Annotated in this window: 48 protein-coding genes, 4 tRNA genes and 2 pseudogenes (2 of these 54 only partly in view); 24 read left to right on the top strand and 30 right to left on the bottom strand. The window is 60.8% G+C overall.

Annotated features, from left to right (window positions below; genetic code table 11):
- On the top strand, window positions 1-152 hold the 3' end of the coding sequence (locus tag ACYUME_RS04425) for a HopJ type III effector protein (protein ID WP_460418161.1). It extends 190 nt beyond the left edge of the window; 152 of the gene's 342 nt are visible here — the last part of the coding sequence; its start codon lies beyond the left edge, outside the window; its stop codon occupies window positions 150-152.
- Between the two features lie 46 nt (window positions 153-198).
- On the opposite strand, the gene ACYUME_RS04420 is transcribed toward ACYUME_RS04425, so the two are convergent.
- The 4 genes from ACYUME_RS04420 to ACYUME_RS04405 all read right to left on the bottom strand — a co-directional run bounded on the left by ACYUME_RS04420 (window position 199) and on the right by ACYUME_RS04405 (window position 4,421).
- Window positions 199-1,107, bottom strand: a complete 909-nt coding sequence (locus ACYUME_RS04420) for an alpha/beta hydrolase family protein (protein ID WP_460418160.1) — start codon at window positions 1,105-1,107, stop codon at window positions 199-201.
- A 161-nt stretch (window positions 1,108-1,268) separates the two neighbouring features.
- Window positions 1,269-1,955, bottom strand: a complete 687-nt coding sequence (locus tag ACYUME_RS04415) for a GNAT family protein (protein ID WP_460418159.1) — start codon at window positions 1,953-1,955, stop codon at window positions 1,269-1,271.
- 166 nt (window positions 1,956-2,121) lie between these two features.
- Window positions 2,122-3,333, bottom strand: a complete 1,212-nt coding sequence (fabV, locus tag ACYUME_RS04410; RefSeq protein ID WP_460418158.1) for an enoyl-ACP reductase FabV — start codon at window positions 3,331-3,333, stop codon at window positions 2,122-2,124.
- A gap of 236 nt (window positions 3,334-3,569) precedes the next feature.
- On the bottom strand, window positions 3,570-4,421 hold the full coding sequence (locus ACYUME_RS04405; RefSeq protein WP_460418157.1) for a LysR substrate-binding domain-containing protein: 852 nt from the start codon (window positions 4,419-4,421) through the stop codon (window positions 3,570-3,572).
- Window positions 4,422-4,555: 134 nt separating this feature from the next.
- Between ACYUME_RS04405 and ACYUME_RS04400 the strand changes: the two genes are divergently transcribed.
- The 4 genes from ACYUME_RS04400 to ACYUME_RS04385 are packed head-to-tail and all read left to right on the top strand — an operon-like array spanning window position 4,556 to window position 8,716.
- A complete protein-coding gene (locus tag ACYUME_RS04400) occupies window positions 4,556-5,611 on the top strand; it encodes an agmatine deiminase family protein (RefSeq protein ID WP_460418156.1) in 1,056 nt (351 codons plus the stop codon).
- Window positions 5,608-6,504 (top strand): N-carbamoylputrescine amidase, encoded by an 897-nt coding sequence (aguB, locus tag ACYUME_RS04395; RefSeq protein ID WP_460418155.1) that lies wholly within the window; start codon window positions 5,608-5,610, stop codon window positions 6,502-6,504. Before ACYUME_RS04400 ends, aguB begins: the two co-directional genes overlap by 4 nt.
- 3 nt (window positions 6,505-6,507) lie before the next feature.
- The gene (locus ACYUME_RS04390) at window positions 6,508-7,602 is read left to right on the top strand and encodes an extracellular solute-binding protein (protein WP_460418154.1); all 1,095 of its coding nucleotides are present in this window, start codon (window positions 6,508-6,510) and stop codon (window positions 7,600-7,602) included.
- Window positions 7,603-7,606: 4 nt separating this feature from the next.
- Entirely contained in the window at window positions 7,607-8,716 is a 1,110-nt protein-coding gene (locus tag ACYUME_RS04385; RefSeq protein WP_460418153.1) for an agmatine deiminase family protein, read from the top strand.
- A 209-nt stretch (window positions 8,717-8,925) separates the two neighbouring features.
- Here the strand turns inward: ACYUME_RS04385 and ACYUME_RS04380 are convergent, their stop codons facing one another.
- From ACYUME_RS04380 to ACYUME_RS04370, 3 genes are read right to left on the bottom strand one after another with little or no spacing between them, the layout of a single operon-like run.
- Window positions 8,926-10,602: a phosphoethanolamine transferase gene (locus ACYUME_RS04380; RefSeq protein ID WP_279882851.1), complete on the bottom strand. Its 1,677-nt coding sequence runs from the start codon at window positions 10,600-10,602 to the stop codon at window positions 8,926-8,928.
- A gap of 14 nt (window positions 10,603-10,616) precedes the next feature.
- Entirely contained in the window at window positions 10,617-11,153 is a 537-nt protein-coding gene (locus ACYUME_RS04375) for a cytochrome b/b6 domain-containing protein (RefSeq protein WP_279882849.1), read from the bottom strand.
- Window positions 11,153-11,419, bottom strand: a complete 267-nt coding sequence (locus ACYUME_RS04370; protein WP_460418152.1) for a PepSY domain-containing protein — start codon at window positions 11,417-11,419, stop codon at window positions 11,153-11,155. Before ACYUME_RS04370 ends, ACYUME_RS04375 begins: the two co-directional genes overlap by 1 nt.
- Window positions 11,420-11,566: 147 nt before the next feature.
- Between ACYUME_RS04370 and ACYUME_RS04365 the strand changes: the two genes are divergently transcribed.
- The 4 genes from ACYUME_RS04365 to ACYUME_RS04350 all read left to right on the top strand — a co-directional run bounded on the left by ACYUME_RS04365 (window position 11,567) and on the right by ACYUME_RS04350 (window position 16,190).
- Entirely contained in the window at window positions 11,567-12,232 is a 666-nt protein-coding gene (locus tag ACYUME_RS04365) for a response regulator (protein ID WP_460418151.1), read from the top strand.
- Complete coding sequence (locus tag ACYUME_RS04360; RefSeq protein ID WP_279882845.1) at window positions 12,229-13,593, top strand: ATP-binding protein; 1,365 nt, start codon at window positions 12,229-12,231, stop codon at window positions 13,591-13,593. The genes ACYUME_RS04365 and ACYUME_RS04360 overlap by 4 nt, the downstream gene beginning before the upstream one ends.
- A gap of 155 nt (window positions 13,594-13,748) precedes the next feature.
- Entirely contained in the window at window positions 13,749-14,927 is a 1,179-nt protein-coding gene (locus tag ACYUME_RS04355; protein WP_279882844.1) for an acetyl-CoA C-acetyltransferase, read from the top strand.
- Window positions 14,928-15,302: 375 nt separating this feature from the next.
- Window positions 15,303-16,190 (top strand): hypothetical protein, encoded by an 888-nt coding sequence (locus ACYUME_RS04350; protein ID WP_279882842.1) that lies wholly within the window; start codon window positions 15,303-15,305, stop codon window positions 16,188-16,190.
- Between the two features lie 41 nt (window positions 16,191-16,231).
- Here ACYUME_RS04350 and ACYUME_RS04345 read toward each other — a convergent pair whose 3' ends face one another.
- Window positions 16,232-16,774, bottom strand: a complete 543-nt coding sequence (locus ACYUME_RS04345; RefSeq protein ID WP_460418150.1) for a nucleotidyltransferase family protein — start codon at window positions 16,772-16,774, stop codon at window positions 16,232-16,234.
- Between the two features lies 1 nt (window position 16,775).
- Window positions 16,776-17,483 (bottom strand): SDR family NAD(P)-dependent oxidoreductase, encoded by a 708-nt coding sequence (locus ACYUME_RS04340; protein WP_460418149.1) that lies wholly within the window; start codon window positions 17,481-17,483, stop codon window positions 16,776-16,778.
- A 76-nt stretch (window positions 17,484-17,559) separates the two neighbouring features.
- Here ACYUME_RS04340 and ACYUME_RS04335 point away from each other — a divergent pair, with 76 nt between their 5' ends.
- A complete protein-coding gene (locus tag ACYUME_RS04335; protein WP_460418148.1) occupies window positions 17,560-18,513 on the top strand; it encodes a bile acid:sodium symporter in 954 nt (317 codons plus the stop codon).
- Window positions 18,514-18,560: 47 nt separating this feature from the next.
- Here ACYUME_RS04335 and ACYUME_RS04330 read toward each other — a convergent pair whose 3' ends face one another.
- Both ACYUME_RS04330 and metE read right to left on the bottom strand, forming a co-directional pair.
- A complete protein-coding gene (locus ACYUME_RS04330; protein WP_279882834.1) occupies window positions 18,561-19,079 on the bottom strand; it encodes a histidine phosphatase family protein in 519 nt (172 codons plus the stop codon).
- A gap of 206 nt (window positions 19,080-19,285) precedes the next feature.
- Window positions 19,286-21,589, bottom strand: coding sequence for a 5-methyltetrahydropteroyltriglutamate--homocysteine S-methyltransferase (metE, locus tag ACYUME_RS04325; RefSeq protein ID WP_460418147.1), 2,304 nt, complete (start codon window positions 21,587-21,589; stop codon window positions 19,286-19,288).
- Between the two features lie 400 nt (window positions 21,590-21,989).
- Here metE and ACYUME_RS04320 point away from each other — a divergent pair, with 400 nt between their 5' ends.
- Window positions 21,990-23,477 carry a methylenetetrahydrofolate reductase C-terminal domain-containing protein gene (locus ACYUME_RS04320; RefSeq protein WP_460418146.1) on the top strand — a complete coding sequence of 496 codons (1,488 nt, stop codon included), beginning with the start codon at window positions 21,990-21,992 and terminating at the stop codon, window positions 23,475-23,477.
- Between the two features lie 62 nt (window positions 23,478-23,539).
- On the opposite strand, the gene ACYUME_RS04315 is transcribed toward ACYUME_RS04320, so the two are convergent.
- Entirely contained in the window at window positions 23,540-24,046 is a 507-nt protein-coding gene (locus ACYUME_RS04315) for a hypothetical protein (protein WP_460418145.1), read from the bottom strand.
- Window positions 24,047-24,680: 634 nt separating this feature from the next.
- Between ACYUME_RS04315 and ACYUME_RS04310 the strand changes: the two genes are divergently transcribed.
- Window positions 24,681-25,277 carry a transglycosylase SLT domain-containing protein gene (locus tag ACYUME_RS04310; protein WP_279881770.1) on the top strand — a complete coding sequence of 199 codons (597 nt, stop codon included), beginning with the start codon at window positions 24,681-24,683 and terminating at the stop codon, window positions 25,275-25,277.
- A gap of 224 nt (window positions 25,278-25,501) precedes the next feature.
- Here the strand turns inward: ACYUME_RS04310 and ACYUME_RS04305 are convergent, their stop codons facing one another.
- Window positions 25,502-25,732 carry a hypothetical protein gene (locus ACYUME_RS04305; protein ID WP_460418144.1) on the bottom strand — a complete coding sequence of 77 codons (231 nt, stop codon included), beginning with the start codon at window positions 25,730-25,732 and terminating at the stop codon, window positions 25,502-25,504.
- Between the two features lie 859 nt (window positions 25,733-26,591).
- Between ACYUME_RS04305 and ACYUME_RS04300 the strand changes: the two genes are divergently transcribed.
- Window positions 26,592-29,039 carry a DUF4062 domain-containing protein gene (locus tag ACYUME_RS04300; RefSeq protein WP_460418143.1) on the top strand — a complete coding sequence of 816 codons (2,448 nt, stop codon included), beginning with the start codon at window positions 26,592-26,594 and terminating at the stop codon, window positions 29,037-29,039.
- Here ACYUME_RS04300 and ACYUME_RS04295 read toward each other — a convergent pair.
- The 4 genes from ACYUME_RS04295 to ACYUME_RS04280 all read right to left on the bottom strand — a co-directional run bounded on the left by ACYUME_RS04295 (window position 29,029) and on the right by ACYUME_RS04280 (window position 34,217).
- The gene (locus tag ACYUME_RS04295; RefSeq protein WP_460418142.1) at window positions 29,029-29,250 is read right to left on the bottom strand and encodes a hypothetical protein; all 222 of its coding nucleotides are present in this window, start codon (window positions 29,248-29,250) and stop codon (window positions 29,029-29,031) included. The two genes, ACYUME_RS04300 and ACYUME_RS04295, sit on opposite strands and share 11 nt — an antisense overlap.
- A 943-nt stretch (window positions 29,251-30,193) precedes the next feature.
- Window positions 30,194-32,629: a TonB-dependent siderophore receptor gene (locus ACYUME_RS04290; RefSeq protein ID WP_460418141.1), complete on the bottom strand. Its 2,436-nt coding sequence runs from the start codon at window positions 32,627-32,629 to the stop codon at window positions 30,194-30,196.
- A gap of 89 nt (window positions 32,630-32,718) precedes the next feature.
- Complete coding sequence (locus tag ACYUME_RS04285) at window positions 32,719-33,684, bottom strand: FecR domain-containing protein (protein WP_460418140.1); 966 nt, start codon at window positions 33,682-33,684, stop codon at window positions 32,719-32,721.
- Window positions 33,681-34,217 carry a sigma-70 family RNA polymerase sigma factor gene (locus ACYUME_RS04280; protein WP_460418139.1) on the bottom strand — a complete coding sequence of 179 codons (537 nt, stop codon included), beginning with the start codon at window positions 34,215-34,217 and terminating at the stop codon, window positions 33,681-33,683. The genes ACYUME_RS04285 and ACYUME_RS04280 overlap by 4 nt, the downstream gene beginning before the upstream one ends.
- Window positions 34,218-35,428: 1,211 nt before the next feature.
- On the opposite strand from ACYUME_RS04280, the gene ACYUME_RS04275 reads away from it, so the two are divergent.
- A complete protein-coding gene (locus ACYUME_RS04275) occupies window positions 35,429-39,328 on the top strand; it encodes a lipase family protein (protein WP_460418138.1) in 3,900 nt (1,299 codons plus the stop codon).
- Between the two features lie 127 nt (window positions 39,329-39,455).
- Here ACYUME_RS04275 and ACYUME_RS04270 read toward each other — a convergent pair.
- From ACYUME_RS04270 to ACYUME_RS04250, 5 genes and pseudogenes are all read right to left on the bottom strand, one after another.
- Window positions 39,456-39,731: pseudogene (locus tag ACYUME_RS04270) on the bottom strand (hypothetical protein).
- Window positions 39,728-40,708: pseudogene (locus tag ACYUME_RS04265) on the bottom strand (integrase domain-containing protein). Before ACYUME_RS04265 ends, ACYUME_RS04270 begins: the two co-directional pseudogenes overlap by 4 nt.
- A gap of 896 nt (window positions 40,709-41,604) precedes the next feature.
- Window positions 41,605-42,927 carry a tyrosine-type recombinase/integrase gene (locus ACYUME_RS04260; protein ID WP_460418137.1) on the bottom strand — a complete coding sequence of 441 codons (1,323 nt, stop codon included), beginning with the start codon at window positions 42,925-42,927 and terminating at the stop codon, window positions 41,605-41,607.
- Window positions 42,928-43,088: 161 nt separating this feature from the next.
- A tRNA-Thr gene (locus ACYUME_RS04255) sits at window positions 43,089-43,164 on the bottom strand.
- A 58-nt stretch (window positions 43,165-43,222) separates the two neighbouring features.
- The gene (locus ACYUME_RS04250) at window positions 43,223-43,633 is read right to left on the bottom strand and encodes a pilin (RefSeq protein WP_460418136.1); all 411 of its coding nucleotides are present in this window, start codon (window positions 43,631-43,633) and stop codon (window positions 43,223-43,225) included.
- 216 nt (window positions 43,634-43,849) lie between these two features.
- On the opposite strand from ACYUME_RS04250, the gene ACYUME_RS04245 reads away from it, so the two are divergent.
- The 6 genes from ACYUME_RS04245 (at window position 43,850) to ACYUME_RS04220 (ending at window position 47,724) form a co-directional block, all read left to right on the top strand.
- Window positions 43,850-45,061 carry a type II secretion system F family protein gene (locus tag ACYUME_RS04245; RefSeq protein WP_460418135.1) on the top strand — a complete coding sequence of 404 codons (1,212 nt, stop codon included), beginning with the start codon at window positions 43,850-43,852 and terminating at the stop codon, window positions 45,059-45,061.
- A gap of 2 nt (window positions 45,062-45,063) precedes the next feature.
- Window positions 45,064-45,930, top strand: coding sequence for a prepilin peptidase (locus ACYUME_RS04240; RefSeq protein WP_460418134.1), 867 nt, complete (start codon window positions 45,064-45,066; stop codon window positions 45,928-45,930).
- A complete protein-coding gene (coaE, locus tag ACYUME_RS04235) occupies window positions 45,930-46,553 on the top strand; it encodes a dephospho-CoA kinase (RefSeq protein ID WP_279881902.1) in 624 nt (207 codons plus the stop codon). Before ACYUME_RS04240 ends, coaE begins: the two co-directional genes overlap by 1 nt.
- Window positions 46,550-46,750 (top strand): DNA gyrase inhibitor YacG, encoded by a 201-nt coding sequence (gene yacG, locus ACYUME_RS04230; RefSeq protein WP_460418133.1) that lies wholly within the window; start codon window positions 46,550-46,552, stop codon window positions 46,748-46,750. Before coaE ends, yacG begins: the two co-directional genes overlap by 4 nt.
- 226 nt (window positions 46,751-46,976) lie before the next feature.
- A complete protein-coding gene (locus ACYUME_RS04225) occupies window positions 46,977-47,462 on the top strand; it encodes a hypothetical protein (RefSeq protein WP_279881907.1) in 486 nt (161 codons plus the stop codon).
- A gap of 13 nt (window positions 47,463-47,475) precedes the next feature.
- On the top strand, window positions 47,476-47,724 hold the full coding sequence (locus ACYUME_RS04220) for a hypothetical protein (protein WP_460418132.1): 249 nt from the start codon (window positions 47,476-47,478) through the stop codon (window positions 47,722-47,724).
- Window positions 47,725-47,826: 102 nt separating this feature from the next.
- Here ACYUME_RS04220 and ACYUME_RS04215 read toward each other — a convergent pair whose 3' ends face one another.
- Window positions 47,827-48,534 carry an energy-coupling factor ABC transporter permease gene (locus tag ACYUME_RS04215; protein ID WP_460418131.1) on the bottom strand — a complete coding sequence of 236 codons (708 nt, stop codon included), beginning with the start codon at window positions 48,532-48,534 and terminating at the stop codon, window positions 47,827-47,829.
- 86 nt (window positions 48,535-48,620) lie between these two features.
- Here ACYUME_RS04215 and ACYUME_RS04210 point away from each other — a divergent pair, with 86 nt between their 5' ends.
- The 4 genes from ACYUME_RS04210 (at window position 48,621) to ACYUME_RS04195 (ending at window position 51,423) form a co-directional block, all read left to right on the top strand.
- The gene (locus ACYUME_RS04210) at window positions 48,621-49,052 is read left to right on the top strand and encodes a hypothetical protein (protein ID WP_460418130.1); all 432 of its coding nucleotides are present in this window, start codon (window positions 48,621-48,623) and stop codon (window positions 49,050-49,052) included.
- 55 nt (window positions 49,053-49,107) lie between these two features.
- The gene (locus ACYUME_RS04205; RefSeq protein WP_011535708.1) at window positions 49,108-49,737 is read left to right on the top strand and encodes a DUF1780 domain-containing protein; all 630 of its coding nucleotides are present in this window, start codon (window positions 49,108-49,110) and stop codon (window positions 49,735-49,737) included.
- 132 nt (window positions 49,738-49,869) lie between these two features.
- The gene (locus ACYUME_RS04200; protein WP_279881920.1) at window positions 49,870-50,043 is read left to right on the top strand and encodes a DUF3094 family protein; all 174 of its coding nucleotides are present in this window, start codon (window positions 49,870-49,872) and stop codon (window positions 50,041-50,043) included.
- A gap of 84 nt (window positions 50,044-50,127) precedes the next feature.
- Window positions 50,128-51,423: an NAD(P)/FAD-dependent oxidoreductase gene (locus ACYUME_RS04195; protein ID WP_460418129.1), complete on the top strand. Its 1,296-nt coding sequence runs from the start codon at window positions 50,128-50,130 to the stop codon at window positions 51,421-51,423.
- A 40-nt stretch (window positions 51,424-51,463) separates the two neighbouring features.
- Here the strand turns inward: ACYUME_RS04195 and ACYUME_RS04190 are convergent, their stop codons facing one another.
- The 7 genes from ACYUME_RS04190 to rluD all read right to left on the bottom strand — a co-directional run.
- On the bottom strand, window positions 51,464-52,000 hold the full coding sequence (locus ACYUME_RS04190) for a dihydrofolate reductase family protein (RefSeq protein WP_460418128.1): 537 nt from the start codon (window positions 51,998-52,000) through the stop codon (window positions 51,464-51,466).
- 114 nt (window positions 52,001-52,114) lie between these two features.
- Window positions 52,115-52,190, bottom strand: a tRNA-Lys gene (locus ACYUME_RS04185).
- Window positions 52,191-52,196: 6 nt separating this feature from the next.
- Window positions 52,197-52,273, bottom strand: a tRNA-Pro gene (locus ACYUME_RS04180).
- A gap of 4 nt (window positions 52,274-52,277) precedes the next feature.
- Window positions 52,278-52,353: transfer RNA gene (locus ACYUME_RS04175), tRNA-Asn, on the bottom strand.
- 447 nt (window positions 52,354-52,800) lie between these two features.
- The gene (clpB, locus tag ACYUME_RS04170) at window positions 52,801-55,365 is read right to left on the bottom strand and encodes an ATP-dependent chaperone ClpB (RefSeq protein WP_279881928.1); all 2,565 of its coding nucleotides are present in this window, start codon (window positions 55,363-55,365) and stop codon (window positions 52,801-52,803) included.
- Window positions 55,366-55,622: 257 nt separating this feature from the next.
- Window positions 55,623-56,360 carry a peptidoglycan editing factor PgeF gene (gene pgeF, locus ACYUME_RS04165; protein WP_460418127.1) on the bottom strand — a complete coding sequence of 246 codons (738 nt, stop codon included), beginning with the start codon at window positions 56,358-56,360 and terminating at the stop codon, window positions 55,623-55,625.
- Window positions 56,357-56,379, bottom strand: the 3' portion of a protein-coding gene (rluD, locus tag ACYUME_RS04160; RefSeq protein ID WP_279881934.1) for a 23S rRNA pseudouridine(1911/1915/1917) synthase RluD. It continues 940 nt past the right edge of the window; the window shows 23 of its 963 coding nt (coding positions 941-963); the start codon falls outside the window, past its right edge; it ends in the stop codon at window positions 56,357-56,359. The genes pgeF and rluD overlap by 4 nt, the downstream gene beginning before the upstream one ends.

Raw genomic sequence — 56,379 nt, 5'->3', positions numbered from 1 at the left:
GCGATCAGGAAGCGCTGCTGGCCTTCGGCGAACACTACCGCAGCGTGCTGGCCACCCCCGAGGGCAGCGACCACGGCAACATCCGCGCACTGATCAAGCATGGACTGGCCGGCGTGAAGTTCGCCGCGCAGCCGCTGGCGCGTCTGGCCTGATAGCGGATAGGGCCGCTTTGCGGCCCTTTCGCCGACACCGATGACATCAGCTGATGATTTGGCCTGGTGCTCCAGCCTCCAGGCGCCCCTTCTGTAACCACCCCAGCGCAATCGGCCACAAACTTTCCCGAAAACGATCGTGAAAGAACGCGAAATGCCCGATCTCCCCGACCGAGATATCCACAGGCGCCACCCGCAGGTGCCGACGCTCGGTCTTGTGCAGGTAACCCAATAACCGTTCGGTGGCCGCCACCGTGCCGAACGGATCATCGCTCAGGCTGATGGCCAGGGTCGCCGCCCGCACCTGATCGAACGGCACCGCATCGAGCAGGCGCCCACTGGGGCGGTGCTCGTAGCGCGGCGTGCGCGTGCTCCAGTCCTGCACCACGCCGGCCGGGGTGTCCTCCAGCCACCCCAGGCGCTTGCCGGGGAAATAGCCGAACACACGGGTCAGCAGCGGCATCAGCACATGCCACTTGCCGAACAGCTGCCAGCGCTGATCCGCCGCATAGTCGCGCCAGTAGGCGAACTGCGCCCCCACCAGCACCGCATGGCGCACCTGCGCCGCCGACGGCGCCAGCCCCAGTGCCCAGCCACCGAAGCTGTGCCCGACCACATGCACCGGCTGGCCGGGATGCTCGGCACTGGCCAGCTGCAGCATCGCCTCGAAGTCCAGGCGGCCCCAGTCACTCCAGCTCGCCTGGAAACCACGCATCGAGGCCGGGCGCGACTCGCCGATGCCACGATAGTCGTAGGTCAACACATCGAAGCCCTGGGCGAACAGGTAGTCGGCGAATCGCGAGTAGTAACGGCAGCGCACCGAGGTGGCGGCGTTGATGATCACCAGCGGGCGCCGGGGGTCGGACTCGGCGTGGCGCCAGCGCAAACCGCCGAGGCGGTAGCCGTCGGCGGCGGCATGACGAAAGGCACAGGCGGGTTGGGTGAGGCTGCTCATGGCGCGCTCCCTGCGGCGTCGCGCCATGCTGGCGGACGGGCTGTTGTCGAGCGCCCACGCTAGCAAAAAAATCGGTGCCTGTACCGGCCCTATCGCGGGGCAAGCCCGCTCCCACGCCAACTACGGGGCTGGCGTGGGAGCGGGCTTGCCCCGCGATAGGTTCAGGTGGTCGGCAGGGCCCGTGCCACGCCCGGCTTGCGCAGCACCGCCAGGCGCGAGCCGTCGTAGCGAGTCTCGCGGAAAAGCTTCCAGCAACCGAACAGGCCATACACGTGCATGACCCGCCCCTGCTCGTGGTAGCCCATGCGCAGGTGCAGCTTCATCGCCGGCACGTTATGGGTCTCCACCACGTCCACCACCTTGTGGCAGCCTTTCTCGCGCATGGTGTTCCATAGCTCGACCTGGGCGGTCACCGACAGCTCGCTGCCGAAGTAGCGCCGGGTCATCTCGCCACCGAACTCGAAGAACTCGCCAGGCTTCACCGGGAAGGTGCAGCCGTAGTAGTGCTTGTCGTGGTAGTCGACCACGCTGGCCCATATGAAGGCCACGGCATCGCCCTGCTCGTCCAGATACATGTGTCCGGTATGCCCCTCGACGGCCAGTTCGCGCATGGTCTCGACGCGGTCGCCGAAATGACGGGCGAAGGCATCGGCGTTGGCGGCGGTGATCGGCACCAGGGTGACGGGTGGATGTTCCTTGAGGCTGTAGGGTGGCACCGGGCTGACCAGGTCGCGCTCCATCCACAACAACTCCCAGTGGAAGAACACGTAGCGTTCGAACAAGGTCTTGGCTGTGCGCTTGATACCTTTCTGGCGAATTCGTTCTTGTAGTTTTTGCAGTGCGCCCATTGCTCCCTCCCTGGCCCCGGCGGAATTGCAAGGCCAATAGCTGGGGTATAGATCAGGCGGAGGGTGCCCATGGCAAAGGGCCATTGGTGATTTGTTTCAGAATATTAACAAGTCGTCGGCGGGAACCGCGCAGCCGTCATCAACGGCTGCGCGGTCAAGGACTTGCTTACAGCTCGATGCAGTCGAACCGTACGTCGGTGGCCACGTCTTCGTCGTAGTTGACGTCAGCACGCTCGAAGCCGAACAGGTTGAGGAACTGCTTCTTGTAGCCAGCATAGTCGGTCAGCTGGAACAGGTTCTCGGTGGTCACTTGCGGCCACAGCGCCTTGCAGGCGTCCTGCACGTCGTCGCGCAGTTCCCAGTCGTCCAGGCGCAGGCGGCCTTTGTCGTCGACTGCGGCAGGCTGGCCATCGGCGCGGTACATGCGGTCGCGGTACATACGGTCCAGCTGGTCCTGGGTGCCTTCGTGAACGCCCTTCTCCTGCATGATCTTGAACACCATCGACAGGTACAGCGGCATCACCGGGATGGCCGAGCTGGCCTGGGTAACGACGGACTTGAGCACCGCCACGTTGGCGCCGCCCTTGACTTCGCCGGCCAGTTTCTGGTCCAGGCGCAGGGCGGTTTCGTCCAGGTCCTGCTTGGCCTGGCCCAGGGCGCCGTGCCAGTAGATCGGCCAGGTGATGTCGCTGCCGATGTAGCTGAAGGCCACGGTGCGCGCGCCTTCGGCCAGCACGCCGGCGCCGGCCAGGGCGTCGATCCACAGCTGCCAGTCCTGCCCGCCCATCACGGTGACGGTGTCGGCGATTTCCTGCTCGGTGGCCGGCTCGATGCTGGCCTCGATGATGGTGTCCTTGTTGGTGTCGATGGCGGTCGACTTGTACGGCTGGCCGATCGGCTTGAGCGCGGAACGGATCAGCTCACCGGTCTGCGGCAGCTTGCGCACCGGCGAGGCCAGCGAGTAGACGACCAGGTCGACCTTGCCGCCCATTTCGTTCTTGATCAGCTCGATGACCTTGGCGCGGGCCTCGTCGGAGAAGGCGTCACCGTTGATCGACTTGCTGTACAGGCCTTCGGCCTTGGCGAACTTGTCGAAAGCGGCGGCGTTGTACCAGCCGGCGGTACCGGCCTTGCTCTCGGTGCCCGGTTTTTCGAAGAACACGCCCAGGGTGTCGGCCTTGAAGCCGAATGCCGCGGTGATGCGCGACGCCAGGCCGTAGCCGCTGGAAGCACCGATCACCAGGACTTTCTTCGGACCATCCTCGCGCACGCCCAGCTTGCGGGTGGCTTCGATCTGGTCACGGACGTTGAGCTCGCAGCCCTTGGGGTGAGTCGTGGTGCAGATGAAACCGCGAACCTTGGGATGAATGATGGCCAATGTCTGTACCTCGTCAGGTTTAGGCTGGGGAAGCGCCCGGATTTGGGGCACTGCCATTTGATCTAGAGGGTGAGACTACCCTCGCGGGACATCCGACACATATTACGAGCTGAGCGGGTCGATGCAAAACACCAGCGGCCCTCTCGCGGGGCAAGCCCGCTCCCACGCCAACCTTGCATCTGCAGGTCTGGCGTGGGAGCGGGCTTGCCCCGCGAGAGGGCCGGCAAAGGCAACCACTACCCCTGTGCCAGCGCCGCTTTCAACCATGCCAGAAACTGCCGCGCCAGCGGGTCATCCTGGCTCTCCCAGTGCACCAGGCAACTCCACACCGGCCCACGCACCCGCTGCGCCGACAAAGCCTGCAAGCGCCCCTGCTCCACCAGCCGCTGCGCCAGCAGCTGGCTGACCAGCGCGACGCCCACCCCCTCCGCCGCCGCATCCAGCAACAGGCCTGGGTCGGAGAAATTCAGTCCCTTGCCCTGCTGCCCGATGTCCTCGCCGCCCTCCAGCTGCCAGTGACTCCAGTCCATCTCCCGTTCGCCATGCAAGGTGGTACGCCCTTGGGCGGGCAAGTCCGGGTGGCAGGCCGGATACAACTGATCCAGGTGCAACACGGTGAAACTGCACTCGGCCTGGGCGCCGATATCGTCGCGAATCGCCAGGTCGATGGTCTCGCTGGCCATGTCCGGCGCCTCGAAGCTGGTGAACAGCCACAGGTCCACCTCCGGGTAGCGCTGGTGAAAGTCCGCCAGGCGCGGCAGCAACCAGTGCCGGGCGAACGCCGGCGTGGTGTTGACCACCAGCTGGTTGGGCTTGCGGTACTGGTCGAGCCGGCGAATGCCCACCGCCAGTTGCTGCAACAAGGCCTGGGTGGTGCTGAGCAGGTCATGCCCGGCATCGGTCAGGCTGACGCTGCGACCGCTGCGGTGGAACAGCGGCTGTTCCAGGTAGCTTTCCAGGCTGCGGATCTGCTGGCTGATCGCCGACTGGGTGAGGTTCAGGGCCTCGGCGGCCTTGTGGAAGCTGCCCAGGCGAGCGGCGGCTTCGAAGCCGCGCAGGGCGTTGAGCGGGGGCCAATGCTTGAGCATGCTGATAAGCCTTACTGATCAGAAGTACGCTAAATCTATCGTTTGTCGCGCCTACTTCACAGCCATAACATTGATCCCAACACCCGCGACGGCGGGCTTCGTTGATAAAAATCCCTAATAGATCGGAGTTCACTATGACCCTGTCCATCGACAGCGGCTGGCGCATGCCCGCCGAATGGGCCCGCCACGCCGCCACCTGGATGATCTGGCCGCACAACCAACCGCTGTGGGAGTCCGGCTGGGGCGTGACCCTGACCGACGTGCAGCGTGACTATGCCCGCGTGGCCGCCGCCATCGCTCGCTACGAGCCGGTGAAGATGGTGGTCGACCCTTGCGCCATCGCCAGCGCCCGTGAGCTGTGCGGCCCTGGCATCGAACTGATCGAGCTGGCCGTGGACGACAGCTGGTGCCGCGACAGCGGTCCGAGCTTCCTGGTGCATCCACAGCGCGGCGTCGCCGGCCTGAGCTGGCGCTTCAACGCCTGGGGCAACAAGTCCGAGCACGGCAAGGACCGCAGCCTGGCCCGGCGCATCCTCGACCAGCTGGGCCTGGAAGGCTTCAGCACCCCGCTGTGCAACGAAGGCGGCGCCATTCACGTGGACGGCGAAGGCACGCTGATCACCACCGAATCGGTCCTGCTCAACCCCAACCGCAACCCAGGGCTGACCAAGGCCGACTTCGAGGACTGCTTCGCCCGCCTGCTGGGCATCCGCAAGACCATCTGGCTGCCGGGCGACCCTGAGTACGTCACCGGCGACATGACCGACGGCCATGTCGATGGCGTGTGCGCCTTCGCCCGCCCCGGCGTGCTGCTGGTGGACGCTACCCACGACCAGGGGTCGGTGTATGCCGAGGTGGTGCGCGAGAACCGCCGCGCTCTGGAACTGGCCAGCGACGCCCAGGGCCGTTCGTTCGAACTGCTCGACCTGTTCGAGGCCACCGCCGCCGTGGATACCGACGCCGAGGTGTTCTGCGCCTCCTATACCAACTTCTACCTGGCCAACGGCGCGGTGATCATGCCGGCCTACGGCATCGACGCCGACCAGGCCGCCGCGCAGCAGCTGGCCATGGCCTTCCCCGGTCGCGAGATCGTGCCGGTGCGCATCGACCACATCGCCCACGGTGGCGGCGGCATCCACTGCATCACCCAGCAACAGCCGGCCTGGCCAGTGCAGGGAGAGCGCCCATGAGCACCCTGCGCATCGCCACCACGCAGATGCCCTGCAGCTGGGACCTGCCCGCCAACCTCGAGCGCGCCGAGAAGCTGGTGCGCAAGGCCGCGGCCCAGGGCGCCCAGGTGATCCTGCTGCAGGAACTGTTCGCCACCCCGTACTTCTGCATCGAGCAATGCCACAGCCACCAGGCGCTGGCCGAGGACTACCACGACAGCCCGCTGCTCAGGCGCTTCGCCGCCCTGGCCAAAGAGCTTGGCGTCGTGCTGCCGCTAAGCTGGTACGAGCGCGCCGGCAACGCCTTCTTCAACTCGCTGACCGTGGCCGATGCCGATGGCCGCCTGCTGGGCGTGTACCGCAAGACCCACATCCCCAACGCCATCGGCTACCAGGAGAAGGAGTACTTCAGCCCCGGCGACACCGGTTTCAAGGTCTGGGACACCGCCTTCGGCCGCCTGGGCATCGGCATCTGCTGGGACCAGTGGTTCCCCGAAACGGCCCGCTGCCTGGCCCTGATGGGTGCCGAGGTGCTGCTGTTCCCCACCGCCATCGGCTCGGAGCCGGGCGCCGCCGAACTGGATTCGCGCGACCATTGGCAGATGGCCATGCGCGGCCACGCCGCCGCCAACCTGCTGCCGGTGGTGGCCGCCAACCGCGTAGGTCATGAAGTGGCGCGCAGCGATGACAGCCTGTCGATGCGCTTCTACGGCTCGTCGTTCATCTGCGACCACAAGGGCGCACTGCTCGCCGAGGCCGACCGCGACAGCAGCGGCGTCTGGCTGCACGACCTGGACCTGGCGCGCATGCGCGAGGACCGCCTGACCTGGGGCATCTATCGCGACCGCCGCCCCAGCATGTACGCGCCGCTGCTGACCTTGGACGGCCGCACCCCACAAACCGCGAGGGCCTGAACCATGCCAAGCCGTCCATCGAAACTGCTGGCCATCGCCGCCCTGGTGGCCTGCGCCAGCGTCGCCCAGGCCAAGCAGGACGCCCTGCGCCTGTACAACTGGGCCGACTACTTCGCCGAAGACACCCTCAAGCGCTTCACCGCCGAGACCGGTATCCCGGTGATCTATGACGTCATGGACGGCAGCGAGGTGCTGGAAGCCAAGCTGATGTCCGGGCGCAGCGGCTACGACCTGATCTTCCCCGGCGACACCGTCGCCGAACGACTGATGCGCGCCGGCAGCCTGCTGCCGCTGGACAAGACGCAGCTGACCGCGCTGGACGATATCGAGCCGGGCCTGCGCAAGCTGCACGACCAGTACCCCAAGGCCAGCCAGGCCACCGTGCCCTATACCTGGGGCACCATCGGCCTGACCATGGACGCGAAGAAGATCCACGAGCGCATGCCCGACGCCCCGCTGAACAGCCTCGACCTGCTGTTCAAGCCCGAGCTGGCGGCCAAGTTCGCCGACTGCGGCATCTCGATGATCGACTCGCCCGACGAAGTGCTCGCCGTGGTGCTCCACTACCTGGGCCGCGAACCGCGCAGCGCCAAGCGCGAAGACCTGGCCGCCGCCAGCGAACTGCTCAAGGGCATCCGCCCCTACGTGCGCAAGCTGCAGTCGCAGCCGGTCACCGAGCTGGTCAACGGCAACACCTGCCTGTCGCTGGGCTACAGCGGCGACGTGATCCAGGCCCAGCGCAGCGCCGAGGCCGCCGGCAAGGCCATCGACTTCCAGTACCGCGTACCCCGCGAAGGCACCACGGTGTGGATGGACACCATGGCCATCCCCGCCGATGCCAAGCACCCGGAATACGCCTATCGTTTCATCAACTTCGTCATGCGTCCGGAAAACATGGCGGCGATCAGCAACACCACCGGCTACCCCACCGCCAGCGCCAAGGCGCGTCCGCTGGTGGACGCGAGCCTGCGGGACAACCCCGATATCTACATCGACCCAGCCACCTATGCCCGGCTGATCCCGGGCAAGGACATCCCCCAGGCCGACATGCGCGCGCGCATGCGCGTCTGGACCCGCTTCAAGACTGCACAGGACTGAACCCATGCCTACCCGTCGAACCTTCCTGCAACTGTCACTCGCCGCCGGTATCGGCGCCGGGCTCGGCCTGCCCATGGGCGTTGCCCGCGCCGCCGACCCGGAGCGTTGGTTCATGCCCGACGAAGGCGAGAAACAGCAACGTGCCTACATCGCCTTCGGCGCCCAGGATGACATCTGGGAGGACTTCACCGAAGACGTCCAGGCCGCCCTTGGGCGCATCGCCCGCGCCATCGCCGCCTACCAGCCGGTGACGGTGTTCTGCCGCGCCAGCGAGCGGGATATCGCCGAGGAAGAATGCGGCAGCCACAACATCACCTACGTCGAGACCGAGCTGGACGACATCTGGATGCGCGATATCGGCGCCAACTTCGTCGTCGATGACGATGGCGAGCTGGCGGCGGTGGACTTCAACTTCAATGGCTGGGGCGGCAAGCAGCAGCACCGTTACGACAGCAAGCTTGCCAAGCGCGTCGCCAAGCTGGCGGGTGCCCAGTACCAGCGCAGCGAGCTGGTGGGCGAAGGCGGCGGCATCGAGGTGGACGGCCACGGCACCGGCATCATGACCGAGAGCAGCTGGATCAACGACAACCGCAACCCCGGCTGGAGCAAGGCCCAGGTCGAAGCGGAGCTGAAAGAGCGGCTGGGGCTGCGCAAGATCATCTGGCTGCCGGGCATCAAGGGCAAGGACATCACCGATGCCCACGTGGACTTCTATGCGCGCTTCGCGGCGCCCGGCGTGGTGGTGGCGAACCTGGACAACGATCCGGATTCCTATGACCACGACGTGACCCGCGAGCACCTGGAGATCCTGCGCAACGCCACCGATGCCGATGGGCGCAAGCTGGAGATTCACACGGTGTCGCCGCCGCTCAAGCCACGCCGTAACAAGTTCAGCAAGGGCAACCCGGATTTCGCCGCGGGGTACATCAACTATTTCGTGATCAATGGCGCGGTGATCGCCCCGCAGTTCGGCGATCGCAGCGCCGATGAGAAGGCACGGGCGTTGCTGGAAAAACTGTATCCGGGCCGGGACGTGGTGCTGCTGGATATCGACGCGATCGCCGCCGGTGGCGGCGGGATTCACTGCGTGACCAACCAGTGTCCCGCCCTGTGAATGACGGAGCCTGCGCAAAAGCCGCAGACATGTAGGCGCTGCGGTGCCTGGCACCGGCTTCGCCGGTGTTCGCGGCTAAAGCCGCTCCCACAGAGAGCGCACTGAGCTCAAGCCATGTGCTGTTCCTGGGGGCGGGCTTATCGGGGCGCCGAGCCGCCGCGAAGCAGGCCACGCGGTTCCGGTATTCGCGGCACGCAAACCGAGCCCGATCAGGAGCCGCACGCGCCTTGGCTGCTCCTGGCCAGCCATTCACTCAGCTGCACCGGCGTCAGGTGCACCAACCCCTGCGCCGTCTCGCACACCGGCTGGATATAGTTGTCGCTGAACAGCAACTTGCCATGCACGAAATGCTCGTCCTTGCGCAGGTTGGGGTTGTCGATGCGCATGCCCAGCCGCGCCGCCAGCCACTTGCCTATCTCGTAGTGGCTGATCCAGCGCTCCGGCGCCAACGCCCCCAGTGCCTCGCGCGGCGCCTCGCGGCTAAGCACGATCATCGGCACGTCACTGACCTCCGGGACCAGGTCGTTGTGCCCCCACTTGCCATCCTCGCCCAGACGCTGGCCGTGGTCGCCGGTGATCACCAGGTAGCGCTCGCCCTCCAGGCGGTCGAAACGGGCAATGACGTCCTCCAGCAGACCGTCCAGGTAATGAATCGAGTTGTCATAGGCATTGGCCTGCCCCTGCACGCCCTGATCCGGCCAGGGCCGCTCGCCTTGCTGGTGCATGTAGTTGCGCGCGTAAGGCAGATGCGCCGTGCGCAGGTTGAGCACCACGAAGTTGCGCGGGCCAAAGCGCTGCTGGTCAAGGATCTCCAGCAAGGCATGGTCCTGGCGCTTGAGAAAGCGCAGTGGGTGGTCTTCGCGGGTGATCGCCACGTCCAGATGGCGGCTGCCCAGGTGCGCCAGCAAGCGCGATTCCTGGGACGATATCCAGTGCGTGCGCATGCCGGCCTCGCGGGCGAAGCGGAACAGGTTGATATCGCCCTCGCGCAGCAGGTGGTCCTGGCCAGGCTCGCGGATCGGGTTGAGCAAGTACGGCAGGCTGACATCGGTGGCCACGCCTGCCGAAACACCTGGCCGCACCAAGGCACTGGGATGGCTGTCCAGGTAACGCTGCAGGCGCGGCGTGGTCTGCCGGGCGTAGCCGTACAACCCCATGCGCTCGCTGCGCAGCGAGTCGGCCACCACCAGCCAGACATGCCGGGCGCTGCTGGGAATCGGCTCGATCCGATAGGGGGCGAACGGCGCGGCCGGCAAGCTCACCTCGGGCGCGAACGCCAGGCGCACGGCCCAGGCGGAAAACGCATTGAGGCTGTTGTGCAGGCCACTGCGGGTCGGCCCCGGAGTGAACGAATCGAGGTTGCGATAGGTGGCCCGATACGGCTTGGCCAGCAGCACCACGGCGATCAATAGCAGTGCCCAGCGACTGGCCGGCAGGCTCACTCGTCCCGGTAGCCACCCATGCAAGGCCAGCAGCAACGCGTAGGGCAGCCCGACACTGAGCGCCGCCGGCCAATGCGCGCCCAGGCTGTGCCAGGCCGTCAGCCCGACCTCCCCGGGCTCGCGCAGCAGGCTGCGAATGTCCACCGCACTCAACGGCTCGCCAAAAAAGCTGATATTGGCCAGCTGCAGCAGTTGCATGCCGGCGAACAGCAGCAGGATCGCCACCACGACCACGCGCAGGTTGCACAGCCACAACGCCGCGCAGAACGCCCACAGCCCCGCGACCCAGCCGGCCTCGAGCTCGGCGCGGTTGTTGCCGGTGAACAGTTGCTGGATGAAATCGTCAGCCAGCAGCAACGCGCAACTCAAACTGGCCAGCGCGCACAAACGCAGCCAGGCGGCGCCACGCTCGGGCTGGGCGCGCAGGGTCAGGGACATCAGCATGGGAAATCTCGTGGTCAGGGATCGTCGCGGTAACGGCGCCGGCCGGTGAGCATCGACAGTGGCAGGTTCTCGCCCAGGCGCAGGCTCTCGACCAGCGCCGCCAGCACATGCACGCACACCAGCGCCAGCAGCGCATCGGCCAGCCAGCTGTGCAGGTCCATCGGCCAGTCGGCGCCCCACAGGGCATCGACTTCCTCGGCCAGCCAGCCGGTCAGCCCCAGGCCAGCGATGCAGGCGAGCATCAGCACCATCACCAGCGCGCCGATGGCCGAATGGCCCAGGCGATGGTAGGGCTGCCCGTTCAGCAGCGCCCTGGCGTGGGCCGCCAGGCGCCTGGGCGTCGGCCAGAAGTCGGCCCAGCGCGCGCTGCGCGGCCCGACGAAGCCCCAGACGATGCGTAGCAGTACACAGCCAACGGCGTAGTAGCCAAGCCACTGGTGCCAATCCTCGCCCTCTTCGGTGAAGAAGTAGTTGGCGAAGAACACGGTGGCGAAGGACCAGTGGCACACCCGCAGCAAGGGGTCCCACAGGCGCACCGTGGCCTCGGGCATCAGTCTTCGATCTCGGTCTTCACCGCCTTGCCACTGACCGGGTCGTGATAGATCTCGACCTTGCGCCCGTCCTTGTCGAAGCCGTAGATCTCGTAGCAGTTGCCCTTGGTGACCTTGAACTTGTTGATCTTGTAGCCCTGCTCCTTGAGCTGGGCCTGGAACTTGTCCGGGTTCTGCCAGGTGCTTTTGTCGGCGGTGGTGCACTGGGTGGCGGCGAAGACGCTGCCACTGCCCAGCAGCAAGGCGAAGGCAAGAAGGAAACGCATGGCGATAAGCTCCGTTGATGAGAAGGGACCCGCACGATGCAGTGCCAAACTTAATGGCAGCTTAGTAGGTCATCACTGGTTACATTTCCCCGGGCGACAGGCTGCGCGCAGGGCCCATCATGGCGCCTTCGACGGGGGAACCGAAGCATGCGCGTACTGCTGGTGGAAGACGATCAGGCCCTGGCCCAGGGCATCCGCACCGCCCTGCGCGGCGAGGGTTACACCCTGGACTGGCTGGCCGACGGCCTGGAGGCCGAGCAGGCCCTGCGCGGCGAAACCTTCGACCTGGTGCTGCTCGACCTCGGCCTGCCCCGACGCGATGGCCTGGACTTGCTGCGCAGTCTGCGCGCCGCCCCTGCGGGCGAGGTGCCGGTACTGGTACTGACCGCCCGCGATGCCACCCGCGAACGAATCCAGGGCCTGGATGCCGGCGCCGACGACTACCTGATCAAACCCTTCGACGTGGACGAGCTCAAGGCGCGCATCCGCGCTTTGCTGCGGCGCAGCCAGGGCCGCGCGCAACCGTTGCTGGAGCATGCCGGGGTCAGCCTCGACCCGGCGCGCCTGACGGTGCGCTACCGGGACCGGCCGGTGGCCTTGACGCCCATGGAGTTCCAGCTGCTGCACCAGTTGCTGGCCCGCCCCGGCACCGTGCTGACCCGCGAACGCCTGGCCGAGGCGCTATACGGCTGGCACGAAAGCGGCTGCGGCAACACCCTGGAAGTGCTGATCCACAACCTGCGACGCAAGCTCGACAGTGGCCTGATCCGCACCGTGCGCGGCGTCGGTTACCTCATCGAGGATGCGCCATGACCGCCATCCGCACACGTATCCTGCTGCCCACCCTGCTGCTGGTGCTGCTCGGCAGCCTCGGCCTGGTGCTCAGCGTGCTGCGCGACAACCACGAGGAGATCGAGAACGTCTACGACGCCCAGCTGGTGCAGGCCGCGCGGGTGCTGCAGGGACTGTTCCGGCAGATGCCGGCGGAGCAGGACTGGCAAGGCGTGCGCGCGGCGCTGGAACAAGCCATGGAGCAGTCCGGCAGGGACATTCTCAGCCACCCCTACGAGATCAACCTCGACTTCATGGTCTGGCGTAGCGATGGCCAATTGCTGATGCGCTCGGCCGATGCGCCGCACCTCGACAGCCCGCCCGCTCCCGGCATCCATGACCTGCTCTACCAGGGCCAGGACTGGTGCGGCGTGCTGCTCGAAGACCGCCAGCGCGGCCTGCTGATCTGGGTCGGCGAGCGCGACGACCTGCGCCAGGACCTGATCCAGCGCATCGCCGACCAGGCCCTGGCTCCCGCGCTGGTCGGCATCCCGCTGCTGGCCGTGGCCATCTGGCTGCTGCTCGGCTGGGGCCTGCAACCGCTGCGGCGCCTGGCCCGGCACCTGCGCGTCCGCCCGGTGGACAGCTTGGAGCCACTGGCCGTCGCACCGCTCCCGCCTGAGTTGGCCCCCATGGCCAACGCCCTCAACCATCAACTGCAGCAGCTCACCCGCCTGCTCGAACGCGAACGCCGCTTCATCGCCGACGCCGCCCATGAGTTGCGCACGCCGCTGGCGGTGCTGGCCATTCATGCCAGCAATGCCCGTCGTGCCACCTGCGATGCCGAGCGCGACGAAGCGCTGGTATTTCTCGAACAGGGCGTGGCCCGTGCCACCCGCCTTGCCAGCCAACTGCTGACCATGGCCCGCCTGGAGCCCCTGACCCAAGTCCGTCAGCGCGTACGCCTGGATGCCCTGGCCCGGGAGGAGCTGGCGCAACTCGCGCCGCTGGCCCTGCGCCGCCAGGTCGACCTGGTGCTCGACGAGCAAGGCAGTTGCCACCTTTACGCCGACCCCACCGCCGTGACCGTGATGCTGCAGAATCTGATCGGCAATGCCTTGCACTTCAGCCCGCCCGGTGGCGAAGTCACCCTCGAACTGCGCCAGCACGATGACTGGCTGACCCTGCAGGTGCTCGACCAGGGCCCCGGGGTGGCGCCACAGCAGCTGGCGCGGCTGAGCGATCGCTTCTACAGCGACAGCAATCCCGGCGGTGCCGGGCTGGGGCTGGCGATCGTGGCGCTGGTGGTGGAACAGCTAGGGGGCGGGCTCGAGTACTTCAACCGCGATGGCGGCGGGTTCGGCGTGAAGGTGCGCTTCGCGGCGAGCCCGCTCCCTCAGTGATCGCGCTGACCTCAAGTCTTGCGCTATTGCCGTGGGGCCGGCACGGGATGCCCATTCATTTGCAAACCCGATCAATCGCAAAGAAAAACAAACTTCTCAAATGAGCGCGGGGCGGGGATGCTGTGCCGATCACGCTCGTATCCCGGAGAACAACAATGAACGAAGTCGTCATCGTCGCCGCCACCCGCACTGCCATCGGCAGTTTCCAGGGGGCACTGGCCAACGTGTCCGCCGTCGAGCTGGGCGCCGCCGTGATTCGCCAGCTGCTGGCCCAGACCCAGCTCGATCCGGCCCAGGTCGACGAAGTGATCCTCGGCCAGGTGCTCACCGCCGGCGCCGGTCAGAATCCCGCCCGCCAGGCCGCCGTCAAGGCCGGCCTGCCCTTCGAGGTCCCGGCCCTGACCCTGAACAAAGTCTGCGGCTCGGGCCTCAAGGCCCTGCACCTGGGTGCCCAGGCCATCCGCTGCGGCGACGCCGAGGTGGTCATCGCCGGCGGCCAGGAAAGCATGAGCCTGGCGCCCTACGTGATGCCCTCGGCCCGTACCGGCCAGCGCATGGGCCACGGCCAGTTGATCGACAGCATGATCAGCGACGGCCTGTGGGACGCGTTCAACGACTACCACATGGGCATCACTGCCGAGAACCTGGTCGAAAAATACGGCCTGACCCGCGAGCAGCAGGACGCCTTCGCCGCCGAATCCCAGCGCAAGGCCGTGGCCGCCATCGAGGCCGGGCGCTTCAAGGATGAGATCACGCCGATCCACATCCCACAGAAGAAAGGCGAGCCGCTGGTGTTCGACACCGACGAGCAGCCACGCCCCGGCACCACCGCCGAATCCCTGGGCAAGCTGCGTGCCGCGTTCAAGAAGGACGGCAGTGTCACCGCCGGCAACGCCTCCAGCCTCAACGACGGCGCCGCCGCGGTGCTGCTGATGAGCGCCAGCAAGGCCAAGGCCCTCGGTCTGCCGGTGCTGGCGAAGATTGCCGCCTACGCCAGTGCCGGCGTCGACCCGGCGATCATGGGCATCGGCCCGGTGTCGGCGACCCAGCGCTGCCTGGACAAGGCTGGCTGGCAGCTCGGCGAACTGGACCTGATCGAAGCCAACGAAGCCTTCGCCGCCCAGGCCCTGGCGGTGGGCAAGCAGCTGGAGTGGGATGCGTCCAAGGTCAACGTCAACGGCGGCGCGATCGCCCTGGGCCACCCCATCGGCGCCTCCGGTTGCCGGGTGCTGGTGACCCTGCTGCACGAGATGATCAAGCGCGATGCCAGGAAGGGCCTGGCGACCCTGTGCATCGGTGGCGGCCAGGGTGTGGCGCTGGCCATCGAGCGCTGATCCACGCCCCGACCAACCCGCTCCCGCCACGGCGACACCGAAACCTGTGGGAGCGGGTTCACCCGCGAAGCGTCCGGCAGCGACCGCCTGACCTCTCCGAAGCATTAGTTGCAATTTACTTAAAAAATCCAACGAATATGTTTACCAATAAAACATATTCAAATGAATATTCATCATCCATAAATATCTGCATTTCACGATAAGCCAATCTTTATTTAATTCGATTGGCTCCATGTACTCCACTACTTTCCTACAGTGTTAGAAATGACACTTTGACACTTTCAAACTCCCCTCTAGCCTGAGTCAGGCGCCCAATGAACTGCTTAAGTTCCAGCGCACCAGACCCTATTAATAAATCTGCTAAAGGGATTTGCCATGAACGCTCCAGGAGCCGCCCCGTCCGAGAAAGAAGTTGCTCATGCCTGGCTGGAAGGAAAGGCCCGCGTGAAGTCGACGACACCACACGGCAACATCTTCGCCCACGACTACAATCATCACCACCAGCTCACCGCGACAGGTCGCTCCATGCGCAGCGGCGCCGACGCCATCAACCCGTTCTTCAGCCCCGCGGCCGGCTCGGCGACCGACAGCTATGCCAACGATGCCAACAAGAACGTCAGCCCAGGCAAAGCGCCGGTCAGCATCTACGAGGGCCTGCAGACCGCCATCGACATCGCCCGCCGGCGCTCCGAATACAACCCACTGGACCAACCCACCGACCAGAAGCCCAAGGCCAAGGGTGACCGCGAACACTTCATCGCCTTCACCCAGCAGATCGCCGAGATCCCCTTCCTGTCGCTGCTCGCCGCCCAGGTAACGCAGATCCAGCAGAAAAGCCATGACGCCAATGCGCTGATCGATTCGTTCGTCAAAGGCTTCATCGGCCTGGCGGCCAAGGACGTCGAACAGATCAAGAAATCCCTGAGCAGCCTGGTGAACGCGGCGCTGTCCTATTCCGAACAGACCGAGCGCCAGTCCAACTTCAACCAGAACATCCTGCAGACCGGCATCGCCGGCTCGGTGAATTTCATGCTGTATGCCAGCGAATTCACCATCAAGGCCACCAGCAAGAAAGGCACCATTACCTTCCAGTCGTCCTACACCTTGTCCCAGGCGGTCTACCAGTTGTCGGTGGAAAGCTGGGAGAACGTCAGGGACGTGTTCGCCAAACAGCAGAAGACCGATACCCAGCAATGGCTCGGTGACACCACCACGCCTGTGAAACCAGGCTCGACATTGCGAGCGATCTGCCTGGTCAGTTGAGAGCGCGAACCAGGCCCGGCAGGTTCGCCTGCCGGGCTTGTTCAACCGAGCGAACGCAACGTCGGCCAGCGCTGCATCCAACCCTTGTCCCGAGCCCGGGCGGCCATCACCTCGGCCTTGCCCGGCGTGGAACGCAGCCGCAGGCCGAACAGATCGTCCAGCCCCAACGGCGCCAGCACCTCGCACCGGTCGTCCGCCGTGCGCCGCACCGCCACCGCCGTGGCCGTCTCCGGCCAATAGCGCATGGCATCCTCGGTCGAGGCGTACGGCGCCTGGCCATTGCGCAGATGCATGCGCGCCTGGTTCTTGACCGACCACGGCACCTGTGGCGCACAGCCCTGCAACCGTGCCTCCAGGCGCCGGTCTTCTGCCGGATCGGTGCGCGAGCGATCGAACCACAGTACATCCACATCCCCGCCCAGGGCCGTCGTCGCCCGACCATGCAGGTGGTCCCACACGGCATTGCGCACGAAGCCTGCGCCAACCCAGCCATCCGCCAGCGCCAGCTCCCGCACGCAGGCCAGCAACCGCCAGCGCAGCGGATCGTTGTGGATAATCGCTCGGACCTGTTGCTCGAAGGTCATCTCAGAAACGCTCGTCGCGCAGCGCGGGCAAGGTGATGTCGCGCACGTAGCTGGCCGACGACAGGCTCAGCATCATCCGACACACCTGCACCACATCGTGCAGCGGAATCAGCGTCCCTTCGCCCCGCTGCTCGGCCTGCGCCAGCGGCACGTCCAGCCCATCCTCGGTGTTCAGGTAGCCAAGGTTCAGGCAGCTCACGCCCAAGCCCTGCTCGCGAAACCCTTCGCGCAAGGTTTCGGCGATCCCGCGCAGGCCGAACTTGCTCGCGCCGAAGGTGACTTCCGGGCGACCACTGCCCGCCAGGCCCGAGGTGGAGCCGGTAAGGATGATCCGTGGCCGGTCGCTCTGCAGCAGCAGCGGCAGCAGGCGCTTGATCAGCAGCAGCGGCGCGGTGAGGTTGGTGGCGACCATGCGCTCGATCTGCCCGTCGTCGTCGTCGAGGAAGCGGTAGCCGTCCTCGAAGGCCCGTTCCTCCCAGATCCCGACGTTGTACACCAGCACATCCAGCCCGCCCTCGGCCACGGCCTCATGGATGACCGCCGCGGCCTGGCGCGCCTGGCCGAGGTCGGCCTCGATCCAGCGCACCGCGCTCGGCAACGACGCCGGCCGGGTACGCGACACGCCGATCAGCGTGTCGCCCGCGTTACCCAGGCCCTCGACCAGTGCCTTACCCAATCCCTTGCTCGCACCCACCACTAGAATTCGCATCGAATCACTCCCTATGGATTGCGCCAGATAGTACCCTGCCCGACCCAGTAATTCAGTCAGAAATGCCAGGACGCCCGTGGACAGAGAGCAGCTCGAACGCAACCAGACCCCCCTGTACTTCATCGCCGTGGCGCTCGCCGCCGCCGTCGGTCTGTTGGCGCCGGGCGTGGTCCAGCCACTGGAGATGCTGGTGACCCCGGCCATCGCCGTGCTGATGTATGCGATGTTCCTGCAGATCCCCTTCCTCGACCTGCGCGCCGGCCTGGGCAACCGACGCTTCATGGCCGCGCTGCTGCTGGCCAATTTCGTGCTGGTGCCGCTGCTGGTATGGATCGGCACCCGTGGGCTGGTCGATCATCCGGCGGTGCTGGTCGGCGCGCTGCTGGTGCTGCTGACCCCGTGCATCGACTATGTGGTGGTGTTCACCCATATCGGCAAGGGCGACTCGCGCCTGACCCTGGCCGCCACGCCGGTACTCCTGCTGGTGCAACTGGCGCTGTTGCCGCTGTACCTGGCATTGATGCTTGGTGGCGGCCAGGTCGAGATTTCCATCGCGCCCTTCGTCGAGGCCTTCGTGCTGCTGATCGTGCTGCCGCTGTTGCTGGCGGTCGCCACCAGCGCGGGAGCACGGCGCTCGACGCTGGTCGCCAAATGGAACGACGCCTGGGCCTGGCTGCCAGTGCCGGCCATGGCCCTGGTGCTGATCGCGGTGATCGGCTCGCAGATCGGCGTGGTGGCCAGCCGGCTGGACGACCTGTTGCCGGTGGTGCCGGTGTATGTCGGTTTTGCCCTGTTGGCACCGCTGCTGGGGATGATCGCTGCGCGGCTGTTCCGGTTGTCCACAGGCGAAGCCCGAGCGGTGACGTTTAGTGCCGCCACGCGCAATTCGCTGGTGGTGCTGCCGTTGGCGTTGGCGCTGCCGGAGTCGATCCGCGCGTTGGCGGCGGCGGCGGTGATCACCCAGACGTTGGTGGAGTTGGTGAGCGAGCTGCTCTATGTCCGTGCAGTACCGGCGTTGGTTCGGCGTTAGACCTGGGCCTTGCAAGGGCTGCGGCGAACACCTCGAAAGGCATACCGTCAGCCCAGCTGCAACCGCCACAGGCCACTATGGCTGAACCGCACCCGCGCCAGCGGTGGCACATCGATGCGCTCAAAGGCCTGCAGTGGCGCACCCAGCGCATGCAACATCGCCGCACGGATAACGAAAGGATGGGTGATGGCGACCCACTCGCCCTCGCTCAGGGCACTGTCCATCCAACCGGCGACACGCTGACACAGGCCGGCGATCGACTCACCACCGTGGGGCGCGGCCTGCGGATCGGCCAACCAAGCCTGGAGGTCTGCGTCATCCAGTTGCTTGAGCGGCAAGCCTTTCCAGCGCCCCAGGTCGCAGTCGCGCAAGCCGTCATCGACCACCGCCCCCAGCCCCTCGGCGGTCTGGCGGGTGCGCAGCTCAGGTGCCGTGAGGTAGCGGGCCGAACGCTCAGGCGCCAGCAACGGCGGATCACGCAGCGGTTCGTCGTCCAGGGCGAAGCGCCCCACCCTTTGCGCCTCGGTGCGGGCGTGGCAGATCAGGGTGAGGTGAATGGGTTTCATGGCGATGGCGGGGCTTTGGCTGGAGTGTCCGGGCACTCTAGCCGAAGTGCGCGAAACATGCGCGAGCCCTCTCGCGGGACAAGCCCGCTCCCACGCCGATCTCACAGGCAAGTAGACTACCCCCAGTAAGTTGGACACCTATCCAACCCTTGGTAGCAGTCCACAATCGTGGGAGCGGGCTTGCCCCGCGAGAGGGCCCTTCAGGATCAGACGCTCGCACGCAGCTCGCGGGCAGCAGCGACCATATTCACCAACGCCGCCTCGGTCTCCGGCCAGGCGCGGGTCTTCAACCCGCAATCCGGGTTGACCCACAACCGCTCGGCCGGAATACGCCGAGCCGCCTTGCGCAGCAGCGTGACCATCTCGTCCTTGTCCGGCACCCGCGGCGAGTGGATGTCGTACACCCCCGGGCCGATCTCGTTCGGGTAGTCGAAGCGCTCGAACGCCTCCAGCAATTCCATGTCCGAACGCGAAGTCTCGATGGTGATCACATCGGCATCCATCGCCGCGATCGACTCGATCACATCGTTGAACTCGCTGTAGCACATGTGGGTGTGGATCTGGGTTGCGTCACCCACGCCCGAGGCGCACAGGCGAAACGCCTCGGTGGCCCATTCCAGGTAGTGCGGCCAGGCACTGCGGCGCAGCGGCAAGCCTTCACGGAAGGCCGCCTCGTCGATCTGCACGATCTTGATGCCCGCCGCTTCCAGGTCGACCACCTCGTCGCGGATCGCCAGCGCCAGCTGGCGGGCCTGCACTTCGCGGGTCACGTCCTCGCGCGGGAACGACCACATCAGCATGGTCACCGGCCCCGTCAGCATGCCTTTCATGACCTTGCGGGTCAGGCCCTGGGCATACTCGATCCACGCCACGGTCATCGCCTTCGGGCGGCTCAGGTCGCCGAAAATCACCGCCGGCTTCACGCAGCGCGAACCATAGCTCTGCACCCAGCCGAAACGGGTGAACGCATAGCCGTCCAACTGCTCGGCGAAGTACTCGACCATGTCGTTGCGCTCGGCCTCGCCATGCACCAGCACGTCCAGGCCCAGGTTTTCCTGGATCTGCACCGCGTGGCGGATCTCGCTGTGCATGGCCTCGACGTAGTCCGCCTCCGTCAACCTGCCCTGCTTGAACGCCTGACGCGCCAGGCGAATCGCCGAGGTCTGCGGGAACGAACCGATGGTGGTGGTCGGGAACGCCGGCAGGTTCAGCCTGGCGCGCTGCTTGGCGATGCGCTGCTCGAAGGCCGAGACGCGCTGGCTGTCGGCGGGCTTGATCGCCGCCACGCGAGCTTGCACCGCCGGTTTGTGAATGCGCGGCGAGGTGGCGCGGCCGTGCTGCACGGCGCGGCTCTGCGCCAGGGCTTCGACCACATCGACCGCTTCGGGCTGGTTGAGCGCCTTGGCCAGCAGCGCCACTTCCTGGCACTTCTGCACGGCGAAGGCCAGCCAGCTTTTCAGTTGGTCATCGAGCTGGTCTTCGCGCGCCAGGTCCACCGGGCTGTGCAGCAGCGAGCACGACGGCGCGACCCACAGGCGGTCACCCAGGCGTTCGTGGGCATGGCGCAGCACCTCCAGCGCCTTCTCCAGATCGCAGCGCCAGACGTTGCGACCGTTGACCACGCCCAACGACAGCACTTTGTAGGCCGGCAGGCGATCGAGGATGGTCGGGTACTGCTCCGGCGCACGTACCAGGTCGATGTGCAAACCATCGACCGGCAGGTTGGCGGCCAGCCCCAGGTTGTCTTCCAGGCCGCCGAAATAGGTGGCGACCAGCTTTTTCAGCGGCGCGCGCTGGAGGATGTTGTAGACCCGCTCGTAGGCGTTCTTCCAGTCCTGCGGCAGGTCCAGGGCGAGGATCGGCTCGTCGATCTGCACCCACTCCACCCCTTGCACGGCCAGGCGATTGAAAATGTGGTCATACAGCGGCAGCAGGCGGTCGAGCAGTTCCAGCTTGTCGAAGTCGGCGCCCTTGGTCTTGCCCAGCCACAGGTAGGTCAGCGGGCCGATCACCACCGGCTTGACCGCGTGGCCGAGGGCCTTGGCTTCTTCGACTTCCTCGAACAACTGCTCCCAGCTCAGGGCGAACTGCTGGTCGGCGGTGAATTCGGGGACCAGGTAGTGATAGTTGGTGTCGAACCACTTGGTCATTTCCTGGGCGTGGGCGCCGCCGCAGCAGCTATCGCTGCGGTCCGTCGCCACGGCGCCCCGGGCCATGGCGAACAGGGTCTGCAGGGTCGGCTTGGCACCGTCCTCGGCACGGAAGCGCTCGGGGATCACGCCGAAGGTCAGCGAATGGGTGAGTACCTGGTCGTACCAGGCGAAGTCGCCCACCGGCAGCAGCTCGATACCGGCAGCCTTCTGCGCCTGCCAGTGCGCGGCGCGCAGGCCACGGCCCACGGCACGCAGGCCGGCTTCGTCCAGCTCGCCCTTCCAGAAGGCCTCCTGGGCTTTCTTCAACTCGCGATCGCGGCCGATACGCGGAAAGCCCAGGTTGTGTGCCAGCGCCATGTTGTCGTCCCTCGAACCTTGAAGTGAATGAGGGCATTCTGGGCGCGGGGCAAAAGTGAGGCAAACTCATTAAATTTGAGATGAAATCAAGATTTGTTCATGATGAATGATCGAAATGATGAACCCTGCAGGAGCGGCCTTGCCGAGGCGTCGGACCGGTCGGAAAGGGCTGCGAAGCAGCCCCAGGATTTCAGTGTTGATGCACAGATTGCCGGGGCCGCTTTGCGGCCCTTTCCGACCAGTCCGACGCCTCGGCAAGGCCGCTCCTACAGGGATCTGCGTCGCCTGACAGAACCTTGTGAATGTCTCAACCAGCACAGTACTCCGCGCAATCAGACATGCCCCACCCGCCAATCTGCCGCACACTGCCACCCTGCCCCAACCCGGTAGCCCGCACCCCATGAGCCTGCTGAAAACGACCCTGGACGCCCACGCCTTCGCCTGCATCCTGGAATTCGTCCCCAAGCCCGGCGCCGAGCGTTTCGCCACCCTCGAAACCCTCATGGCCCGCACCCAGCTGTGTGGCTGGCCATTGACCGTGGCCATCGGCGACCGCGTCGGCAGCGCCCTGGACATGTCACCGCTGGACGCCTTCACCAGCCTGCGACACCCCGTCCCCGCCCTGCTGCACTTCTCCGGCAAGGACCGTGAACGCCGCGACCTGCTCGCCCAACTGCAGCGCATGGACGGCGCCGGCCTCGACCAATTGCTGCTGCTCACCGGCGACCGCCTGCCCGGCCACAACCCCGGCGAACGCCCGGTGCGCTACCTGGAGTCGGTCGCCGCCCTGCAGCTCGTGCGCCAGGCCCGGCCACACTGGCTGCTGGCCGCCGCGCTCAACCCGTTCAAGTACCAGGAAGCCGAGGGCGGCGCGCAGTACTGCAAGGCCGAAAAGAAACTCGCCGCCGGCGCCGACCTGTTCATCCTGCAACTGGGGTTCGATATCCAGAAGCACCAGGAAGCCTTCGACTGGATGCAGCGCCAGCCCTGCCCCAAGCCGCTGATGGCGTGCATCATGGCGCTGACCGAAGGCCGCGCCGGCATGCTCGATCACGTCGCCGGGGTGACCGTCACGCCGTCGATGCGCACACTGCTGGCGGCCGAGGCGGCGGTATCCAAGGCCTACGCCAAGGAACGCGCCAACCAGCGCCTGGCCTTGCAGGTGATCGGCCTGAAATTGATGGGCTATGCCGGCGTGCACCTGTCCGGCATTCACGAAGTCGCGCAGTTCGAAGCATTGGAACAGGCGATTGAAGCGCTGCAACCGCAGTTCACCTCACTGGAGGACTGGGCCCCGGCCTGGGAGGCGGCCTGGCGGGAACCGGGTCTGACCCCGGTCACCTTCCACCCACCCGGGCACGCCTGGCGGCTCGGGCAACGGCAAATCACTGCATCCAACAAGCAAAAAGCCCGCTATCACCTGCTTTCGGCGATGCACCATCAGCTGTTCAGCCGCACCACGGCCTTGAGCAAGGCCTTCGGCTGGGCCGTGACCCGGCCGCTGTGGGCCAACCCCACCGCGGCGCAGTGGCTGCATCGGGTGGAGCGGCGTATCAAGCGCCCGATGGTCGGCTGCGATACCTGCGGCAGCTGCCGGCTGGAAGACACGCTCTACATCTGCCCCGAGACCTGCCCCAAAGGCTTGGCGAACGGCCCCTGCGGCGGGACCCGCCTGGACCGTTGCGAGTTTGGCGATCGGGAGTGCGTGCACAGTGCCAAGTATCGGTTGGCGGTGAGCGTGGACAGGACCGATGTGCTGCGCGAGCGGTTGATTCCCTGCGTGCAGGTTGAGAACCGGCATCGCAGTTCGTGGCCGGTGTGGTTCGATATCGGCACTCCAAGCGCCCGTTCCGTGCAGCCAGAAGCAACGCCGGAGTACAACGAGTAGCGGGCAACAACACCAAGCCCACCACGGCATCCTGGCATCAGGGCGCCGTGGTGCGCGATCAATCAGCCGACCTGAACGATAGGACCCGGCGCGGGAGTCTTCGAGTCCGCTGGCGAGTAAGTAAGTGAAATCACCTTGACGCTATTGGTGAACACTTCCGTCGCGCGCCCGCTCGATACCGTGGCGTTCCACCGAACGCTGGTGTAGGCGGGAGACAGCGGTTTGCACACCGCCTGTTGGCCGGCAGCGACCTTCGGGCATTCAAAGGTCATTTCCTGCTGGCCGTCGTAAGTACTGGCGTCCCACCAGCGCACGTTGGCGATCACGTTGCTCGACGCATCCTTCACATCATTGAGGTTGATCGAGAACGTCGCCCCGGTAATATCGAAGGGCGTACCGTTATGCAGTATCGGCGCCGTGGTAAAGGACTCCTGGCGATTCTGGTTGATCTGCAAGGCGGCAGGCAGCTCCAACGTGATCTGGATCATGTTGTCATTGAAAATACTGAAAGGCTTCGGTGGCTGCTGATCTCTATTTTCCACCTTGTTCTTGAGCGCGGTTGATGACATTTTAATTTCCTTATTCCCTATGTCGTATAGATCGAAATTCCAAAAAGAATTTCTCCTGTTTGCGCCACCCTACCGTGAGCGCGCGTCTAGCAGTCTTGTTTGGCCCTCATGGGCTGTCAAACATCACAACCCTACAAATGGCTATTGATCCGATGCACCTTATTGCGAAGGCGAAATGAAATAATCGACAAGCTTCGGCAAGCCACTGAATATTATAATATTAGCCACTTCCCCCAGACTGCGTATCTGGCAGCCTGTTTTTGTCATTACCCTTGCATGACTAATTAAATAGTGGACTTACCTCATCCAACTAATACCTCCTCACTTAATTGTTAGGCATTGTACGAAAAGTACTGTCGTCCATCGTTGTGGGAGCGGGCTTGCCCCGCGATCTGCCGCAACGCGGCAGCAAAGCCTGAGTTCGTGGCATCTTAAGAAAAAAGGAAAAAAGGGGAAAAAAGGGACAAAAAAGGGGACGGATTTATTTTCAGCAGAGCCCGGTTGAGGCAAATACCTATGCCCTACGGATGCGGGATCTCCCGCGCACGACCCGCCGCGGATTCATATGCATCGCCAAAGAATGTATAAAGCGCCAGCGACCTGCGATCCCGACGTCCGCAAAAGGAACCCCTTCATGCTTCGGCTCTTGATGCCGGCCCTGCTCCTGGCGCTTGCCGGCTGTGCCACCAAGCCCCCGGCCAATCCCGACAACCTCTGCGAGATCTTTCGCGAGAAACCGAAATGGCACGAGGCGGCGTTGAAGATGCAGGCGCGCTGGGGCGCGCCGGTACAAGTGCCGATGGCGATGATGTACCAGGAGTCCTCGTTCAAGCACGACGCCCTGCCGCCGCGCTATTACTTTCTCGGCTTCATCCCTTGGGGCCGGGTCAGCACCGCCTACGGCTACGCCCAGGCCAAGGACGAGACCTGGGCCGACTACAAGCGCGAAGCCGGCGGCTGGGGCGCCAGCCGCGACGACTTCGCCGACGCCCTCGACTTCATGGGCTGGTACATGCAGAAAAGCCAGCGGGTCAATGGCGTGTCCAAGTGGGACGCCTATGGCCAGTACCTGAATTACCACGAAGGCTGGGGCGGCTACCGCAACCGCAGCTACGACGCCAAGCCGTGGCTGAAGAACGTTTCGCAGAAGGTCCAGGCCCGGGCTTCGGTGTTCGGTGCGCAGTATCGCAGTTGCGAGCAGGAACTCGCCCGGGGTGGGTGGTTCTGGTAGGGCCTGACGCAGGTGTGATTTGAGAATGTTGGCCTGTAGGCTAACGCCGGTCCGTAAGCGCTTCATCGCCACTACCGAGGCTGCTTTGCAGCCCTTCGCAGGCAAGTCGCACCACCGCACCGCCGCTCCATCAGGACTGCGCAAAGTCTGAAGCTAACGCCGTACCTGTAGGAGCGGCCTTGTGTCGCGAAAGGGCCGCAAAGCGGCCCCAACATCCCCCAGCATCAATCCCCAGAAACACTCTCCTCCTTCATCGCCTCCAGCTTGCCAAACTGCTCGCTGGCCAATCGGCTGATGATCCGGATCGCCTGGTGAATACCCGCCGTGTTGCGAAAGCTCAGGTGCGGGTTGTGTTCGCACTCCAGCACCTCGTCATGCTGCACCAGCGCCTCGCCGAGCAGTTCGAGGGTCCAGACGTAGCTTTGGATGGAAGACAGGCGTTCATGGTCAGACATGGGGCACCTTCCGGTTGGTGTGGGTGGCGAGGGAGTGGCTGTCGATCGGGTGGAAGGTTGGGGATGGGGTAGCCGCGGGGGTTGGGCGGCGGAGAGCGGATGCGAGGATCCTGTACAGACGTGTGATGGTCATGCATGAGACTCCAAGTTAGGTTGGAACCACCACGCACTGTCGCCAAACAATGGGTGGCAGCTGTACGCAGGTTGGCGAACCGGGAACTTGGAACCCGGCAGACCCGAAGGTCTCCCGCGCACAGCCGCCATGGCACGAGGCTGCGGACGCAAAAAAAGCGCCTGCAATCGTGTGGGGCGCTGCTGCGCCAAGTTTATCCGGGTCGCCAAACCCGGTCGCGGAATTTGCCGCGACTGGTAGGGAATTTATTCCTTGGGGGTTTCTAGTGCAAGGTTCTTGGGGCTAGGAAATGGCGATGGAAAACGTAGGAAATGGATTGCGCGGAGGGGCTGGTTGGCGTTGGCCGACCGGAACGAAAGGAACCGGCACACCGGAGGTTCCCACGTACAGCTGCCATGGTGAAAACGCACTAGATTGCGCTCTGAGTAGGGGGTTGGCAGCTGTACGCAGATTGGCGAACCGAGGAAAAGATAAACCGGCAGACCAGATGGTCTTCTGCGTACAGCAGTCATGTCACAGCAGATGCGTACAGGTTAGCTACATCTCTTGATTAATGGGAATAAATAAATCGGTCCCCATTTTCCGCGTTTTTTCGTCCCCATTTTTCCGGAGTCGTGTACTGCGACAAGACGACCTCTACTCCGTCGACCCCTCTTCGCAGGCTTGAGATTAGTCGAAGAAAGCAGAATACTAAATGCCCAAACCAGATGGACATGAGGGCGAGTTGTGGCGGCAAATAGGAAAGTCATTAGCTTTTTCTTGGCCTCTCCGGGCGATTTAGCTGTCGAGCGAAAAATAGCAAAACAGGTCGCTGACGAGCTGAACTCAATGCTTTCGTTAAAATTCAATGTGCACATTGAGCTTGTGGGCTGGGAAGACACCGTTTCCAGTGCCGGAAGGCCTCAAGAAATAATCAATCGCGATTTAGAACGTTGTGACGTATTTATCGGAATTTTATGGAAACGCTGGGGTTCAGCCCCGGACAACGAAAGCAAGTACGAGTCAGGATTTGAAGAAGAATTCACAATTGCAACCACTAGCCATAAGCAGGCACGAAAACCTCTCATAAGCCTATTCTTCAAAAAAGTAGATTCCCCTGCTTTAAGCGATCCTGGCGAACAACTTCAGAAAGTCATCAGATTCAAGAAAAAAATTATAGAAGAAAAAACCTTATTATTTCAAGAATTTGAAACCAAGGAAGATTTTGAAACTGCAATTCGAAAGTGCATGTCCAGCTACGCATTAGAACACGTCGACTTAAGTGAGTCAAAACCACAAGAAACACATACCCCAGACGCTAACTCTGCACCTATCAATAACGACCAAGACAACGACGCATACGCCTTCAGTCCAATACAAGGGAAAAGTGCAAACTTCATTAATTCAATTTTGCACCGGACTGGTGACGCGGAGGAAAGAGCAAGACTAGAGCCATTTGAAGTTGCTAGACTTAGATTAATTTCCAGCTCGCTCGGGGATGGACAAAATGACACAATATATCTAGGCGCTCATGACGCCAACCTAATATACAGAAATAAAGATAGCTGCTCTCTCGACGGACTTGAACTACTAAAACTATTGCAGTCCGGCGCAAAAAACATACCTCAGGAAAATATTCCATTTTGGTATTGGCTACAACACAGAAACAACAATCACTACAACCTAGCGTTTCTAACGCTAACGATATCTGAAAGCAATTACGCCATAGTCAACTCAATATTGGACCTAATGACACTCACAGGAACAGATATCCACCAAGATGAACTTTTCAGTAGGCGCGACTACATCCAGAACTGGCTTTCAGAAAAGAAGAATTTCACTATTAGAAATGCCGCCCTTCGCTATTTGATTGACAAGGGCGATGAAAGCGACCTAGCTGACATTCAGAATGAAATAGACAAAAACAGCTCTCAGACAATCACACTAGCGTGCGAGGCATACATTGCCATCAGGCTAAGAAGCGGTGTCAGCGCAGGAATGAATGCAGTTATTGATCTACAGCCTTCAGTAATTAGCACTGAGGTAATAGACACATTATTCAAACAGCCAGGACATATTACGACAGAAGATTTATATAAAGCCATTGAAAACCGCAACAAAATAGTCCGAGAAAGAGCCATTCAAGTCTTGACTTCAAGAGATCTTCTGAGCCCAGAGCTCACTCAGACTATCCAGCAGGATCCAGAGCCTAGTATAAGGGCACTAGCGATCCCTGCCTTGCTGAAAAAGGGCGCAATCCTCAGCGAGGAGGAAGCTAAAGCTATAGTTATGAAAGACTCTTCAAAACCCACCACTGATGAAAACGCCATATGGCCTTTGTATCAGTCGGAAATATTGGCTGCAATGGATAGCTCTGAGCTAGAAAGAAAGGCTAGCAAGCTTTTACCAATAGTTTCCGATGCATACTTCGAGCTTTCTCGCCGACATATAGAAGCAAGACGCGCCGAGTTAACCAATAACCTTACAGATAATTACCAGAGCTTCTATAGCAATCATTTAAATTTATGGGCCGAATCAACAAACTCAACCCCAGAATCCGTACACGAACAATTTGAAGCGCTTAAGGATTACATAATAAACAAGTTAATCCGAAAAACCATAACAATATTAGTTGAAAAAAAATCAAAAAAAGATCTACCCATCATCAGGCAATCCCTAGCCAACCAGTTAATAAGACCTATCGAGGCAGACTTGAAATATATGCAGCTACATGGTGAGTGGCAAGACATCCCGTTAATCATAGACATCACTAAAAGATTTTCTTCATCAGAAGCAAATTCCTTGCTTGGAAGTTCCAACATTTCAAAAAGCGTATGCACCCTGGCAGTAAAGACATTACTAAAAATCGGAAAAGATAGGATCGCAGATATACTTTCCCTAGAATGCCCTAGCGTGCTCAAGCGAAACATTATTTCTTCTATAAGCGACAAGGAATTCATCGCCATCGGTGAAGATGTTATTTTGGAATTCCTTAACAACGACGATGCAGAAATCCGAAAGCACTGTGCGCTCAAGTGCGCAAAGACATATCCAAAAAAAAGGCTAACATCACTTCTTGATAGATACAGCAAATCTGAACAAGAATTTTACAACGTAATACACTGGATCGACTTTGGAACATACGCCTCAAAAGAACAGATAAAAAATGCTTGCAAAAAAATCTTTATAGCTTAAACCAATAGAAAACCTTTAATGTAGACGGAAAAAGAAAGTGAAAGAAAGTGGGGACAGATTTATTTTTAAAACCAGCCCAGCGGGAAAAGAATTTAATAAATAAATCCGTCCCCATTTTTTTCACCTCGTCATGCTGGACCAGGGCCTCGCCGAGCAGTTCGAGGGTCCAGACGTAGCTTTGGATGGAGGACAGGCGTTCATGGTCAGACATGGGGTGCCTCCCGGTGGGTGCGGGTGGCGAGGGACTGACTGTCGATCGGGTGGAAGGTTGGAGATGGGGTGGCCACAGGGGTTGAGCGGCGGAGAGCGGATGCGAGGATCCTCAGTATCTTGGTGGTCATGCATGAGTTCCTTTCGTTGTGGAACTGCCACCGCTCGCGGCCAAGCAAGTTTAGGTGGCAGCAGTACGCGGGTTGGCCGACCGGGACGAAAGGGGCCCGGCACACCCGAAGGTGTCCCGCGCACCACCGCCATGACGCGACATCGCGGGCACAAAAAAAGCGCCTTTCGATTCCGACCGGCCAAGGTCGCGTCGCCGATGCTTCGGCGACGGAAGGAATTTATGCCTTGGGGGCTGCTAATGCAAGCTTAGGAGTGCTGGGAAAAGGCGATGGATGCTGCGGGAAACAGCCTACACCGCTGGGGCACATGGAAAAGGGAAAAAGAGGGAAAAAGGGGGCGGATTTATTTTCTCGCGCTTCAGAGAAAAAAGTAGTCTATTCGCTGCTCGACTTTCTTCAATCTCAGCCCGGCCAAGCTTCGCACGCTGCAAATGAAGTAGCCATAACGGAAAAACCCGCCATAAGGCTGGTTTTACGGGGGTTCCAGGGATTTTGGGAGCCTTCGCTGGAACCTGAACTGGTGCGGAGACAGACGGACGGTTGTTGGCCGTGAGGGCCCGGTTTTCGCGGGTCTGGAATTGGATGGATTTCTTGGATGTACCTCATAGGCTATCCATAAATAAATCAGCTAGTTATGGCATTCCGTGGAATCGAATCGGGATTTTTGTACTCCAGTAAGTGCGACGCCCCCGCTTCGGTGCGCCTTCAGCCGCGAACACCGGCAACGCCGGTGCCATCCACCGAGGTGAATGCTTCGCGGGTGAACCCGCTCCCACAAAGCGCCGCCAATGAGTTTGCCGGCGCATTAGCCAGTTAGAACCTTGCCCGCAGCGCCAGGTTGAAATTGCGCGGCTCGCCATAGAAGTTCCAGTAGTTGGGGTTGCCCAAGGTCTGGTAATACTTCTTGTTGAACACGTTATCCAGGTTGTACTGCACTTCGAGGTTCTTGTTGATCTCGTAGATCGCATGCAGGTTGGTCAGGTGGTAGGCGTCCTGCTGGATCTTGTAGTCTTCGCCGACTTCGGTCTGGGTCATCTTGCTTTGCGCATAGAAGCTGCCACCCACACGCAGCTGATTGAGCGCGCCGGGCAGGCGGTAGTCGGTCGCAACCTTGAACAGGTGGCGGGGCGAGGCGCCGTTGAAGTCTTCGCCTTTCTGCTCACCACCGATGTACTTGGACTGGGTATAGGTGTACCCCGCCGATACGTTCCAGTCCGGCAGCACCTCACCGGTCAGCTCCAGCTCGATGCCTTTGTTGCGCACCTTGTCGGATGCACGGTAGCAGGCAAAGGTCTGCGCACAGGTCACCCGTTCGGCACGGCCTGACTGGTCGGCCTGGAACAACGCCATGGAGGTTTGCAGGCGCTTGTCCAGGAACTCACCCTTCAAACCGATTTCGTAGTTGGTGCCGGTCATCGGCAGGAGCGTGTTGCCATCAGGGTCCTGCGAACTCTGCGGCTTGAAGATTTCGGTGTAGCTGGCGTAGGCCGACCAGTTTTCGTTCAGGTCCTGCACCAGGCCGGCATAGGGGGTGACTTCGCCACTCTTGGAGAAGTGCTTATGGTCTTTGGGCTCACGCACGCCATTGGTGTCGTCCAGCGCATCGTGGCTGTACCAACTCCAGCGGCTGCCGAGGATGAGCGTGGTGCTGTCGGTAAGGCTGAACCGGCTGGCCGCATACACGCCCTTCTGCTCCTGGGTGCGGTTGTATTGCCACTGGTTGACGTTGAGGGCGGTCGGGCTCGGCGGGGCGAACGCGGCCAGGTTGTTCATGTCGACGATGTAGCGGTATGTGGCATCGCGCCCGCCGTGATAGTCGAAGTCGTCCTTGTTCCAGTTACCGCCAACAATCAGCTCATGCTGGCGGCCCAGCAGCTGGAACGGGCCGGTGAAGTAGCCGTCGATGCTGGTCTGGGTGTCATCGAAGTGAAAATGGCGCGGGTTGAGGGTGAACAGGTCGGTGCCACCCCCGGGAAAGGTGTAGTTACCCAGAAAATCCGACTTGGCCCACATCTGGTTCACCGCCACCACACCCTTCCAGCCGTTGGCGAAGGTGTGCTGGATATCGGCAAACACGGTGGTATTGCGCTTGTCCAGGTGGTTCCAGTCGCCGGTCAGCGAGGTAGAACGCGAAATCGGGTAGAACGCGCCGCTCTCCTGGCTGGGCAGGCCCGACCAGTCATAGCCCGAGTTGCGGTCCTTCTGGTAGGTGAAACCGAAGGTGGCCAGGGTCGACTCATCCAGGTCGGCTTCGAGAATGCCGTAGAACAGCTGGTTTTCCTTCTGGGCAGTGTCCAGGTAGCTGTTGGCATTGTTGTAGGTAATGACCGAACGGCCGCGCAGGGTGCCTGCTTCGTTCAGCGGTGCAGACAGGTCGACCATGGTCTTGTAATCGTCCCACGAGCCGACCGACGTCTCGATCAACGCCTGGCGCTCGGCCGTGGGCCGCTTGCGAATCAGGTTGATGGACGCCGACGGGTTACCCGCGCCTTCCATCAGCCCGGTGGCGCCACGCACCACTTCCACACGGTCGTAGATGTCGGTGTTGGGCTTGGAGATGGTGTCCATCGAATACGGGTTGCCGATGTTGGTCGGCACGCCATCAATCTGCAGGTTTTCGACTGTCTGCCCGCGGGCCTGATACAGCGAGCGCTCGCCGCCGTTCTTGATGATGGTGACGCCAGTGGCATTGCGCATCACGTCATCGAGGTTTTTCATGTTCTGGTCATCCATGCGTTGGCGGGTGACCACGGTGACCGACTGCGGCGTTTCGCGCAGGCTCATGGGTAGCTTTGTGGCGGTGGACGAACGGCCCGTGGCGTAAGCCCCGGTGCCCTCTGTCACATCGCCCAGGCCCTGACCGGAGATGGTGGTGCTGCCCAGGGTCACTACACCCGCTGGGTCGTCGGCCTGACGCACCAACTGGAATTCCCGCTCGCCGGTGCGCACCGCTTGCACACCGCTTCCTGCCAGTATCTGCGCCAGCGCCTGCTCCACACTGGTAGCGTGCACCGCCTGGCTCTGCTTGTTGGCGGTGAGCGTGGCATCACCGCCAATCAGCAACCCGGCCTGGCTGGCCAGCAGGTTCAGTTGCCGCGCCAGCGGCCCGGCCGGAATGTCATACACCACCCCTTGTGCGGCTGCGCCGTTGCTGTCGGCCTGGGCGGCAGCAGTGTGGCAGCCAAGGACAAGGAAGATGGCCAGCGCCAGCGGGTGACGGCGCGAGGAAGCAGAGTCGCGAAGCAGCATGAAAGGGTCCTTGCGGAAGTAGGATAAAGTAGCGTCATCCCACCAAGCGCATGAGCACCTCAAAACCAGAAAAAGAAATTTGTTTTATTTCAGATCGCCTCGACGGAGACCCACCAAGGCAAGGTGCGCACTACCCGAATGGGCAATGCACGCTCAAGCATTGCCAGGGTTCGGTCCGTGTCCAGCAACGGGAAGGTACCTACCGCGCGCAAGCTGTTCAGCGAAGGGTCGATGCCCAGGTGGCCATGGCGGTAGTCGCGCAGAACGTCGATCACCCGGTCCAACGGCATGTCTTCTGCAACCAGCACTCCACGGCTCCAGTCCTGGCGCAAGGCTTGTGCAGCCGAGGGCGTGCTGGCCTGCTGCGCATCGAACACCAGCATTTGCCCGGCGCCCAGTGTGGTTTGCAAACCACTGTTGGAACAGGTTGCCTGCACGCTGCCCTCGAACACGCTCAAGGTCGTTTGCAAGCCCTGATCCCGCACGCTGAAGCGCGTGCCAAGCGGTTGCATGCGGCCTGCCCGCGTCACCACGGCCAGAGGCCGCGGGTCCTTGCCGGTTTCAATCAGGATTTCACCGTGATACAGGCGCAGCTGCCGCACCCCCTCATCAAACTGCACATCCAGCGCCGTTTCGCCGTTCAGCCACAGCTGGCTGCCATCGGCCAAGGTGAGCGGCCGCACCTCGCCCAAGCCGGTGCGGTAGGTGGCAAACCAGGCCCGTGGCGAGTCCACCCAACCCCGCTGCCAGCCGCCCCACCCCAACAGCCCTGCTGCACCTGCCACGCAGAGGCTGCCAAGCACGGCACGGCGCGATTGCTGGCCTCGGCGGACGCTGTCGAACACCTGCCGCGCCTGCTCTGTTTGGCCGTCGAGGGTACCGAAACGCTGGTTGATGTTTTCTACATAGGACCAGGCCAGGCGGTGGCGCGCATCTTCGTTCAGCCAGGCACGCCATTGCGCGTTGGCAGCAGGGTCATGCTGCGCTGCGTACAGCCGCGCAAACCATCCGGCAGCCGCTTGCAACACGGCATGGTCCAGTTGTGCCCTGCTCATGTCAGCGCATCATCCAGCTGCACTTCCAGCAGCAAGCACTGGTACATCGCCTGGGCCAGGTATGTGTTCACGCTACGCTCGCTCACGCCCAGTTGCTCGGCGATTTCGCGTTGTTTCATGCCCTGCAGCTGCGCCATGAAAAACGCCTCGGCCACCCGCTTGGGCATGCGTTCGAACATCGCCTGCAATTGCCCCAGCGTTTCGAGGATGACGGCCTGATGCTCCAGCGATGGCACCAGATGCTCTGGCTGGGCTGCCAGCACTTCCAGGTAGGCCTGCTCCACCCGCCGCCGCCGCCAGAAATCCACACAGGCATTGCGCGACATGCGCCCCAAGTACGCACGGGCATGCTCGTGGTCATTGAAGGCGCGGGGTTTGGTCAGCAACCGCACGAACACATCCTGCGCCAGCTCCGCTGCATCATGGGCATTACCGAGCTTGTGCTGTAGCCACTGGCGGATCCAGCCGTGGTGGGCACGGTAGAGTGCCTCCAGTTCGAAACCTGGGGCTGGAGCAGTGGGAGGGGCATTCATGGGGGGACGCCATTATGCTAATAGGAATTATTAGCAATGGTAGCTTGGATGAATGGCCGTGGGCAATTGGGGCGAAGGGCTGCGGTCCGGGTGTTTGCCTTGCATTTTTCAGGAGGGTTCACCGGCCAGGCCAGCGTCATACACCGCGTCGTGTTCTTCGCGGGCAAGCTTCGCCCGTTGCAAATGAAGTAGCCATAACGAAAAAACCCGCCAGAAGGCGGGCTTTACGGGGGTTCCAGAGATGTTGGTAGCCTTCGCTGGAACCTGAACTGGTGCGGAGACAGGAGCCACATCAAGATTTAAGCTAATGATTTTTAAGATAACTTATTGAGTATTTTACCTTTTCTACCTCTAAACACACCTCAACCTTACCCCCAACTACAAGCATGAAATCATATATCATTAGCTGTAAAAACAATCTTATATCAAAACCATTACTACCATATAAATATGGTGACCACACACCCAAACTCGCTTTACCACCATCAAACCATTAGCACATATAAAGGAATAGCTTTTCACACACTAGCCAAATTCAGCAATCTATTCCATTCAACGGATTAACCCAATAACAGGCCAAGCTCTTACAGCGACTAACATCGAAAAAAGAGCGACCAATTATATTACTTGGGTCGGCGAATACTTGGCATGTGAACACAGAAGCCGAATCCTCTCCAGGTCATCTTCACCCCCTTACTGCAAGCAGTAACCAGACCATAACATATGTATGACGGGGTGCAATAAGCACGCATACAGAATGACGTTAAATCTAACAACACCTATAGACAGATCACGATCGACCTCGTAACATCGGCATGATGATATGCGCTCCCCTGATTTTTTATTCATCCTGTTGGGATAACGCAGTATTAGGGCGGCCTTAGGAACTGAAGTATTACGGATCAATAAAAAGCGATGGTCGCCCAAGTGACTAAAAACTCTAAACAGCAAAGGATTTGCTTTAAAAATGCGCAAAGTAACAGTAGACTATTTAAACCACACGAACAAATTGCTCACCCCCGAAAATCTTGCAATCAGATACCACTCTAGGTGTCTAGTTGCCCCCCATCAGCAAGATTACGTCGAGATCCATTACTTAGCCGACAACCCCTTGAACACAGACTTCCGGCCGAATTTATAGTTAGATCCACGAACTCACAGCACGTCAGTGCTGACCACGCCATAAAACTAAATTATTCCTGGAAATTCAAATGGCAAAGAAAATCATCTTAATTCATGGTTTGGGTGGCACCGCAGATGGAACATGGGGTAAATTCCCCGAATTCTTAGCAGACGATAAAGATGTAGAATTTGAGATCATATCCTGCGGATATGAATCTCCAGCCCTTTGGAAGTTCTGGAAACGTGCGCCTGGCATACTGAATATCGCCAATGGGATTCTCACTGATATCAGGGCCCGCTGCGACTTAGAAAACGATGAAATTATCCTAGCAGGCCATAGCCTGGGGGGAGTCATCCTAAAGAAAGTCCTCTTACTATTAAAAAATAAAGGTATTTCCCACAAAATATTTAAAGTTTGTTTTTTTGATGTACCGCATGACGGCTCCGGGTACGCAAATGCTGGTAAGTATGTAAGCTTTAGAAACATACACCTAAAGAGTTTAAGCCGTGACTCAGGGGAGTTGGACGACCTAAATGAGCAGTGGGTACACAGCGGCCTTAATAACGAGCTAGATATTTTAAGCCTAATTGCCGCAAATGACGACATCGTATCTTCTTCCAGTTCGAAAAGTATTTTTAGAGAGCATGCAATTGAAACAATTAATGACACTAATCACATCTCGATAGTCAAGCCGAAAAGCACAGAGTCCACGGCCTACATAGTATTCAAAAAATTCATATTAAAAAAAAACACAGTAGTAAAGTATAAAAATCCTGCTTCTCGGGATCTTGAAGACTGGAAAAGCATTGAAAGGAATCATGGCTACCATTACGTGAGCGATGAGGTCAGATCAAATGATCTAGCTGCTTTGATTTCTGCTATAGACTCAAAAAACTCCGTAACAAGATTAACGGGCGCCTCTGGTCTGGGTAAGACACGATTGTTGCTTGAGGCCATTGATGCATCTGGCACCATAGACAACTCATGCACACTTATATTTAATGCTCCTGGATATGATATCCCCATAAAAGAAAGCATTAGATCAATGGTTGACGATTGCACACACGGCCTTGTAATCGTCGAAAACTGCAGTGTAGACTTGCATAACCATTTAGCTAGGGAAGTCAATAAGTCAGATTGCTTCCTAAAGCTCGTCACAGTCGCTTACTCCAATGAGCAAGTAGACGACTCTATTCACATTAAAATTTCACCATTGAAAGACGAAGCTATAAAACAGGTTCTGTCTCCAATATTAATCGGAATGGATCCCAGTGATGTAGATCGGGTAGCTCGGTTTGCCCAAGGCTATCCCCTGATGGCAACACTCATTGCGGAACAGTACCAAAAAGAGGGCAGACTACTTGGCTCCATTGAGAAAAGCTCAGTAGTTAGGAAGCTGATAGAAGGGGATAGTTATATAACCGACGCAGAAAAGGATGTTTTGTCAGCGTGCTCGCTATTTGATGTATTTGGCACAGCAGACGGAACTGCAGGTGAAGAGGCCAAGTATATAGCCGAAGACATTGCCGGCTCTGACCTTAAGGTCTTTGAACGAGTGTTAACAGAATTTACTCGGCGGCAAATAATTAATCGCGCAGGAAGATATGCCAGACTTGTACCTAAGCCTCTCGCATTAACTCTTGCATCAGAGTGGTGGGAAAAAACCTCCTATCAACAGCAGAAGGAATTGATTGATAACTTACCTGATTCTCTGATGCAAAGTTTTTGTACCCAGGCTTCCTATCTTGATGCTCAACCAAGTGTTCAGAAATTTTCGGATCGCCTATTTGGAGGGCAGAGCCCTTTCGTTCAAGCGGAGGAGCTGCTTACAGAAAGGGGTTCGAAACTCTTCCGCGCATTTGTTGAAGTAAATCCAGAGTCAACGTCCGATGCCCTTTACCATATTTTGTCAAAGCGCACTCACGAACAGCTTTTGGCTATTGATGGCAGTACGCGAAGAAATTTGGTCTGGGCTCTCGAAAAGCTATGTTTTCATGCTGTGATTTTTGAAAAAGCATCTTGGTGCCTGTTGTTACTGGCATCAGCAGAGAATGAAAGTTGGGGCAACAACGCAACAGGAATTTTTTCACAATTATTCAGAGTGGACCTTTCTGGTACAGAGACTAAACCTAGTATTCGTTTCGATGTGCTGAAGCGTGCTATTGCGACCAACAATCCAAATATCGACTTAATTGTCCTAAAGAGCTTGGAACAAGCGGTAAGTACTAATGGTGGCACGCGGACAGTTGGTGCAGAATACCAAGGCACGAGGGCTCCGCTCGAAGAGTGGAGACCAACAATATGGCAGGATATCTTTGATTTCTGGCAAAAAGCTTTTGACTTAATTTTGGTCCTGATAAAACGGGGTGAACCACAGAGAGCCAGTGCACTATCTATTGTGGGCCATTCAATCAGAGGCTTTGTTTCCAATGGTCGAATTGAAATGCTGGACAAAATCATCCAAGAAATAGTTTCGATTAATGGCCGATACTGGCCAGAGGCTCTTGACAGCATAAAAAACACTTTCGAGTACGACTCAAAAAATATCAGCCCAGAAGTTATCGAAGTGCTTAACCAGTGGCTAGAACTGCTGAACCCTGCGATGGCTGAGCTACCTGAGAAGCTGAAAATATTGGTGAGCAACCCACCATGGGAACATCGAAAAGGTAGTGATGACCATTACATTGATGTGGCAGCAGAAAATGCGAAGATTCTTGCAACGAGTCTAACCGAAAATATCGGCGATCTAATTCCTCACATTAGCTTATTACTTATTGGTGAGCAAAAGCAGTCTTTCGCCCTTGGTTATCAACTGGCCTTAGACACAGATGATGTCAAGCTACTTATGAACCATGCATTATATTCCTTGACGACTATTGAACAGCCCAACCCGCAACTTGTTCGTGGTTTATACCGAGGTTTATTCGAGCGCTCGCCAGCGCTTTGGCAAGAGTACGTAGATTATTTACTCTCAAACGAAAAACTCATTCTTCACTATGCCGACTTCATTCGCACAGGCAGAATACAAGAGACACACTTATTTAATCTTCTAGGGCTAATACAGAATCAAAAGCTCCCACCGAATGATGCAAACCTATTAAGCTATGGCAGTGTCATTGACAGCATCAACCCGAAAGCAATAGCTGACTTTTGCTTAGAACTATCACAGTTAAGTGGGCAAGCAAGTTGGGCAGCACTTAATGTGATCTACATGTATTGCTTTAGCAACAAGGACAGCATCGACAAGCTGCGTGACCAGCTAAAAACCTTAGTAACATCAGTCCCACTTCACAAGGGACAACAAAAAACAGCTTCAGACCTACATCACTGGCAAGATATTTCTGAAAAACTGTTGGCAGTACGAGATGTGGAATTTGCTATTGCCCTATCGAACCAACTGATCGCAGCCTGCCAGCATGGACTAAATCATGGAGACATCTGGTCTTACACAAAGCCTCTACTACTCAAAATCATGAATAATTATGCCGAGGAGATCTGGCCATTATTTGGCGACGCAATTATTCGCTCAGAAGGAATGGAGAGATATTGGCTACAACAATTGCTAGATCGTGAGGCAGGACTAGCAAGCAAAATGCCAAGTGTGCTCTCTGTCATTCCTACCAAGACAGTTATTGAATGGTGTTTAAAGCATTTGGATATCGGCCCTATTTTTGTTGCCAGATGTATAAATATATTCGATTCTTCTGAAGGAACTCAAAAGCCGTCAGCGCTTTTTATCGCCTTACTTGAAAATTTCGGCAATGACCAAAAAGTTTCTAGCGAATTGTGTGCAAACATGGCCACTCGCGGCTGGTCAGGTTCTCTTGTACCTTACCTCGAATCAGACAAAGCGGCACTGCTTCCTTTAGCAACACACGAAAGCCACCTTGTCAGGCTCTGGATTCAAAATTATATTACGCGCGTAAATCTTCAAATAGCTGATGAGTCTAAAAGAGACGAAGAAAGTGATTTTGGTCTTTATCATTAACAATGTAAAACCATATTAATAATGTTTACCACCTAAAAGTATTATATCTACCTAAAGCTGCATCGCTAGATGGTGCAGCTTCGGCTGCATTTTCTCTATTCATGATGAATTATTACTAGTCTCTTATTCAGCGATTGATTGTCCAGGGCTTTTCTAATCGACGTGCGAGAAGCCGTAATGTCAGCAAGTAGTAGTACCGCGCCGCCTCGCTCCACGTGCTCAGGCGGTGCTCAAGAAACCAAACCACATGCTTCCTCTGCCAAGTCCAAGGCGTTTCTCGCTGCCAGCGCTCTGAAATTTCAGCTTATATAAGCTTCGCCTGCCGCAAATGACGCTGCTTAGTCGCGTGCGATCCGGTCAGCACTCCAGCCAAGAACAGCTCCATATCGAACGGCTTGCTCATACCCGCCCACCAATGTAAGCAGCGACCACGTCGCTCCGACCGGGCCCCAGCTCATAGCTGATTTGCATCCGGGCTTCACGATCAAAGCTCCGACCTACCTGGTAACATTGTCCGCCGTTGATAGGTGCGAGGTGCTGGGTGATTTGTTCATAACGCTCACATGCGTACGTCGCTCGTAGTTCATGGAAGCCTTTGAGGTTGTGTGCATGCAGGATCTCCCTCGCAGGGCGGATGATATCTCGTAGAAAACTCATGTAACTTTCGTGTGGCGCAATCAGGTTGCGGCTACCCGCAGGTGACACCTGCTGTGCAAACCCAAGCGCCTCGCGAACATGGTCGCCCACCGCAATCCAACGGGGTGCCGAGCCCCCGGCGCGGCCGCCTTTGGTGCCATCCTGAATGTTAATCCTGCCTAGCTCGTTAGCCTCACGCCTTAGCCGTGGTAGGTCAGCTTAGATAGCCTCTCGCAAGCGCATGCCGGTGGCTCGCGCCAGCAGGACGATCGCTGCGACCCGTCTCTGGTCACGACTGCAAAGCGCATCGACGATCTGCTTTATCTGTTCACGGTCTTGACCCTGCGGCACAGAGTGTCGAACCCCGCTGCGCTGCACACCCAACGCCTTGCTTGGACTCGGCAGTTTCACGGACTGATCACCGCGAAGCGCCGCCATGGTCCTGTTAACGCTGGATAGCCGGTTTTGTGCGGTGCTGACGGCGAGGTCACCGCACCCAACCAGCTCGCGTAAATACGCGGCATAGCCCGCCAACACCTTCCGATCAATCTGCCGTGCATCATTGATACCCGGCCCCTGTTCTGAGCGGCACCACTTAACGAATGCCTGCCACCGATCACAGTGTGCTTTCACCGTGCCGTAGTGGCCTCCGCCGAACATGTCTTTCAGCGCTTGTGGTCCTGCGTAACTCAACTGCCTGCCATAGCCGAAATTACGGCCATCGCGTCTACCCAACAATGCCATGTCGGTCACCTCATCTTCCGATATCCGATCCTCGCCCCACGTCATCCCGCCAAGAATGTTGAGTGTTATCAGGGATCAAGGCCCCTGCGACCTGTGGGGAGTGTCCTCTTCGCGGGACTGGCGGCTCCGTACGTCCGGGAGCAAGGGCATCTCATGATCTGGCCTCCTGAGCACCGTTACCGGTGGGCGGGTGGAGGCTGTATTGGCTGACGAGACCAATGCCTGAAGATCCTAAGCCTGGTGCAAGCAGCAATGCGATGACCGGGGCATGCCTGACTGTCAGTCAGGTGCAGTCCATTCCTTGGTCTGCGGCACCATCATCTACATGACTGTTGCTGGTGACTTCGGCGTTTGTCACGCCGATTGTCACGAGGGGGAATGCCGCAAAGCCTTGTGCGATCAGGGCTGCAGCAGTGGTAGAAGTGCCCGTCTCTTTCCAGAAGAAAGAGACGGGCACAGGTTGGCGCAAGATTCGGCCAAGCGGATAGGTTGCTACAGGGCAGCGAGGTACGGAGTATCTGGCGCACGAGCGCTATATGTGTAAGAGCATTCATCACATGGGTAGTGACCGGGCGAGCTGCCGGATGCGAATCGCCCTTGGGGAGAACCACCGCGAGAGCGGCGTGACCTTGAAGGTTCGGGTCACCTGGGGTGCTGTCAACGACAGCCTTTGCACTGTCTTTTCTACGCCCGCAATCCGAGAGGGTCAAGCGACTCGCCCACTGGATTTTGCGGTTGAAAATGGCATTGGGTGTGTACGGAATCCCGTGGTTTCTAGTGGCCGATGTGGTGCTTTTGATTTTTCAGGTGAGGTCCATCCAAACAGGGCGGCTTTGCAGCCCTGTTTGGATGGACCCGTATGGAAAGCAGATCACCGAAATTTCAAAGCCGTGCGCTCACTCGACTGCGCCACGCCTTGCTCTTAGGCTAGAAACGTTTGCCCCGATCTGATTCGCGAACTCATGCGGCGAGATATGCTCCTGCCTGTTCGCTTCGAGGTAACGGCTCCACCAACTCATGATCATTCGCCGCTCCTCCAGGAACTCGGCCTTGTGGATATACGCCGCCCGAACGTTGTTGCGCTCCCTGTGACTCATCTGCCGCTCGATAGCGGTCTCTGACCAAAGCCCGGACTCGACCAAAGCACTGCACGCCATGGACCGGAAGCCATGCCCGCAGATTTCGGTCTTGGTGTCGTAGCCCATGTTCCGCAAAGCGCTGTTGAGTGTGTTCTCGGACATAGGCTTCCACGAGCGGGCGTCACTGGTGATTACCAGATCGAAGTACCCCGTGATCGCATGAATCTGTTCGAGCAACGCCACCGCTTGCGGTGACAGAGGGACCAGATGGATGTCGCCCGCCATCTTCGTTCCTCTGGTCGAATACGGCACGCCGTCCAACGCAGGTCGCGTATCCGGTATCTCCCATATGCCGCGCTTCAGGTCGAACTCACTCCAACGTGCGAAGCGCAATTCGCTGGAGCGGACAAACACATGAAGCGACAGCATCACAGTCAGTCGAGTGAGCATGCGTCCCTTGTAGTTCTCGATGCGATCCATCAACTCTGGCAGACGTGAGAGTGGGAGTGCAGGCCGATGCGTAACCCGTGGCGCGCTGATGAAGCCCTCAAGATCATATGCAGGGTTCACCGTGATCAGCCGCAGCCGCTTCGCCTCACGCATGATGCTCTGAAGGTAGTTTTGTACCCTTAAGGCCACATCGATCGTGCCTCGCTTCTTGATTGCCTCAAGCGGCTGCATGAGATCGAAGGTATCCAGATCAACGATGGCCCGTGCGCCTAGCAGCGGGAATACGTGAGTCTTCAAACGACTCAGCACTGTCCGGGAATGGCCAGGCGCCCACTTCACGGACATTTCCTTATGCCAGTCCAAGGCAACGCGCTCAAAGGTGTGCCCTCTGACAACCGCCTCGGCCTTGGCCTGCTGCTTGGACGCAATCGGATCAATGCCTTCCGCCAGCATCCGCTTAGTCTCCAGACGCTTCTGTCGAGCATCTGCGAGACCGATGACAGGATAATTGCCAAACGAGGTCAGCCCCTCTCGCCCATCCGGTTTCACATACCGGAAGCGCCAGCCTTTGCGGCCATTGGGGTAAACGAGGAGGTAAAGACCGTCACCATCGAAAAGCTTGTATGGGCGGTCAGTAGGTTTGGCCGAGCGGCATGCGGTGTCGGTCAGGGGAGCAGTAGTACGAGCCATAAGGGTAAACCCCTTTATCGAATCGACTTTATCCCAAACGTTACCCCTAAATCGGCTGGCAGCTGTCGGATTCCGACGGAACGCCATAACGAAAAAACCCGCCAGAAGGCGGGTTTTACGGGGGTTCCAGAGATTTTGGTAGCCTTCGCTGGAACCTGAACTGGTGCCGGAGACAGGAATCGAACCTGCGACCTTCGCGTTACGAGTGCGCTGCTCTACCGACTGAGCTACACCGGCGTGTTGCGCAACGTACCACTGCCGTGCCGGTTACGCAAACCCCTGTTTCACCTCACTTTCATTGCACCGTGCAGCCATTCGGCGCGAGGTCTTCCTCCACCGTGGTGACACAGGTCCAGCCCGCCTGGGTACGCGCCAGGGTGAGGGTCTTGCCCAGTACATTGGCCGGCGCTTCGGCCAAGGTGCAGGCAATGCTGGCCGTACCATCCACCGCCCTGCCGCTGGCGGTGATCGCGCAATGCGCGGTGCTCGGCTGGCCGCCCAGGCTGGCGACGTCGGGCACGTCCTTGCCTTCGTTCAACCGTACGTCCATCGGCGTCTTCAGCGCGGAGATCTCCAGCAGCGCCGCCGCAGCCTTGGCGCGGGCCTGGTGGTTGGTATACATGGGGATGGCGATCGTCGCCAGGATGCCGATGATCGCCACGACGATCATCAGTTCGATCAGGGTGATACCTCGTTGCCCTTTCATGAACGGTCTTCCTTCGTAATACATGGAGGCGCGGTCGGCGTTGGCTGCGCCCTGCCCGGCAGGCGCGCAGTAGGCCTGAACCGACACCTTTTGTCACCCCTGCTCGGCAGGGCGTCATCTTCGCTGAACTACTCTAGTGAGCGTCATGGAAACGCGCCCGGGGACGGGCCCGGCAAGCTGTTACGGGGCTTGTCGCACTACGGCGAGGGACTTCGCATGCAACCTTCCACTCACCTCTATGCCTGGGAAGGCGTCGATGCCTGCGGCGTTCATCGACACGGTCAGCACAGCGGGCGCAGCCCGGCGTTCGTGCAGGCGTGGCTGCGCCAGCAGGGCATTCGCCCGACGCGGGTGCGGCTGGTGGGCGGATTGCGCTGGCGTTGGCCGCGGCGGGCGGGCAAGGCGGATGCGTCGGGGTTCAGTCGGCAGCTGGCGACGTTGCTGATGGCGGGGGTGCCGTTGCTGCAGGCGTTCGAGGTGATGGCGCGCAGCACGGTGGACAGTGGCATGGCGGTGTTGCTGGCGCGGTTGAAACAGGATGTGGCGGCGGGGTTGGGGCTGGCGGAAGCGTTGCAGCGTCACCCGGCGTGGTTCGATGCGCTGTACTGCAACCTGGTGCGGGTGGGCGAGCAGTCGGGCACGCTGGACCGGCAGCTGGAGCAGATGGCCGGGATGCTGGAGAAACGCCAGGCGCTGCGGCACAAGGTGCGCAAGGCGATGCTGTATCCGGCGCTGTTGCTGCTGACCGGGCTTGGGGTCGCGGCGTTGTTGCTGCTGGAGGTGGTGCCGCGCTTCCAGGGGTTGTTCGCCAGTTTTGACAAGGCGTTGCCGCCGTTCACGCAGTGGGTGATCGATTTATCCACAGGGCTGGGCAATCACGTGGGGTGGCTGGCGCTGTTGATAACCCTGTCGGGGGTTGGGGTACGGGTGCTTTATCGGCGCCATCTGCCGGCGCGCCTGTGGATGGTGCGCTGGGGGCTGCAGGTGCCGGTGATCGGCACGTTGCTCGGGCAAGCGGCGTTGGCGCGTTTCGCGCGCAGCCTGGCGACTTCTTATGGGGCTGGGGTGGCGTTGCTGGATGCATTGGCCACGGTGGCGCCGGTCAGCGGCAACAGCCTGCATGAGCGGGCGATCCTGGCCCTGCGCCAGCGCGTGGCCAATGGACTGGGCTTGCAGCAGGCGATGGAGGCGGATGACGGGGTGTTTCCGCCGCTGTTGCGCCAGCTGGTGGCGGTCGGCGAGGCCAGCGGCACCCTCGACAGGATGCTGGACAAGGCCGCGCAGCATTACGAAGAACAGGTGGGGCAGGCGCTGGAGCAGTTGACCACGCTGCTGGAGCCGGCCATCGTGCTGATCCTTGGGCTGCTGGTGGGGGGCCTTGTCGTGGCGATGTACTTGCCGATTTTCCAGTTGGGTAGCTTGATCTGAACATGAATGCCTGGTCCCTCGTCCTCGATCATCCGCCGTTGTTCTTCGCCCTGGCTGCGGTGCTGGGGTTGCTGGTGGGGAGTTTTCTCAATGTGCTGGCGCACCGGCTGCCGGTGATGCTCGAGCGCCAGTGGCAGCGCGAGGCGCAGGAGGTGCTGGGGCTGGCGCCGACGGTGCATGAGCGCTTCGACCTGTGCCTGCCGGCTTCGCGCTGCCCGCATTGCCAACACAAGATCCGTGCCTGGGAGAACATCCCGGTGTTGAGCTACCTGGCGTTGCGCGGGCGTTGCTCGGCGTGCAAGGCGCGGATCAGTGCGCGTTATCCGCTGGTGGAGCTGGCCTGCGCCCTGCTCTCGCTGCTGGTGGCCTGGCATTTCGGGCCGGGCGTCGAAGCGCTGGCGGTTATGTTGCTGACCTGGGGCCTGATCGGCTTGAGCCTGATCGATGCCGAGCACCAGCTGCTGCCGGATGTGCTGGTGCTACCGCTGCTGTGGCTGGGGCTGGTGGTCAACGCCTTCGGGCTGCTGGTGCCGCTGGCCGATGCGGTGTGGGGCGCGGTGGCGGGTTACCTGAGCCTGTGGTCGGTGTACTGGGTGTTCAAGCTGGTGACCGGCAAGGAAGGCATGGGCTATGGCGACTTCAAGCTGCTAGCCATGCTCGGTGCCTGGGGTGGCTGGCAGATTTTGCCGCTGACGTTGATGCTGGCCTCCTTGGTGGGGGCGCTGGTCGGGCTGACACTGGTGCGTCTGAAGCGCTCGCAGATGGGCGCGGCGCTGCCTTTCGGGCCTTATCTGGCCATTGCGGGGTGGATCGCAGTGCTCTGGGGTGATGAAATAGTCGCCTCATACCTGCAACTGCTTGGAACCTGATGAGCACAGCGCCCTTCACACCTTGGATTCTCGGCCTGACCGGCGGCATCGGCAGCGGCAAGAGCGCCGCCGCCGAGCGTTTCGTCGAGCTGGGCGTGCACCTGGTCGATGCCGACCAGGCGGCGCGCTGGGTCGTCGAGCCGGGCCGCCCGGCCCTGGCCAGCATCGTCGAGCGTTTCGGCCCCGGCGTGTTGCTGGACGATGGCCAGCTCGACCGTGGCGCCCTGCGCCAGCTGATCTTCGCCGACCCGGCGCAACGGCAATGGCTCGAGCAACTGCTGCACCCGCTGATCGGCCAGGAGATCTTCAGCTACCTGGCCAAGGCCGAGACGCCCTATGCGGTGTATGTCTCGCCGCTGCTGATCGAGTCGGGGCAGTTCCGCAAGACCCAGCGCATATTGGTGATCGATGCGCCGGCCGAGTTGCAGGTGCAGCGCACCCTGCAACGGGACAACACCAGCCCCGAGCAGGTGCAGGCGATTCTCAAGGCCCAGCTGGCCCGGGAAGAGCGCCTGCGCCATGCCGATGACGTGGTGGTCAACGATCGTGACCTGCAATCGCTGCACGACGAGATCGACCGCCTGCACCACTTTTACCTGACTTTGCGAGGAGGCCAGCCATGAGCCAGCCGATGACCGTTGATTGCCCGACCTGCGGGGCGCCTGTGGAATGGGGGGAGAAGAGCCCGTTCCGGCCGTTCTGTTCGGACCGCTGCAAATTGATCGACCTGGGGGCCTGGGCGGCCGAGGAACACAAGATCGCAGGGTCGGATGAGTCCGAGGATGAGCTGTATTCGGGGGATCTGGAGCCGCGGCACTAAGCTGGGCTTGGTGGGGTGAGTGCCACCGCAATCGCGGGACAAGCCCGCTCCCACGTTCTGGTCGGTCAAACGCCCATTACGTGGGAGCTCGACTTTCAGTCGGCAAAACGCCCCAAGACGTTTCGTACGGGTCAATCAGACCAAGCTGAATAGGCGCGCGCTCCATCCATTGGCATCGTTCGAAGCCCATGGATCAAGGCCTCACGGACTGAGGTAGGAAGCACGCATGCAAGTCGACAAACACTACCAGGTCATCGCTTCGCATGGCGTTGTGTTCGACGTAAACGAGTTCACCCTACAACCCGACGCATGTTGCCATCTGCGGACCCTTAGCCTGCCGTTCGTTCACAAAGCGCACTATCAGGTCGTGGAAAAAGTGGCAGAGCTCTACGACAGAATGCTGCCTGGGAAACTGGCCTGCCATATGAGGGTCGCAGTCTCCCGTCCCCTTAGCCGCCAGCAAGGCGACCTGCTCAACGAACAGCGCCACACTGTCACCAATGTTATCGGCGCGCTGGCAGGCAAAACCACAGCGGCACTGGTGGGCGGCCCGGCTGGCTTTGTGGCCGGTCTTGTGACGGGGGGCGCTACCTCGTGGGTAGCAAAGGCAAACATTCCTACCTTCCACGCAGGCGATGTGCTGGTATTGCTATCAGCCTGGGTAAATGGCGGTATCGGACCGCAGTCATCCTCATTGTTGCTGATCATCTGAGCAGGACGCCGACATGCCAGAGCTGTACTTCATCGCTTACGGGTTGGCGGCAGGCGTACTGCTCGACTGGATGTGCCGCCCCAAAATGCTGCGAAGGGCTGTGTACATCATCTTCATGGTGGTTGGCATTACCACTTGCTCCCAATTGGGCGAACGGCAAGTACTGCAGCTCGATGGTGGTCTGTGGGGGATGTTGTTCATGCTTGTCGGCCAGCGTCTGCTGTTCAAACGCTCACGCTATTTTCGCGATGATTCGCATTGAGAAACGGCGGGCCCAGGTCACTCAACTCGCGTGGCAAGCCCGCTCCCACAAGGACAGTGTTTGGCTTGGGAGGGCTACGCGCAGAGGCCCGTACAGGCGACCTTAGCGTTCCTCGTCCTTCCACGGCGCCTGCAGATAGCGGGTGCGATTGAACGTCTCCAGCCACTCCGGGCAGAACACCACCAGAGCACTGATCACCGTGCCGTTGATGAACGCCTCGGGGAACATCATCAGCCACAGGTAGCCGACAAAATCGCCGAGCCACTCCGGCATGGCGAAACGCTCGTCCAGCCACAGCAGCCCCAGCGCGGCCGATACGCATACCAGCACGGTCAGCGCGGCGGGAAAGAACCCTGAACAGAATATGTATACGAACAGGTTACGCGGCTGCGCGCGCTCGACCAGGATCGCGCACACCTCGGTGACCAGCACCGGCAGGCCGACGATCAGCAGGCCATTGACGCCTATCGCGGCGAGGTCCTGGCGGCCGAGCAGCAACAGGCCGAGCTGGGCGAGAAAGCCGCCGAGGATCGCCAGCGGCCAGTCCAGCAGCAGGGTGACGGCGGTCATGCCGATGAAGTGGTACGACACACCGGTGTCGAAGTCGCGGCGCACCAGCCACAACACGAACAGGCAGAACACGGTGCCGAACAGCAGGTGCTGGCGGCGGGTGTCGGTGAGCAGCTCGACCCAGCGGGTGCGGCTGGCGGCCCAGATCAGCAGGGGCACGTAACCGAGCCAGCCGAGGGTGAGGCTGGTGCTGGACAAGACCTGTGCGCTGATCACCTGAACAATATCCCTGTCGGTCATGTGGACAAGCCTGAGTCTACACCCATTCTCCCTTGCGTCCGGTTGCTATAGGCTGGCACCTCCATTCGATGCAGGACGCATCCGCCATGACCGAAGGAATCAACCTGCCCTTGCTCCTGGGCGCAGTGTTCAGCGCCGTCGCAGGTATGCTGCACCTGATGGTCATCGCCGTGGGGCCGCGCTGGTACCGCCTGTTTGGCGCGGGCGAGCGCATGGCCCGGGCCGCCGAACAAGGCCGTGCCTACCCTGCCCTGATCACCACCGTGATCGCTTCGGTCCTGCTGATCTGGGCGGCCTACGCGCTATCGGCAGCCGGCGTGATCGCACCGCTGCCGTTGCTGTTGCCGATCATCTGCCTGATCACGCTGGTGTATCTGGCCCGTGGTCTGCTGGGCCCGCTGTTGCTGGCCGGCACCGGACGCAGCCGGCGTTTCATCGCGGTCAGTTCGGCCATCTGCCTGGGCGGTGGGCTGCTGCACCTGTTCGGTGTGATCCAGCAATGGTTGGTGCTGGGCTGATTCCCACGCACAAACAGCATCTTACCGTCATCAATTAGCGACTAAGCTTGTCCCCATGGATGACTCAGACTACCTGCGCCTGCTTACCATCCAGGCCGAACAAGCCAATGCGTTCCTGTCCAATGCCCGCAAATGGGAGCGCGAGCGTTGGGTCTGCCAGCGCCTGCTGCAAGGGCTGAACATTCCCTACCGCAGCGAGGACTTTACCCCGGCCGGCCAGGAGCCGCCGGATGTGCTGTTCCGCGACGCGGCATTCGAGGTGTTCTTCGTGCTCGACGAGGGGCGCCGGCTCAACGACGAGTGGCGCGAGGAACTGCAACGCCGGCGCAGCGCGTTTTCCCTGAGCCAGCTGGTGCGCCGCGAGCAGCGGCCACGGCGGATCAGCGCCCAGGAGCTGCTGGCGCGCCTGGCCCCGACCCTGCGCAAGAAATCGCACAACTACCGCGAGCGCGGGCTGGACCTGGGCGAGCTGGACATCATCGCCTTCGCCAGCCTCAAGCGCGAGGTGCTCGACCTCAACAGCCATTTTCCGCCGCCCACCGAGTACCTGCGCCAGGGCTGGCGATCGCTGTCGCTGGTGGGGCCGACGTTCGCCCGGGTGCTGTTCGCCCACCCGGACGCGCCGGATTTTCTGCGCGGCAACCTGGGGCGCAGCATCGTGTTCGACGTAGGTATCAGTCTTTGATCCAGTGCCGGGTGTCTTTGCGATCACGTACACTCGGCGCCAGAGATAGAAAGCATTATCATTCGATCCATGCGTTTGCGTGAACGCTGTGGCGTGCACGCAGTCACAAACGTCTATCTGACGAGGCCCACCATGACCAGCCGCCTGAATCCCGAAGATCAGCGTCGCGTCGATGAGTACCTGAGCGCCCCCCAGCATCGAGTCGAGCGCAGGCCCTTCCGGCCGATGCTGCTCCTGTTGCTGGTGGTGGCCGTGACCATCGGTCTGGGCCTGTTGAGCCGCCTGCTGAGTGGACTGGTGCTATGAGCTGCCTTGCGCTCGCCCTGCCCTCATGTCGGATATGGCCGGACCTTGTGTCCACGAATTCCGTAAAACTTGTGAGATATCCCCATGACTCATCGCATCGTGATTGTCGGCGGCGGCGCCGGCGGCCTGGAACTGGCGACCCGCCTGGGCAAAAGCCTGGGCAAGCGCAAGCAGGCCGAGATCACCCTGGTTGATGCCAACCTGACGCACATCTGGAAGCCGCTGCTGCACGAAGTGGCGGCAGGCTCCTTGAACTCCTCGGAAGACGAGCTGAACTACGTGGCCCAGGCCAAGTGGAACCACTTCAACTTCCAGATGGGTCGCATGAGCGGCCTGGACCGTGAACACAAGCTGATCCAGCTGGCCGCGACCCTCGACGACGAAGGCCGCGAGCTGCTGCCTGCGCGCACCCTCGGCTACGACACCCTGGTGATCGCCGTGGGCAGCAACACCAACGACTTCGGCACCCTGGGCGCGGCGCAGCACTGCCTGTTCCTCGACAGCCGCAAGCAGGCCGAGCGCTTCCACCAGCAACTGCTCAACCATTACCTGCGTGCCCACGCGGGCGATGTGGCCAGCGAGCAGATCAGCGTGGCCATCGTCGGCGCCGGCGCCACCGGCGTTGAGCTGGCGGCCGAGCTGCACAACGCCGCTCATGAGCTGGCGGCCTATGGCCTGGACAAGATCCAGCCGAAGGACATGCACATCACCATCATCGAGGCAGGCCCTCGCGTGCTGCCGGCGCTGCCGGAGCGCATCAGCGTGCCGGTGCACAAGACCCTGGAAAAACTCGGGGTGACGGTGCTGACCAACGCCGCGGTCAGCGAAGTGACCGAGGATGGTCTGAAGACCGCCACGGGCGAAGTGATCCAGGCCAGCCTGAAGGTATGGGCGGCGGGTATCCGCGCGCCTGGCTTCCTCAAGGACATCGACGGCCTGGAGACCAACCGCATCAACCAGCTGGTGGTGCGCCCGACCCTGCAGACCACCCGCGACGACAATATCTTCGCCTTCGGCGACTGCGCCGCCTGTCCGCAGCCGGGCAGCGACCGCAACGTGCCGCCACGGGCCCAGGCCGCGCACCAGCAGGCTTCGCTGCTGGCCAAGAGCCTGAAGGCGCGCCTGGAGAACAAGGCGCTGCCGACCTACGAGTACAAGGACTACGGCTCGCTGGTGTCGCTGTCGCGCTTCTCGGCGGTGGGCAACCTGATGGGGAACCTGATGGGCAGCGTGAAGCTGGAGGGCTGGCTGGCGCGGATGTTCTATGTGTCGCTGTACCGCATGCACCAGATGGCGCTGTATGGGTTCTTCCGCACGGCGATGATGATGCTGGGTAGCAAGATTGGCCGGGGGACCGAGCCGCGGCTGAAGCTGCACTGAGACCTTGAGATCCTGGGGCTGCTGCAGCAGCCCCAGCGATTCAACGGACCACGCGATACGTGCTCTGCACGAACCCGCTCTCGTAACTGGTCGTCTTCATGTGCTGCAACAGCACATCCTTCGCCAACCCGCCGAACAACGCAATCCCCTGCCCCAGCAGCACGGGAATGCGGGTAATGGTCAGCTCGTCCACCAGCCCCTCGCGCAGGAACCCCTGAATCAGCTTGCCGCCATCCAGGTACAGGCTTTTTGCGCCCGTCGCCTGCAGATGCTCGAGCAATGCCGGAATCGGCCCCGGATGCAGTTCGACCTGCGCCGGTACGCCCTTGGGCAAGGCTTCGAGGGTGCTGCTGACCACCACAACACGCGTATTCGGATACGGCCATTCGCCAAAGGTCATGACCTTGTCGAAGGTCCCGCGCCCCATCACCAGCGTGTCGATGCTTGCCATGAACCCCGCGTAGCCGTGGTCATCGGTGGACTGGGTGGCGCCCATCAGCCAGTCGAGGCCGCCGTCTTCGCGGGCAATGTAGCCGTCCAGGCTGGTGGCGATGAAAACACTGGCTTTGAGGGACATGCGCTAGGCTCCTGCAGACAAAGGCCACAGGGTAGCAAGGGCAGGAGGATGCCACACCCTGAAAAAACGCGGACAAAAGAAAAAGGGCATCTCATTCGAGATGCCCTTTTTACATGGTGGGTCGTGTAGGATTCGAACCTACGACCAATTGGTTAAAAGCCAACTGCTCTACCAACTGAGCTAACGACCCGGAAAATGGTCGGGGTGAGGGGATTCGAACTCCTGACATCCTGCTCCCAAAGCAGGCGCGCTACCGGACTGCGCTACACCCCGAGATTGGCTCCGCGACCTGGACTCGAACCAGGGACCCAATGATTAACAGTCATTTGCTCTACCGACTGAGCTATCGCGGAACTGAACTTCGGTACATCTTTACAGCTTCGAAGCCTGTGTTAGCTTCGTTCTCTTCAGCGTTGTCGCTGCTGAGGCCGGCTATTCTACATTCTTCGTTTTGCTTGTCAACCACTTTTTTTCGTTCAACTTACTGATTTGTAAGTTGTTTTCAGATCGTCGGTGTTGCTGGCGATCTGCTCAGTGCCTGACAGCGGGGCGAATATTAGGGGCACTCTGATTTTTGTGCAAGAACTTTTTTCAAAATTTTCAGCAAGTTAGGTAGGAAGCCGGAAAATCAGGGGGTTGCGGCGCCTGCACTGGCCTTATCGCGGGTCAAGCCCGCTCCCACGTGCATAGAGCATCTCACGCAGATCCGTCGTGGGAGCGGGCTTGACCCGCGATGGCGCCAGGACAACCAACATAAAAAAGCCCCGCATGTGCGGGGCTCTTCATCAACAGCCAGATGATCAGGCAAAGACGATCTCGTCGCCCTCCACCTTCGCGGTGATCGCCGCGCCAGGCAGGAACTCGCCAGCCAGGATCAGCTGCGCCAGCGGGTTCTCGATCCAGCGCTGGATCGCCCGCTTGAGCGGCCGTGCGCCATACACCGGGTCGTAACCAACGGCGATCAGCTTGTCCAGCGCCTCCGGGCTCAGGCTCAGCGACAGCTCGCGCTCGGCCAGGCGGCTGCGCAGGCGGCCGAGCTGGATCTCGGTGATGCCGGCGATCTGCTCGCGACCCAGCGGCTCGAACACCACCACTTCGTCGATCCGGTTGATAAACTCCGGACGGAAGTGCGAACCCACCGCGTCCATCACCGCCGCGCGCTGGGCCTCGCGGTCGCCGGCCAACTCCTGGATCTGCGCCGAGCCCAGGTTGGAGGTCATCACGATCACCGTGTTGCGAAAATCCACGGTACGCCCGTGGCTGTCGGTCAGGCGGCCATCTTCGAGCACCTGCAGCAGCACGTTGAACACATCCGGGTGGGCTTTCTCCACCTCGTCGAGCAGCACCACCGAGTACGGCTTGCGACGCACGGCCTCGGTCAGGTAGCCGCCCTCTTCATAGCCCACGTAGCCTGGCGGGGCACCGATCAGGCGAGCCACGGAGTGCTTCTCCATGAACTCGGACATATCGATGCGCACCATGGCCTCCTCGGTGTCGAAGAGGAACTCGGCCAGCGCCTTGCACAGCTCGGTCTTGCCCACCCCGGTAGGCCCGAGGAACAGGAACGAGCCGCTCGGGCGGTTCGGATCGGACAGCCCGGCGCGGGAGCGACGCACGGCGTTGGCCACGGCGGTCACCGCCTCGTCCTGGCCGATCACCCGCTCGTGCAGCAGGTTTTCCATCTTCAGCAGCTTCTCGCGCTCGCCTTCGAGCATCTTGGCCACCGGGATGCCGGTCCACTTGGAGACCACTTCGGCGATTTCTTCCTCGGTCACCTTATTGCGCAGCAGCTGGTTCTCGGTCTTGCCGTGCTGGTCGACCATCTGCAGGCTGCGCTCCAGGTCCGGGATCACCCCGTACTGCAGCTCGGCCATACGGCTCAGGTCGCCCTTGCGGCGGGCGGCTTCCAGCTCCTGGCGGGCCTGCTCGATCCTTTGCTGGATCTGCGCCGAGCCCTGCACTTCGGCTTTTTCCGAGGCCCAGATTTCTTCGAGGTCGGAGTATTCACGCTCCAGGCGCTCGATTTCTTCGGTCAGTTTCTCCAGACGTTTCTTCGCCGCTTCGTCTTCTTCTTTCTTCAGCGCCTGGGATTCCACCTTCAGCTGAATCAGACGACGGTCGAGGCGATCGAGCACTTCCGGCTTGGAGTCGATTTCCATGCGGATACGGCTGGCGGCTTCGTCGATCAGGTCGATGGCCTTGTCCGGCAGTTGGCGATCGGTGATGTAGCGGTGGCTGAGCTTGGCCGCGGCGATGATCGCGCCGTCGGTGATGGCCACCTTGTGGTGCACTTCATAGCGTTCTTTCAGGCCGCGCAGGATGGCGATGGTGTCTTCCTCGCTCGGCTCCTCGACCAGCACCTTCTGGAAACGGCGCTCGAGGGCGGCGTCCTTTTCGATGAACTGGCGGTACTCGTTGAGCGTGGTGGCGCCGACGCAGTGCAGCTCGCCACGGGCCAGGGCCGGCTTGAGCATGTTGCCAGCGTCCATGGCGCCCTCGCCTTTGCCGGCGCCGACCATGGTGTGCAGCTCGTCGATGAACAGGATGATCTGGCCTTCCTGCTTGGACAGCTCATTGAGCAGCGCCTTGAGCCGCTCTTCGAACTCGCCGCGGTACTTGGCGCCGGCGATCAGCGCGCCCATGTCCAGCGCCAGCAGGCGCTTGCCCTTCAGGCCGTCGGGCACTTCGCCGTTGATGATGCGCTGGGCCAGGCCTTCGGCGATGGCGGTCTTGCCCACGCCGGGCTCACCGATCAGCACTGGGTTGTTCTTGGTACGGCGTTGCAGCACCTGCACAGTGCGGCGGATTTCGTCGTCACGGCCGATCACCGGATCCAGCTTGCCTTCCTCGGCGCGCTTGGTCAGGTCGACGGTGTACTTGTCCAGGGCCTGGCGCGACTCCTCGGCGTTGGCGTCGTTCACCGCCGCGCCGCCGCGCAGGTTGTTGATGGCGTTTTCCAGGGCCTTCTTGCTCACGCCCTGGCCGAGCAGCAGCTTGCCGACCTTGCTGTTCTCGTCCATGGCGGCGAGCAGCACCAGCTCGCTGGAGATGAACTGGTCGCCCTTCTGCTGGGCCAGGCGGTCGGCTTGATTGAGCAGGCGCGCCAGGTCCTGGGACATGTTCACGTCGCCGGTCGGGTTCTGGATTTTCGGCAGCTGGTCGAGCTCCTTGGTCAACGCCTTGCGCAGGCTGTTGATGTCGAAGCCGACCTGCATCAGCAGCGGCTTGATGGAGCCACCCTGCTGGTCGATCAGTGCCTGCAGCAGGTGCAGGGGCTCGATGGCAGGGTGGTCCATGCCCACGGCCAGGGATTGGGCATCGGATAACGCGAGTTGCAGCTTGCTGGTCAGTCGGTCTATGCGCATGGGGGTACCTTCCTTTTAAAGGGCAGGCGGAGCGATGGACAGCACCTTGATGATGAACCTGCCTGAGATGACCAATAGATAGGGGCAATTCTGGAAGATTCAAGCGTAGCGGGGTTGACAGAGGTCAGCAGGCGGTGGATGGCCTGGGGGCTGCTTTGCAGCCCTTTCGCGACACAAGGCCGCTCCTACAGAGAATCGCGCAGTCCTGTAGGAGCGGCCTTGTGTCGCGAAAGGGGCGCAAAGCGCCCCCGGCTTCATCAAGACTGCAACCAGACCAGCGAAGCGAAGCGCCCACCCTGCGGGGTGCGGCGATAGGAGAAGAAGCGCGGGTCACTGACGGTGCAGAACCCGCCGCCATACACGGCGGTGACACCTCGCGCCGCCAGGCGGATGCGCGCCAGCTGGTAGATATCGGCCATCAGCTTGCCCGGACGCTCGCCGTCGACGAACGCCGTGGCGGCTTCGGGATGCACGGCGGTAAAGGCATCGCGCACTTCCAGCCCCACTTCGAACGCTTGTGGCCCGATGGCCGGCCCCAACCACACCAGCACCTCTTCAGGCGCCAGGGCCAGGCGATCGAGGGTCGCTTCGAGCACGCCACCGGCCAACCCGCGCCAGCCGGCATGGGCAGCGGCGACACGCGTACCGGCGCGGTCGCAGAACAGGGCTGGCAGGCAATCGGCGGTCATCACGGTGCAGGCGATGCCAGGCCGGTCGGTCCAACTGGCATCGGCCTCGGCCACCACGGCGGGATCGGCGTCGGCCACCACCAGCCCATGCACCTGCTTGAGCCAGGCGGGCTGGATGGCGAATTCATCGCTGAGGCGACGGCGATTCTCAGCGACCGCCAGCGGGGCATCGCCCACATGGTCGCCGAGATTGAACGATTCGTAGGGCGGCAGGCTGACACCGCCCTCGCGGGTGGTGACGCAGGCGCGAACCGAGGCCGGGGCTGGCCAGTCGGGGAGGATCAGCGACTGCGTCAGACCGCTCATCCGATAAAGCTCTCGCGGT

The organism is Pseudomonas sp. microsymbiont 2, assembly GCF_054788395.1.
This window is presented reverse-complemented; position numbering and strand designations above follow the sequence as displayed.

Excerpts from the sequence above, each read along its gene's own strand:
- ACYUME_RS04420 (WP_460418160.1), bottom strand. The coding sequence starts at position 1,107 with ATGAGCAGCCTCACCCAACCCGCCTGTGCCTTTCGTCATGCCGCCGCC.
- ACYUME_RS04225 (WP_279881907.1), top strand. The coding sequence starts at position 46,977 with ATGCAAGTCGACAAACACTACCAGGTCATCGCTTCGCATGGCGTTGTG.
- ACYUME_RS04360 (WP_279882845.1), top strand. The coding sequence starts at position 12,229 with ATGACCGCCATCCGCACACGTATCCTGCTGCCCACCCTGCTGCTGGTG.
- ACYUME_RS04375 (WP_279882849.1), bottom strand. The coding sequence starts at position 11,153 with ATGCCCGAGGCCACGGTGCGCCTGTGGGACCCCTTGCTGCGGGTGTGC.
- ACYUME_RS04385 (WP_460418153.1), top strand. The coding sequence starts at position 7,607 with ATGCCTACCCGTCGAACCTTCCTGCAACTGTCACTCGCCGCCGGTATC.
- ACYUME_RS04365 (WP_460418151.1), top strand. The coding sequence starts at position 11,567 with ATGCGCGTACTGCTGGTGGAAGACGATCAGGCCCTGGCCCAGGGCATC.
- ACYUME_RS04415 (WP_460418159.1), bottom strand. The coding sequence starts at position 1,955 with ATGGGCGCACTGCAAAAACTACAAGAACGAATTCGCCAGAAAGGTATC.
- ACYUME_RS04210 (WP_460418130.1), top strand. The coding sequence starts at position 48,621 with ATGACCGAAGGAATCAACCTGCCCTTGCTCCTGGGCGCAGTGTTCAGC.
- ACYUME_RS04305 (WP_460418144.1), bottom strand. The coding sequence starts at position 25,732 with ATGTCTGACCATGAACGCCTGTCTTCCATCCAAAGCTACGTCTGGACC.
- metE (WP_460418147.1), bottom strand. The coding sequence starts at position 21,589 with ATGGCGCTGGCACACAACCTGGGCTTTCCGCGTATCGGCCGCGATCGC.
- ACYUME_RS04330 (WP_279882834.1), bottom strand. The coding sequence starts at position 19,079 with ATGAAACCCATTCACCTCACCCTGATCTGCCACGCCCGCACCGAGGCG.
- ACYUME_RS04200 (WP_279881920.1), top strand. The coding sequence starts at position 49,870 with ATGACCAGCCGCCTGAATCCCGAAGATCAGCGTCGCGTCGATGAGTAC.
- ACYUME_RS04290 (WP_460418141.1), bottom strand. The coding sequence starts at position 32,629 with ATGCTGCTTCGCGACTCTGCTTCCTCGCGCCGTCACCCGCTGGCGCTG.
- yacG (WP_460418133.1), top strand. The coding sequence starts at position 46,550 with ATGAGCCAGCCGATGACCGTTGATTGCCCGACCTGCGGGGCGCCTGTG.
- ACYUME_RS04390 (WP_460418154.1), top strand. The coding sequence starts at position 6,508 with ATGCCAAGCCGTCCATCGAAACTGCTGGCCATCGCCGCCCTGGTGGCC.
- ACYUME_RS04370 (WP_460418152.1), bottom strand. The coding sequence starts at position 11,419 with ATGCGTTTCCTTCTTGCCTTCGCCTTGCTGCTGGGCAGTGGCAGCGTC.
- coaE (WP_279881902.1), top strand. The coding sequence starts at position 45,930 with ATGAGCACAGCGCCCTTCACACCTTGGATTCTCGGCCTGACCGGCGGC.
- ACYUME_RS04315 (WP_460418145.1), bottom strand. The coding sequence starts at position 24,046 with ATGTCATCAACCGCGCTCAAGAACAAGGTGGAAAATAGAGATCAGCAG.
- ACYUME_RS04240 (WP_460418134.1), top strand. The coding sequence starts at position 45,064 with ATGAATGCCTGGTCCCTCGTCCTCGATCATCCGCCGTTGTTCTTCGCC.
- ACYUME_RS04400 (WP_460418156.1), top strand. The coding sequence starts at position 4,556 with ATGACCCTGTCCATCGACAGCGGCTGGCGCATGCCCGCCGAATGGGCC.
- ACYUME_RS04280 (WP_460418139.1), bottom strand. The coding sequence starts at position 34,217 with ATGAATGCCCCTCCCACTGCTCCAGCCCCAGGTTTCGAACTGGAGGCA.
- ACYUME_RS04190 (WP_460418128.1), bottom strand. The coding sequence starts at position 52,000 with ATGTCCCTCAAAGCCAGTGTTTTCATCGCCACCAGCCTGGACGGCTAC.
- ACYUME_RS04340 (WP_460418149.1), bottom strand. The coding sequence starts at position 17,483 with ATGCGAATTCTAGTGGTGGGTGCGAGCAAGGGATTGGGTAAGGCACTG.
- pgeF (WP_460418127.1), bottom strand. The coding sequence starts at position 56,360 with ATGAGCGGTCTGACGCAGTCGCTGATCCTCCCCGACTGGCCAGCCCCG.
- ACYUME_RS04205 (WP_011535708.1), top strand. The coding sequence starts at position 49,108 with ATGGATGACTCAGACTACCTGCGCCTGCTTACCATCCAGGCCGAACAA.
- ACYUME_RS04275 (WP_460418138.1), top strand. The coding sequence starts at position 35,429 with ATGGCAAAGAAAATCATCTTAATTCATGGTTTGGGTGGCACCGCAGAT.
- ACYUME_RS04310 (WP_279881770.1), top strand. The coding sequence starts at position 24,681 with ATGCTTCGGCTCTTGATGCCGGCCCTGCTCCTGGCGCTTGCCGGCTGT.
- ACYUME_RS04355 (WP_279882844.1), top strand. The coding sequence starts at position 13,749 with ATGAACGAAGTCGTCATCGTCGCCGCCACCCGCACTGCCATCGGCAGT.
- ACYUME_RS04245 (WP_460418135.1), top strand. The coding sequence starts at position 43,850 with ATGCAACCTTCCACTCACCTCTATGCCTGGGAAGGCGTCGATGCCTGC.
- ACYUME_RS04350 (WP_279882842.1), top strand. The coding sequence starts at position 15,303 with ATGAACGCTCCAGGAGCCGCCCCGTCCGAGAAAGAAGTTGCTCATGCC.
- ACYUME_RS04250 (WP_460418136.1), bottom strand. The coding sequence starts at position 43,633 with ATGAAAGGGCAACGAGGTATCACCCTGATCGAACTGATGATCGTCGTG.
- ACYUME_RS04260 (WP_460418137.1), bottom strand. The coding sequence starts at position 42,927 with ATGGCTCGTACTACTGCTCCCCTGACCGACACCGCATGCCGCTCGGCC.
- ACYUME_RS04380 (WP_279882851.1), bottom strand. The coding sequence starts at position 10,602 with ATGCTGATGTCCCTGACCCTGCGCGCCCAGCCCGAGCGTGGCGCCGCC.
- ACYUME_RS04285 (WP_460418140.1), bottom strand. The coding sequence starts at position 33,684 with ATGAGCAGGGCACAACTGGACCATGCCGTGTTGCAAGCGGCTGCCGGA.
- clpB (WP_279881928.1), bottom strand. The coding sequence starts at position 55,365 with ATGCGCATAGACCGACTGACCAGCAAGCTGCAACTCGCGTTATCCGAT.
- ACYUME_RS04195 (WP_460418129.1), top strand. The coding sequence starts at position 50,128 with ATGACTCATCGCATCGTGATTGTCGGCGGCGGCGCCGGCGGCCTGGAA.
- ACYUME_RS04320 (WP_460418146.1), top strand. The coding sequence starts at position 21,990 with ATGAGCCTGCTGAAAACGACCCTGGACGCCCACGCCTTCGCCTGCATC.
- ACYUME_RS04295 (WP_460418142.1), bottom strand. The coding sequence starts at position 29,250 with ATGTCTGACCATGAACGCCTGTCCTCCATCCAAAGCTACGTCTGGACC.
- aguB (WP_460418155.1), top strand. The coding sequence starts at position 5,608 with ATGAGCACCCTGCGCATCGCCACCACGCAGATGCCCTGCAGCTGGGAC.
- ACYUME_RS04215 (WP_460418131.1), bottom strand. The coding sequence starts at position 48,534 with ATGACCGACAGGGATATTGTTCAGGTGATCAGCGCACAGGTCTTGTCC.
- ACYUME_RS04405 (WP_460418157.1), bottom strand. The coding sequence starts at position 4,421 with ATGCTCAAGCATTGGCCCCCGCTCAACGCCCTGCGCGGCTTCGAAGCC.
- ACYUME_RS04220 (WP_460418132.1), top strand. The coding sequence starts at position 47,476 with ATGCCAGAGCTGTACTTCATCGCTTACGGGTTGGCGGCAGGCGTACTG.
- ACYUME_RS04345 (WP_460418150.1), bottom strand. The coding sequence starts at position 16,774 with ATGACCTTCGAGCAACAGGTCCGAGCGATTATCCACAACGATCCGCTG.